This is a genomic window from Winogradskyella sp. MIT101101 (assembly GCF_047126865.1).
Classification (GTDB): domain Bacteria; phylum Bacteroidota; class Bacteroidia; order Flavobacteriales; family Flavobacteriaceae; genus Winogradskyella; species Winogradskyella ouciana.
The window spans coordinates 403,700-461,370 of the sequence record NZ_CP138982.1 but is presented as its reverse complement, the minus strand read 5'-3'; the positions used below and the strand labels follow the sequence as shown (position 1 = coordinate 461,370).

Annotated in this window: 54 protein-coding genes (2 of these 54 running past the window's edge); 30 read left to right on the top strand and 24 right to left on the bottom strand. The window is 34.3% G+C overall.

Translation table 11 applies throughout. From position 1 onward, the window contains the following. The 10 genes from SIB89_RS02095 to SIB89_RS02050 form a co-directional block, all read right to left on the bottom strand. Nucleotides 1-410 carry the 5' portion of a glycosyltransferase gene (locus SIB89_RS02095; RefSeq protein WP_412560963.1) on the bottom strand. It extends 124 nt beyond the left edge of the window, so only the first 410 of its 534 coding nucleotides appear in the window; the start codon lies at nucleotides 408-410; its stop codon lies off the left edge, out of view. A 6-nt stretch (nucleotides 411-416) separates the two neighbouring features. Next, nucleotides 417-2,321 (bottom strand): asparagine synthase (glutamine-hydrolyzing), encoded by a 1,905-nt coding sequence (gene asnB / locus SIB89_RS02090; RefSeq protein ID WP_412560962.1) that lies wholly within the window; start codon nucleotides 2,319-2,321, stop codon nucleotides 417-419. A 12-nt stretch (nucleotides 2,322-2,333) separates the two neighbouring features. Beyond that, nucleotides 2,334-3,485: a glycosyltransferase gene (locus SIB89_RS02085; RefSeq protein ID WP_412560961.1), complete on the bottom strand. Its 1,152-nt coding sequence runs from the start codon at nucleotides 3,483-3,485 to the stop codon at nucleotides 2,334-2,336. Nucleotides 3,486-3,728: 243 nt separating this feature from the next. Next, nucleotides 3,729-4,808: a glycosyltransferase gene (locus tag SIB89_RS02080; RefSeq protein WP_155087427.1), complete on the bottom strand. Its 1,080-nt coding sequence runs from the start codon at nucleotides 4,806-4,808 to the stop codon at nucleotides 3,729-3,731. Beyond that, nucleotides 4,801-5,733 (bottom strand): ATP-grasp fold amidoligase family protein, encoded by a 933-nt coding sequence (locus tag SIB89_RS02075; protein ID WP_155087428.1) that lies wholly within the window; start codon nucleotides 5,731-5,733, stop codon nucleotides 4,801-4,803. The genes SIB89_RS02080 and SIB89_RS02075 overlap by 8 nt, the downstream gene beginning before the upstream one ends. Nucleotides 5,734-5,839: 106 nt before the next feature. After that, nucleotides 5,840-6,805 carry an ATP-grasp fold amidoligase family protein gene (locus SIB89_RS02070; RefSeq protein ID WP_412560960.1) on the bottom strand — a complete coding sequence of 322 codons (966 nt, stop codon included), beginning with the start codon at nucleotides 6,803-6,805 and terminating at the stop codon, nucleotides 5,840-5,842. Nucleotides 6,806-6,814: 9 nt separating this feature from the next. Further along, entirely contained in the window at nucleotides 6,815-7,396 is a 582-nt protein-coding gene (locus SIB89_RS02065; RefSeq protein ID WP_155087430.1) for a serine O-acetyltransferase, read from the bottom strand. Next, on the bottom strand, nucleotides 7,393-8,511 hold the full coding sequence (locus SIB89_RS02060) for an O-antigen ligase family protein (protein WP_412560959.1): 1,119 nt from the start codon (nucleotides 8,509-8,511) through the stop codon (nucleotides 7,393-7,395). Before SIB89_RS02060 ends, SIB89_RS02065 begins: the two co-directional genes overlap by 4 nt. A 35-nt stretch (nucleotides 8,512-8,546) precedes the next feature. Further along, nucleotides 8,547-9,641, bottom strand: a complete 1,095-nt coding sequence (locus tag SIB89_RS02055; protein WP_412560958.1) for a glycosyltransferase family 4 protein — start codon at nucleotides 9,639-9,641, stop codon at nucleotides 8,547-8,549. Nucleotides 9,642-9,647: 6 nt separating this feature from the next. Continuing rightward, on the bottom strand, nucleotides 9,648-11,195 hold the full coding sequence (locus tag SIB89_RS02050) for a lipopolysaccharide biosynthesis protein (protein WP_412560957.1): 1,548 nt from the start codon (nucleotides 11,193-11,195) through the stop codon (nucleotides 9,648-9,650). 410 nt (nucleotides 11,196-11,605) lie between these two features. Here SIB89_RS02050 and SIB89_RS02045 point away from each other — a divergent pair, with 410 nt between their 5' ends. Then, complete coding sequence (locus SIB89_RS02045; RefSeq protein ID WP_412560956.1) at nucleotides 11,606-12,937, top strand: right-handed parallel beta-helix repeat-containing protein; 1,332 nt, start codon at nucleotides 11,606-11,608, stop codon at nucleotides 12,935-12,937. Nucleotides 12,938-12,955: 18 nt separating this feature from the next. Here SIB89_RS02045 and asnB (SIB89_RS02040) read toward each other — a convergent pair whose 3' ends face one another. Continuing rightward, on the bottom strand, nucleotides 12,956-14,761 hold the full coding sequence (gene asnB, locus SIB89_RS02040; protein WP_412560955.1) for an asparagine synthase (glutamine-hydrolyzing): 1,806 nt from the start codon (nucleotides 14,759-14,761) through the stop codon (nucleotides 12,956-12,958). A 369-nt stretch (nucleotides 14,762-15,130) separates the two neighbouring features. On the opposite strand from asnB (SIB89_RS02040), the gene SIB89_RS02035 reads away from it, so the two are divergent. Next, nucleotides 15,131-19,456, top strand: coding sequence for an Ig-like domain-containing protein (locus SIB89_RS02035; RefSeq protein ID WP_412560954.1), 4,326 nt, complete (start codon nucleotides 15,131-15,133; stop codon nucleotides 19,454-19,456). A gap of 95 nt (nucleotides 19,457-19,551) precedes the next feature. Here the strand turns inward: SIB89_RS02035 and SIB89_RS02030 are convergent, their stop codons facing one another. The 7 genes from SIB89_RS02030 to SIB89_RS02000 form a co-directional block, all read right to left on the bottom strand. Then, a complete protein-coding gene (locus SIB89_RS02030; protein WP_412560953.1) occupies nucleotides 19,552-20,931 on the bottom strand; it encodes a nucleotide sugar dehydrogenase in 1,380 nt (459 codons plus the stop codon). A gap of 155 nt (nucleotides 20,932-21,086) precedes the next feature. Further along, complete coding sequence (locus tag SIB89_RS02025) at nucleotides 21,087-22,109, bottom strand: NAD-dependent epimerase (protein ID WP_412560952.1); 1,023 nt, start codon at nucleotides 22,107-22,109, stop codon at nucleotides 21,087-21,089. Between the two features lie 85 nt (nucleotides 22,110-22,194). Then, nucleotides 22,195-22,572: a hypothetical protein gene (locus tag SIB89_RS02020; protein WP_155087439.1), complete on the bottom strand. Its 378-nt coding sequence runs from the start codon at nucleotides 22,570-22,572 to the stop codon at nucleotides 22,195-22,197. A gap of 12 nt (nucleotides 22,573-22,584) precedes the next feature. Beyond that, nucleotides 22,585-23,784 (bottom strand): alanine dehydrogenase, encoded by a 1,200-nt coding sequence (locus SIB89_RS02015; RefSeq protein ID WP_155087440.1) that lies wholly within the window; start codon nucleotides 23,782-23,784, stop codon nucleotides 22,585-22,587. 115 nt (nucleotides 23,785-23,899) lie between these two features. After that, nucleotides 23,900-24,454 carry a hypothetical protein gene (locus SIB89_RS02010; protein WP_412560951.1) on the bottom strand — a complete coding sequence of 185 codons (555 nt, stop codon included), beginning with the start codon at nucleotides 24,452-24,454 and terminating at the stop codon, nucleotides 23,900-23,902. Between the two features lie 238 nt (nucleotides 24,455-24,692). Continuing rightward, complete coding sequence (gene tsaE / locus SIB89_RS02005) at nucleotides 24,693-25,163, bottom strand: tRNA (adenosine(37)-N6)-threonylcarbamoyltransferase complex ATPase subunit type 1 TsaE (protein WP_412560950.1); 471 nt, start codon at nucleotides 25,161-25,163, stop codon at nucleotides 24,693-24,695. A gap of 373 nt (nucleotides 25,164-25,536) precedes the next feature. Then, complete coding sequence (locus tag SIB89_RS02000; RefSeq protein WP_412560949.1) at nucleotides 25,537-27,090, bottom strand: PglZ domain-containing protein; 1,554 nt, start codon at nucleotides 27,088-27,090, stop codon at nucleotides 25,537-25,539. 34 nt (nucleotides 27,091-27,124) lie between these two features. On the opposite strand from SIB89_RS02000, the gene SIB89_RS01995 reads away from it, so the two are divergent. The 19 genes from SIB89_RS01995 (at nucleotide 27,125) to hisIE (ending at nucleotide 46,253) form a co-directional block, all read left to right on the top strand. Beyond that, the gene (locus SIB89_RS01995) at nucleotides 27,125-28,354 is read left to right on the top strand and encodes an HD domain-containing protein (protein ID WP_412560948.1); all 1,230 of its coding nucleotides are present in this window, start codon (nucleotides 27,125-27,127) and stop codon (nucleotides 28,352-28,354) included. Nucleotides 28,355-28,495: 141 nt separating this feature from the next. After that, the gene (gene lpxD / locus SIB89_RS01990; RefSeq protein ID WP_412560947.1) at nucleotides 28,496-29,524 is read left to right on the top strand and encodes a UDP-3-O-(3-hydroxymyristoyl)glucosamine N-acyltransferase; all 1,029 of its coding nucleotides are present in this window, start codon (nucleotides 28,496-28,498) and stop codon (nucleotides 29,522-29,524) included. Beyond that, nucleotides 29,511-30,917 (top strand): bifunctional UDP-3-O-[3-hydroxymyristoyl] N-acetylglucosamine deacetylase/3-hydroxyacyl-ACP dehydratase, encoded by a 1,407-nt coding sequence (locus SIB89_RS01985; protein WP_412560946.1) that lies wholly within the window; start codon nucleotides 29,511-29,513, stop codon nucleotides 30,915-30,917. Before lpxD ends, SIB89_RS01985 begins: the two co-directional genes overlap by 14 nt. A 2-nt stretch (nucleotides 30,918-30,919) precedes the next feature. Continuing rightward, the gene (gene lpxA, locus SIB89_RS01980) at nucleotides 30,920-31,705 is read left to right on the top strand and encodes an acyl-ACP--UDP-N-acetylglucosamine O-acyltransferase (protein ID WP_155087444.1); all 786 of its coding nucleotides are present in this window, start codon (nucleotides 30,920-30,922) and stop codon (nucleotides 31,703-31,705) included. Between the two features lie 108 nt (nucleotides 31,706-31,813). Then, entirely contained in the window at nucleotides 31,814-32,380 is a 567-nt protein-coding gene (gene efp / locus SIB89_RS01975; protein WP_155087445.1) for an elongation factor P, read from the top strand. A gap of 37 nt (nucleotides 32,381-32,417) precedes the next feature. Further along, entirely contained in the window at nucleotides 32,418-33,353 is a 936-nt protein-coding gene (locus tag SIB89_RS01970; protein ID WP_412560945.1) for a UDP-3-O-(3-hydroxymyristoyl)glucosamine N-acyltransferase, read from the top strand. Beyond that, nucleotides 33,354-33,764 carry a nuclear transport factor 2 family protein gene (locus SIB89_RS01965; RefSeq protein WP_273290356.1) on the top strand — a complete coding sequence of 137 codons (411 nt, stop codon included), beginning with the start codon at nucleotides 33,354-33,356 and terminating at the stop codon, nucleotides 33,762-33,764. A gap of 78 nt (nucleotides 33,765-33,842) precedes the next feature. Beyond that, nucleotides 33,843-34,715, top strand: coding sequence for a succinate--CoA ligase subunit alpha (gene sucD / locus SIB89_RS01960; protein WP_412560944.1), 873 nt, complete (start codon nucleotides 33,843-33,845; stop codon nucleotides 34,713-34,715). A 220-nt stretch (nucleotides 34,716-34,935) separates the two neighbouring features. Continuing rightward, a complete protein-coding gene (fabG, locus tag SIB89_RS01955) occupies nucleotides 34,936-35,682 on the top strand; it encodes a 3-oxoacyl-[acyl-carrier-protein] reductase (RefSeq protein ID WP_412560943.1) in 747 nt (248 codons plus the stop codon). A gap of 73 nt (nucleotides 35,683-35,755) precedes the next feature. Continuing rightward, nucleotides 35,756-37,789 carry a VWA domain-containing protein gene (locus SIB89_RS01950; protein WP_412560942.1) on the top strand — a complete coding sequence of 678 codons (2,034 nt, stop codon included), beginning with the start codon at nucleotides 35,756-35,758 and terminating at the stop codon, nucleotides 37,787-37,789. A gap of 10 nt (nucleotides 37,790-37,799) precedes the next feature. Continuing rightward, nucleotides 37,800-38,615: a prohibitin family protein gene (locus SIB89_RS01945; protein ID WP_155087451.1), complete on the top strand. Its 816-nt coding sequence runs from the start codon at nucleotides 37,800-37,802 to the stop codon at nucleotides 38,613-38,615. Nucleotides 38,616-38,883: 268 nt separating this feature from the next. Further along, nucleotides 38,884-39,741 carry an ATP phosphoribosyltransferase gene (gene hisG, locus SIB89_RS01940; protein WP_412560941.1) on the top strand — a complete coding sequence of 286 codons (858 nt, stop codon included), beginning with the start codon at nucleotides 38,884-38,886 and terminating at the stop codon, nucleotides 39,739-39,741. Between the two features lies 1 nt (nucleotide 39,742). Then, complete coding sequence (gene hisD / locus SIB89_RS01935) at nucleotides 39,743-41,032, top strand: histidinol dehydrogenase (RefSeq protein ID WP_412560940.1); 1,290 nt, start codon at nucleotides 39,743-39,745, stop codon at nucleotides 41,030-41,032. Between the two features lie 67 nt (nucleotides 41,033-41,099). Further along, nucleotides 41,100-42,146, top strand: coding sequence for a histidinol-phosphate transaminase (gene hisC / locus SIB89_RS01930; protein ID WP_412560939.1), 1,047 nt, complete (start codon nucleotides 41,100-41,102; stop codon nucleotides 42,144-42,146). Beyond that, nucleotides 42,143-43,276: a bifunctional histidinol-phosphatase/imidazoleglycerol-phosphate dehydratase HisB gene (gene hisB, locus SIB89_RS01925; protein WP_412560938.1), complete on the top strand. Its 1,134-nt coding sequence runs from the start codon at nucleotides 42,143-42,145 to the stop codon at nucleotides 43,274-43,276. The genes hisC and hisB overlap by 4 nt, the downstream gene beginning before the upstream one ends. Before the next feature lie 59 nt (nucleotides 43,277-43,335). Next, nucleotides 43,336-43,917, top strand: coding sequence for an imidazole glycerol phosphate synthase subunit HisH (hisH, locus tag SIB89_RS01920; RefSeq protein ID WP_273290376.1), 582 nt, complete (start codon nucleotides 43,336-43,338; stop codon nucleotides 43,915-43,917). Between the two features lie 96 nt (nucleotides 43,918-44,013). After that, nucleotides 44,014-44,757: a 1-(5-phosphoribosyl)-5-[(5-phosphoribosylamino)methylideneamino]imidazole-4-carboxamide isomerase gene (gene hisA / locus SIB89_RS01915; protein WP_412560937.1), complete on the top strand. Its 744-nt coding sequence runs from the start codon at nucleotides 44,014-44,016 to the stop codon at nucleotides 44,755-44,757. A gap of 36 nt (nucleotides 44,758-44,793) precedes the next feature. Beyond that, entirely contained in the window at nucleotides 44,794-45,549 is a 756-nt protein-coding gene (gene hisF, locus SIB89_RS01910) for an imidazole glycerol phosphate synthase subunit HisF (protein WP_412560936.1), read from the top strand. A gap of 104 nt (nucleotides 45,550-45,653) precedes the next feature. Continuing rightward, entirely contained in the window at nucleotides 45,654-46,253 is a 600-nt protein-coding gene (gene hisIE / locus SIB89_RS01905) for a bifunctional phosphoribosyl-AMP cyclohydrolase/phosphoribosyl-ATP diphosphatase HisIE (RefSeq protein ID WP_412560935.1), read from the top strand. On the opposite strand, the gene SIB89_RS01900 is transcribed toward hisIE, so the two are convergent. Continuing rightward, a complete protein-coding gene (locus SIB89_RS01900) occupies nucleotides 46,254-46,697 on the bottom strand; it encodes a toxin-antitoxin system YwqK family antitoxin (protein WP_412560934.1) in 444 nt (147 codons plus the stop codon). A gap of 126 nt (nucleotides 46,698-46,823) precedes the next feature. Here SIB89_RS01900 and truA point away from each other — a divergent pair, with 126 nt between their 5' ends. Then, nucleotides 46,824-47,609: a tRNA pseudouridine(38-40) synthase TruA gene (truA, locus tag SIB89_RS01895; protein WP_412560933.1), complete on the top strand. Its 786-nt coding sequence runs from the start codon at nucleotides 46,824-46,826 to the stop codon at nucleotides 47,607-47,609. Nucleotides 47,610-47,660: 51 nt separating this feature from the next. On the opposite strand, the gene SIB89_RS01890 is transcribed toward truA, so the two are convergent. After that, on the bottom strand, nucleotides 47,661-48,095 hold the full coding sequence (locus SIB89_RS01890) for a hypothetical protein (protein ID WP_412560932.1): 435 nt from the start codon (nucleotides 48,093-48,095) through the stop codon (nucleotides 47,661-47,663). A gap of 164 nt (nucleotides 48,096-48,259) precedes the next feature. After that, complete coding sequence (locus SIB89_RS01885; protein WP_155087696.1) at nucleotides 48,260-48,481, bottom strand: hypothetical protein; 222 nt, start codon at nucleotides 48,479-48,481, stop codon at nucleotides 48,260-48,262. 247 nt (nucleotides 48,482-48,728) lie between these two features. Here SIB89_RS01885 and SIB89_RS01880 point away from each other — a divergent pair, with 247 nt between their 5' ends. The 5 genes from SIB89_RS01880 (at nucleotide 48,729) to SIB89_RS01860 (ending at nucleotide 51,860) form a co-directional block, all read left to right on the top strand. Continuing rightward, entirely contained in the window at nucleotides 48,729-49,232 is a 504-nt protein-coding gene (locus SIB89_RS01880) for a Dps family protein (protein ID WP_412560931.1), read from the top strand. A 54-nt stretch (nucleotides 49,233-49,286) separates the two neighbouring features. Beyond that, nucleotides 49,287-50,189, top strand: a complete 903-nt coding sequence (locus tag SIB89_RS01875; protein WP_412560930.1) for a mechanosensitive ion channel family protein — start codon at nucleotides 49,287-49,289, stop codon at nucleotides 50,187-50,189. A gap of 143 nt (nucleotides 50,190-50,332) precedes the next feature. After that, nucleotides 50,333-50,497, top strand: a complete 165-nt coding sequence (locus SIB89_RS01870; RefSeq protein ID WP_155087464.1) for a DUF1328 domain-containing protein — start codon at nucleotides 50,333-50,335, stop codon at nucleotides 50,495-50,497. A gap of 50 nt (nucleotides 50,498-50,547) precedes the next feature. Then, entirely contained in the window at nucleotides 50,548-51,108 is a 561-nt protein-coding gene (locus tag SIB89_RS01865) for a hypothetical protein (RefSeq protein ID WP_412560929.1), read from the top strand. A gap of 74 nt (nucleotides 51,109-51,182) precedes the next feature. Continuing rightward, nucleotides 51,183-51,860 (top strand): DUF2461 domain-containing protein, encoded by a 678-nt coding sequence (locus SIB89_RS01860; protein ID WP_412560928.1) that lies wholly within the window; start codon nucleotides 51,183-51,185, stop codon nucleotides 51,858-51,860. Here SIB89_RS01860 and SIB89_RS01855 read toward each other — a convergent pair. Further along, nucleotides 51,857-52,273: a glyoxalase gene (locus tag SIB89_RS01855; RefSeq protein ID WP_412560927.1), complete on the bottom strand. Its 417-nt coding sequence runs from the start codon at nucleotides 52,271-52,273 to the stop codon at nucleotides 51,857-51,859. The genes SIB89_RS01860 and SIB89_RS01855 overlap by 4 nt on opposite strands. 178 nt (nucleotides 52,274-52,451) lie before the next feature. On the opposite strand from SIB89_RS01855, the gene SIB89_RS01850 reads away from it, so the two are divergent. Together SIB89_RS01850 and SIB89_RS01845 are read left to right on the top strand one after the other, a co-directional pair. Further along, complete coding sequence (locus SIB89_RS01850) at nucleotides 52,452-53,345, top strand: DUF72 domain-containing protein (protein WP_412560926.1); 894 nt, start codon at nucleotides 52,452-52,454, stop codon at nucleotides 53,343-53,345. A 42-nt stretch (nucleotides 53,346-53,387) separates the two neighbouring features. Continuing rightward, a complete protein-coding gene (locus SIB89_RS01845) occupies nucleotides 53,388-53,780 on the top strand; it encodes an acyl-CoA thioesterase (protein ID WP_412560925.1) in 393 nt (130 codons plus the stop codon). Here the strand turns inward: SIB89_RS01845 and SIB89_RS01840 are convergent. Both SIB89_RS01840 and SIB89_RS01835 read right to left on the bottom strand, forming a co-directional pair. Beyond that, the gene (locus SIB89_RS01840; RefSeq protein WP_412560924.1) at nucleotides 53,777-55,015 is read right to left on the bottom strand and encodes a mechanosensitive ion channel family protein; all 1,239 of its coding nucleotides are present in this window, start codon (nucleotides 55,013-55,015) and stop codon (nucleotides 53,777-53,779) included. The genes SIB89_RS01845 and SIB89_RS01840 overlap by 4 nt on opposite strands. After that, complete coding sequence (locus SIB89_RS01835) at nucleotides 55,002-55,301, bottom strand: DUF3817 domain-containing protein (protein ID WP_155087472.1); 300 nt, start codon at nucleotides 55,299-55,301, stop codon at nucleotides 55,002-55,004. The genes SIB89_RS01840 and SIB89_RS01835 overlap by 14 nt, the downstream gene beginning before the upstream one ends. 133 nt (nucleotides 55,302-55,434) lie before the next feature. Here SIB89_RS01835 and SIB89_RS01830 point away from each other — a divergent pair, with 133 nt between their 5' ends. Continuing rightward, a protein-coding gene (locus SIB89_RS01830; RefSeq protein WP_412560923.1) for a zinc-dependent metalloprotease crosses the window boundary here: on the top strand, nucleotides 55,435-57,671 show its 5' portion. 232 nt of this gene lie beyond the right edge of the window; 2,237 of the gene's 2,469 nt are visible here — the first part of the coding sequence; its start codon is at nucleotides 55,435-55,437; its stop codon lies off the right edge, out of view.

Here is a 57,671-nt window from a genome sequence, read left to right as displayed (position 1 = left end):
TTAAAACGTTGGAGTAGTCTAGCTTTAGAGGATAGGCCCGTAAACGTATACCCTAAACCAGTAATTAACGATACTACAGGTACATTACACATATTAGCAGCCATAGAGCCGTAAATTACGGGCTTAACGGTATAAGGAAAGACTAAGTCTATTTTATTTTCCTTTATAATGGACTTTAATTCTCGTATAGATTTAAAATCTTTTATGGGATTAAGACCTGTACGCTGTAAGTTAAACTGAACAGGAGTAGCACCAAGCTCTTTAATGCGTTCACTGTTTTTCTCTGCAAAGCTAGGAGCAGCAGTAAAAACCTCAAAACCATAATCTACAAGGCTTTTGATGAAATCCCCTCTAAATCTAATGAGTGATCCGTCAAATGAAGCTATAAGTAATATTCTTTTTTTCTCCATTTTGTACTAGCTTTTTTTAAGAAAATTAAATTTATACCATTTTTGAAAACAGTAGAAAGACCAAACTCTAAACGTACTATCTTTTTTACTGTCTAAGTGATCTTTTACGAGGTTGGTTATTATCTCTACGTTGAAAAGACCTTGTTCTTTAAGAAAATTAGGATCTATGTAACTCTCTAGTTCCTTTCTTAAGCTTTGTCTTAACCAATCGCCAGTTGGACTACCGAATCCACTTTTGCCTTTTTCTAAAAATTCATCAGGGAACTGGTCTTTGAAAGCTTCTTTTAGAATATACTTTTTATTCCAACCTTTCATTAAATAATCTTCTGGCAATGTATTAGTAAATTCCCAAATCTCTCTATTTAAGAACGGAGCTCTACATTCTAATGATGTCATCATACTGGTTCTATCTACCTTAGCCAACATACCGCCTTCTAAGCTCAAAATTTTATCCACCAACCTAAAATCGGTTAAGGACTCAATTTTTTGTTTCCCGAGAAAATCTTTATATTCTTGAAAAAGATTGCTCTCAAAATGCTCTGGCTTTAAAATTTCTTTTAATAGATTGCTTGTATTAGCTAGAGAAATAATATCCCAATAGAAATCACCTTCATAATCAATAGCATTTAATAATTTGTTGATTTTAAAATTTCTACCACGCTTATCATCCTTATCCACAAGGTATTTGTTACTTAACTTTGATACAACTTTGTGCAGCCCTTTTGGCATAACACCTGTGTATCGTTTGTTCATTTTACCTATATAGTATTTGTTGTAACCGCCAAATACTTCGTCACCACCATCACCAGTTAGGGCTACTGTAACGTGTTCTCTAGTTTTTTCTGAGAGTAGGTGTGTGGGTAGGGCAGCCGTATCTGAAAATGGCTCATCAAAATTCACTAAAATCTCGTGGATATTATTTTTAAGGTCGTCTTCATCAATGATAAACTCATGATGTTTACTATTAATCATTTTGGCAACGACTCTAGACTTGTCAGTTTCATCATAAGATGCCTTTTTAAAACCAATTGAAAAAGTGTCAATTTTTTTATCTGTGGTTTGCGATAAGCATAATGAAATTATTGATGAATCCACACCACCAGACAAAAACGTACCTAATCCTACATCTGCAATAGATCTGCTGTCTACACTATTGTAAACCAAGTCTTTAGTTTTTGCTTTGGCATCTTCAAACGATATGTTAGATGTTTTTGGCTTTGGTTCTACGTTTATTTTATGAATACTGGTTTGATGTGATGCTAAATCGTATTCTATATAATGATTAGCTTCTAACTTGTGAATGTTTTCATAAATAGTATGCGGAGCAGGAATATAGGTTAACCTAAAATAGAGATTCAATCCTTTTTTTGAAATATTAGGCTGAAAATCAATAGTATTGATAATGGATTTTAATTCTGATGCCCAAATAAATTCCTTGTCCGTATGCGTGTAATACAATGGTTTTTCACCAAAGAAATCTCTGGCAATAAACAGTTTGTTAATTTTTTTATCATAAATGCTGAAGCCATACATGCCATCTAGCCATTGGAAGGATTCAACACCATACTTTTCGTAAGCTTTTAGAATCACCTCAGTATCACTAGAAGTGTTAAAAGTAACTCCTTCAGCCTCGAGCCTGGCTTTTATTTCTCTATAGTTGTAGATTTCGCCATTAAAAACGATAACAATTTGTTTATCATCTGTAAAAATAGGCTGTTGCCCAGAGGATAAATCTATAATGGATAGTCTACGCATTGCCATACCAACGGAGAAGTTATTGTTTTCTTCCGAAAACACACCATCTTCATCAGGACCTCTATGAATGATAAGATCATTCATATTATTAAGAATGGAAGTTAACTCATTCTTGTCTCGGTTGGTCTTGGCTATAATGCCATTAATTCCACACATATCTTTGGTTAATTAACTTTCTATAAATCTTTTAAATTTAGAATAAATATTCTCTAAATTATATTGCGTAGCGCGCTCTAAACTAAGCTTACTGTATTTCTCTCTTTCTTGCGGGTTTTGATGAAAATAATCCATGGCTTTGCTTAAACCTATATGGTCATCATTGTTGACAAGCAACCCATATTTTCCAATATAAAATTCGCCATTTTCAATTGAGATATCCTCGTTTTCATTCAATAACTCTAACGGACCCGAAAGACAATTAGAAGAAATACATGGTAACCCAATAGCCATAGCTTCTAACAACGCATTAGGAAATCCTTCTGTAAATGAACATAACACAAAACACTGACTAGATAATAAATGTTCATTGACATTCTTTACGCGACCACCTAGATTTACGCTATTTTCGAGATTGGCTTTAACGATTTCTTCCGAAAGATAATCTCGTAAATCTCCACCACCTAAAATTGTAAAATTATAGTCTAAACTAGAATTTTGAATGGCTCTAATAATCATTATCTGATTTTTTCGCTTATTCAGTGTGCCAGCGGTAATTGCTTTTAATGTTTCTGTTTTTGTATTGAGACTGCTAGGGTCAATGGTTTGTTCAGGCAGTTCAATAGGGTTATAAATAACCTCCATTGGTATTTTTACACGAAAATTATCTCTTAAATCATTGTTGATGTGTACTGAGTTAGAAAACAATTTAGTACATCTATTATAAAAAACAGGGTAGAATAATTTTGAAATGTAAAACGACAACTTACTTGTTACATTATCGGAAGGAAAACCTCTCTCGCTGATAATGGTTTTTACTTTTTTATTAAAAGTAGAAACAATTCCATTAATTAAATTCGGAAACGCGAGAAATGATATGGAAATGTCAATTTCATTACGCTTTACGAAACGATAATATTTTATAATATATCTAAAAGTATCTATGAATTTTAAATAAAATGCTCTGTCTGGTGGGTTGTCAGATAGTATTTTGGTAGTTACTCCATCTGGAATAGGAAAATGAATAGTATTATGAAAAAGCACCAAAGTAACATTGTAGTCCTTCCTCAATTCTTTTAGAAGAAGACTTATTACTTTCTCAGCACCTCCGCTACCTAGAGTAATACTAAGTATGGCTATATTTTTTTTGGTCTTTGGGGCCATTATTTATTCTAATTACCTATTTTGAAACAAATGTAATTGCTTATTAACTAATGATTTAAATCAACAATTCTTAAATCTTGTAGGTTGTCTTGTTGATGTTAAAAAAACAATTCGCTTTGTTTCTCGGTCAAATATAACAGTTAATGGCAGTTTATTTTCATTTCTTCGATTTGTTGAGCATTTTTCGTGATTAATAGCCAAAAAGCTACAATTTTCAGGATGTAATAAGGGTTTTGTATCGCGCTATGTGGTTGCATCTATAAAGAGTTGCTCAAAATCTCCTATAATTTTTTCTTTGTTAAACTTTTTGTTTACATACTTACTGATTTCCTTTGGGTCCCAGTCCTTGGTTTCTTGGAGCTTTTCTAAAAATTCATCTTCAGTTTCAACCAAATATCCATTAACACCATTGGTTACAATTTCCTTGGTACCACCAGGAGCGTTAAATGCAATAACAGGAACACCAACGGTACAACTTTCTAGCAAAGCATTTGGGAAACCTTCAGAATAAGAGCCTTGTAGAAACATATCGTGTTTTATGAGGTGGCTAAAGACATCGTCAGAGTGCTCAATATGTGTTACTTTGTCATTGAGCTGAAGCTCTTCAATTTTGTTTAAGATGTCTTCCTTATTTCTCCCATCACCAATTATGGTAAATTCAAATGGAATTGTTAACCTGCTAAGTACATCCAAAAGCCTAGCCTGGCCTTTTACTTTGGTCATTCTACCAACAGTAATAAACTTTTTAATGCTGTTGATTGACTTCCCTTTTTGTTTTAAAACATCGACTTGGGTAACAGGATTGTGAATAATTTTCACCCGATTTTCGTCTATGTTGTAAATTTTGAGGAAATCATCCTTCATGTCGGTGGATTGACAGATAATATAGTCGAGACTTTTAATGCCAATTTGATCAAATTTAATAAATGATGAAATGAATGATTTCTTTCTGGGTTTTTTATATTTCTTGGCAACGTTGGTAATTGTGGCATGCCTTCCTATGAATTTAATTTTAGGGAATAGCTTGGAAATTAAACCCATTATTATATTTAGATGGGAAATAGAGCTTACTACTACTTGAGGTCTGTGCTTTGCCAGTAATCTTATAATTCCTTTAACTCCTGAAAGTACTCTGGGCTTCTCTAAGTAAATGACTGATATTTCTGAAACATCATATTTAGTGTCCTTTTCAAAACCTATAACAACTAAAGTGACATCAAACTTTTTTTTGTCTAAGTGTTTTGCTACAAAAGTTATAACGCGTTCTGCACCACCTGCAAAAAGTGTTGGTAAAACAAAGAATACTTTTATTTTATTATCCATGGACTATGGGAATGTTTAGCTGTTGTCCGAATCTGTAATCCCATTCTTCTTGAAGAAATTTCTGAAACCCGGAAGCATGATGAAATGTTAGCTCACCAAAATATGTAGCTCCTTCAACAGAATAAAAATCTACTCTAACATATGTAAAATCTTTTGATATTTTTTCTGCAAGCATTATCATTTCTTCAAGGTTCGCAGGTTTTTCAATATCATTACCATTTGGTCTGCCCCAATTACACGGTAATAAATTCCAATCTTTATCATATAGGTTTCGGCATCTTTCATTTGAATGTCTGCCAATATCTACCATTGTAAAAGCAACTTTGCCATTAAAACAATGTAATTTATAGTCATCTGGTATGCTACCATCATTATAAGTCAATAATTTTTCTACTATAATTCTTGGTTCAATATTTTTATATTGCCACTCTCGTGTAGAATAATAATAGTTTTGTTTCATTAAACGTCTTAGCTTCTTTCTTATCTTTTTCCATTTAACTTCAGACTTATCCCTTACTATTATGCCACCAGAGCTATCATGATTTGTTTTTATAATAAACTCTGTATCAGGCATACTTTTTTTTCTTATCTCTTTAGGGTCTTTTGTATGGAATAATAAAGGGATTAAGTATTGTTTTCCGATGGTTTTTTCAATGTAATCCCTTACTTTGTATTTATCGGCTACTTTTGTTTGAAGCGCCTTTCTTTCATATAATTTAAGCCAATTGATTTTTTCATTTAGTGTTAGTGGATTGTCAAGATCAATTGAATATCCCATGTGCTTCTTAAAGCTTCTTTCTATAATAAATCTATCTGGTACTAGTTTTAATCCCTCTTCGTAAATTTTATAAAAAGGGTTTAAAATAAAATATCCCAAATCTGTTTCTCTGTAAACGCCAGAAATCATTTCTCTTAAATTTTTCATATCTACCACTATTTTGTTTGTATCGTAAATACAACAATATAGTTTGCATAGATATTAAGCCTTCATTACTGTTTTATTAATTATTAGCTCTCACGGTCGCTCTATATTAACTCTTGGTTAAACGACTATTAATTAAATGTTCTATGTTGAGCTTTTGTCCAAATTTCTCATCACACTCTTGCTGCCAAAATTTTCTAAAACCAGAAGACTGATGCAATGTTAATTCACCAAAATAGGTTTTGCCCTTAACAGAATAAAAATCGACTCTCAGGTAAATAAAGTCCTCGGCTAATTTTTCTGCTAATGCAATCATTTCTTCTAAGTTTTTTGGTCTTGGTAAATCCCTGCCGTTTGGTCTTCCCCAATTACAAGGTAAGAGATTCCAATTGGTGTCGTATAGATTTCTGCCACGTGTAGGTAAGTGTCTATCTACATCTACCCCAAAAAACTGTACTTTGCCATTAAAGCAGTGAATTTTATAATCATCAGGTAAGTTTCCATCTTCGGTTGTCAACAGTTTTTCTACCACAATCCTTGGTTCAATATTTTTATATTGCCATTCTCTAGTAGCGTAATAGTGGTTTTGTTTTAAAAGTCTTTTAAAGCGTTTTCTGGTTTTCTTCCAATCTATTGTAGATTTATCCTTTACCACAACACCACCAGAACTATCGTGATTGCATTTTATAATATGATCTACATCTGGAAGGTTTTCTGGTCTAATATCTTCTGGGTTTTTCGTATGAAAGAGTAATGGGATTAAATATTCTTCGCCAATTTTCTCTTTAATATATTCCCGTACTTTGTACTTATCTGCAATTATGGTATGGATATCCTTTCTGTTATAAACCTTTAACCAGTTAATTTTTTCGTTTAGGGTTTTGGGGTTTTTTAAATCCAACGAGTAACCCATGTGCTTTTTAAAACTGTTCTTTACTAAGACGTCACTAGGTATAATTTTTAGAATAAACTCGTATACCTTGTAAACTGGTCTTACCGCATAATAACCAAGATCAGATTTGTAAATATCCGATACCTTCTTTCTGAAACCTTTTTTTCTTAAATCAGTACTCATTGATTTGGGCTAAATGTGTTTTATTATTTTTTTTATATCAACACTACCAATAGGTTTTGCCGGTACTCCAGCGAGAGCAACATTTTCTTGCTCACAAGATTTGTTGACTACTGCATTTGCACCTATTGCAATGTTGTTTACAATTTTTATATCTCCATAAATTTTAGCACCAGGTGCGATGTAGACATTATCTCCAATCTGTGGTGCACCTTTCTCACCACCAGAAGCACCAATATTAACACAAGCATGTATTCTGCAATTGCTTCCTACCTTTGTGTTTCTATTAATTACTATAGTTCCATAATGCACAATAGATAAACCTGGACCAAAAACATTAATAGGGATAGAGAAGCCAAGTTTTACGGATATTTTCTTAAACTTATACTTTAAATACGCAACATATAGTTTATAAATACCACTGTTCTTACAATTGTTATAATACTCTAATTTACGCATGGTCTTTTGAAACTGCCATATGTAGTTAGGTGAGAGGTAGGTCATAATTTTACTACCAAAACCTTTGGACTTAATACCAAGGGCTCTTTTGTCTTGACTGATATATTTGTTATAGTCTTTTTTAGAACGTATCATGCTTCTATTAATTTTTCCTCTTCCAATTCCTCCTCTTCATTATCTATTTTATATATCTGATATTGAATCCACATCGCGGCAAAAGTCATATAGTAAAAAGTGAAAAAGTTATGATTTGCCAGTAAAAATACTGCTAAGGATATGGTCATCATTATAAGATAAGGGGCTTTTTTAAAATGCATAAAACTTTTAAAGAAGAGCCTAGCCATATAAACTAAAAATAATAAAAAAGGTATTATACCTGCTTCGCCAATAATCATTAGGTATGAGTTATGAACTCCCATAGAATTAATTTTACCTGAAAATGTACCATAGCCACTACCAATTATTGGTGCCTCAAAAATCTGGTCATAAAATTGCGCCCAAGTCTCTGTTCTAGAATCTTCGCTTATTTCCTCACTTGATACTTTTTGGTCATCACTTACAAGACCCTTTAATTGTTCAAATCTTGGATTGTTAAGACCTACGACCTGATCGATAAATAAAAGTGTTGAGAAAATTAAAAAGGCGATTCCGAATATCCTGACATTCTTTATACTTACTTTAAGAGAGATAAGATTAAGCAATACCCAAATAACAATAAATGTTCTTGAAAATGTCAACAATCCCATTAAGGTAAATACAAATTGACCTAGTAATTTTAACGTACTGCTTTTAAGCCCATAAATTATTGAATATCCATAAATACATATAAATCCGGCAACGTTTGCATTGAGGTAAAAACCGGCATAACGACCATAGTCGTTGGTAAAGGACATGGCTTCAACACCTATACTTAACGCACCTATAAGAAAGAATACAAATAATTCTAACGTACTGGTATTCTTTGCCAATTCATATCCGCCAATAACAAAAATGAAATACTTAATAAGCTCCATCATAAAAGCCATAGGAGCACCTTCATATTGCAACGCACCAATCATAAAATACAATAAGGCGATAATGATAATCCACCAGTTTGGTGTTGTTTTCTTTTCTAAAGCATAGTAAACCACCAACATAAAAATTGTAGCATAACTAAGTATTGCACCTACACCACCACCATAGGTAAAGAGCCCTATTGATGGAAGGTTTAGCAAAACAAGTGCTAAGGTTATGTACTTTATAATTTTCATCTCGTCAAACTATATACTCCTTTATTAGTTTTTATTTAAATATGCGAATTTATCAATGCTCCCCATTGTGAGACTACATTTTCACTCTTGTATTGTTCTGTGGTCTGCTTTGCATTTTCTGAAAACTTATGCTGTAAATTTTCGTCACTAATCAAATCAGATAATTTATTTGTCAATGCTTCTTGATCATTAACCGGAATTAGATAACCATTTTCTCCATCATTTATTAAATCTGAGGGTCCAAAATTGCAATCCGTTGAAATACACGGTAAACCAAAGTGCATGGCCTCCATGAGGGCATTAGGGAAACCTTCGGTCTTTGATGTGAACACAAAAATTGAGGCTTCATTATAATACTTGTCTATGTTCTTAACTTTTGATATGATTTCAATTTTCTCGGATAAATCATAGCTTTCGATGAGTTTGGTCAACATTTCTTTTTTGTTACCATCACCAATAATTTTTACTTTCCAGCCTTCGGGTTTTAGAGTATGGAAAGCTGTTATCAATTCATCATGACATTTGTTTTTATCCAAGCGTCCTACTGATAAAATTATTTTTTCCTGTTTAGTATTAGACCTTCTCAACTCAGACAATTCTGAAGAAATTGGATTAGGCAATATAGTAATTTTGTGCGCCTTAATTTTTTTCTCGTATAGCTTTTTTATGCCTTTGGTCTGAAGTACCAATGTATCTGCCATTGGATATACATAACGCCTTAATATTTCCCAAAGCTTTGGAACATCCTCAACCAATGGGTTGTTACGTTCGCTAATTACTGAAGGAATACCATTACGCTTAGCTGCGAGAACAGTTAGGATATTCGCTGATGTTATAAACCCAATTAGAATATCTATTTGCTCTTGTTTTGAAATCTTGGCTATGCGTTTTACCAAAGTATAATTCAACTTTAGAGAATCTATCATCGATTTTGGTTTCTCTGCTTTTTCAAGACAAGGTATAACGTTGATTCTGTCATCCAAAGCGTAAAAAGGTGTTGCTTTTGAAAATGTGATAATGGTAATATCGAAGCGTTCAATGAGTTCGTTACTCAAAGTAGATATAACACGTTCTGCACCTCCTGAAGAAAGTTTACCGATTACAAATCCTATTTTCTTTTTACGAACCAATATCTTTTATTTTCTAATTAATTTTTTAGCGACTAAGTCCCTCATTCTGTAAACAAATACTTTAAACCCATTGTTAAAAACAAAGAGAGTTCCTCCGTAAATAACCGATACAATGGCTGTTATTTTGGCGGCATAAAATGTCCAGTCCAAAAAGTTTGAAGTCTCTCTATCGTATGGCATAAAACTACTAATGGTATTTACTAGAATTGCTGATATACAAAATATAATTACTAGAGGTAAAACACCTTTCCAGTATAGCCATACACTTTTATGGAATCCGTTTTTGTATAAAAAATATGGTTTCCAGATCACCACCATCAATATAAGGCTCACTAGAGTACCAGTGATTACACCATCAATTCCCCAAATACTTCCGCAAACGAATGAAATTCCAAGATTTAAAATTGCTTCAGAAGCTGCAGCCCAAGTATCTTGATAAAGACCATAGGCGTTTTTAAAACGCTCTACTGTAGAACTGATTTGATATATAAAGAAGTTAGCGATCAATAACAGAAGCGTGGTTTTTGCCATAATATATTTTGCTCCTAACCATAGCAATATAAATGGCTCCATGGTAAAGTACAATATCATACTAAAAAAGCCAGCTATAAAAAACTGAATGGCCATAAGTTCCCAAAACACCTTTTTAATATTTTGTTGATTGTCTTCGGCAATTAGGTTGCCCACAGCAGAGCCTGTACCAGCAAAAGCCATCTTTACCAAGCCTCCCAATTTAGTTAGAATCAGTTGGTAGTTCCCAAAGAATGCCACACTCTCTAGAGTCACCAATACAGCTATAAGGATATTGTCGGTACCATTCTTTACAAACGAGCCCATTTTATGAACAAATACCTGCTTTATCTTTTTAATGATGTCTGGATACTCTTTAATAATCTCTGCTTTTTCAGTAGAGTTTATAATGAGCCACGGATATTCCTTTTTTACTTTTTTTCGCAATAAAACACTGTAGATAATGCTGAAAATTAACTCCAGTAAGATATACACATAAAAATCCTTGAGATATATAGCCACAATTGCTTGCAGGATGACTCTAACTATAATCAGGGTTTGTACATAACCTTGAATGATGTACCCTTTTTGATCGGCTCCCAATAAACTCTGATGATAGTTGGCAAAATAACTCAGTAGAGTAGAGAACAAGAGGGTGTAAAAAACAAAATAGATTAAAACTAATGTAAATGAAGTATCATTAAATATTAATGGAAAGAATAATGAAGTAATTACGCCTACACCAATAATGATATAGCCTATTCTTTTATACAAAACACCGAGTAATGCGATAATTTTGTTTATTTCCTTATGGTTTTTGTCAAAAATTGGTTTGTAAAGTGTAAAACCTATTGCTGTACCTATGCCAAGTTCTGCCAAATTGAGAAACCCTAAAACACTTCGTAATGTAGTCTCTAAACCAATAAATTCGTCACCAAGATTATCGAGGAAAATTTTTCTAGAGAAAAACTGAACGAATATCGATGCAATAAAGAAGAATACACCAACTTTCGCGTTTTTTAAAGATTTACTTACTCTAGACATTTACAAGCATTTCGCTATTAAAGCATTACTAGCTACAAGGATATAAATTTTACTTAACTAATAAAACTTATGTGCCTTCTTAATTGTTACTCAATTCTAGAAAATATCGGTATAAAATATTAAGGGAATTCTTTTAGTTTTTGTTTCCGTCGTTATACCTCTGTTTTTTTGAAAGTTGAATTTCATAAAAAACAAATAGGTTGAAAACATTTTTTTAGGAACAGTCTGCACCTTAAAATAAGACTGTGATTAAAATTTTAAATCACTTATAATTAGATTGTTACTTTGATTCCATAATTCATAAATAACGATATGTCTAGTAAATTTGGTTAAAGGCAAAGATGAAAAAAACAATCTTTCCGAAACACTTTTTTTGATGAAAAACATTATTTTACGTCTAAAATCAATTCATGCGATTAAAAGTATATAACTTAGGTGTAAGACCACGATTTTTGCGGATTGTGGAAAAATTCCTTCAATCCAAAGGAATGTTGATTGTGTTCCTGATTTCAGCTTCACTGATGTCTTTTGGGCAAACCGTAAAAGTTTCGGATTTTGGGTTTAACACGGACGATAATAAACCTGCGTTTTACAAAGCAATAAGAACTAATGACACCATAATAATTGATAAACAAAATAGTGAATGGTTGGTGTCTCCACTAACATTAAGGAACCTAGAAAACAAGACGATTATTTTTGAAAAAGATGTAATCTTTAGAGCAAAGCCTGGAGCTTATACCTCTACAAGCGACTGCTTATTAAAATTTGTCGACTGTAAGAATGTTTCTATTATTGGCAATGGAGCTCTTCTTACCATGAATAAACAAGAATATGTTGATGGTGAGTGGAGGATGGGTCTAAGCTTTATGGGTTGTAGAAATATCTCTGTAAGTAATTTAACCATTTCGAGCTCTGGTGGAGATGGGATATATATAGATGGTTATAAAGACACGCTATATTCTGAAAATATTAGAATTGACAGTATTATCTCTACCAATAACAAAAGACAAGGTATAAGTATTATCAGTGCTAAGGACGTTTGGGTGAAAAATTCAGTATTTACCAAAACAAGGGGTACGTTGCCAGAAGCTGGTTTAGATATAGAGCCTGATAAGGAAACCGATGTTGTTATCAACGTCAACTTTGACCATTGTTCTTTTACCAACAATAATCATTCTGGCATCGTTTTGGGATTGGACAATTTAACGGATCAATCCAAGCCTGTAAGTATAAATTTCACCGACTGCTATTTGAGCATGAATCACGATGTTTCAAACCGTTATCCAGCTGCTGAAATTATAGTATCTTCAAATGCATTTAATCCTGTGAGAGGGAAAGTCACTTTTAAAGATATTGTTGTGGATAGCAGTAAATGGGGATTGATTTATTCTAGAAAACCAAGCAAGGCCTACCAAGTGTCATTTAAAAATCTTAGTGCCAAGAATATTTGTCAGCAAAAAGATGGTATGAGTGTCATTTATTTGGAAGTACCGGATTATTATAAGTCCTCAGGTCCACTAGGTGGTTTTTCTTTTGAAGATGTTTATGTAAGTTTTAATACAAAATCTTCATTCTTCACCATTAGAGGGTCGAGTTTGGGAACGCTCAATGGTGTTAAAAATGTTACGGGAAATATTACGGTTAAAAGCCCGAACCTTGTGAAATTGATAGAATATATTAAATATAACCCGAATAAGAACAGTAATTTTGATGTTGAGTTTACGGTAAAGGGTGGTGGTTAATCACCATTAAATCAAATCTTAGTTAAACCCAAACTCATCATACCATTTACTCAGTACAAAAAGCTTCCAAATATTAGGTGTATGCTTTGCCTTACCGCTCATGTGTTCGTCTAAAAGCGTTTTGAATTTTTCAACATTAAGGTTCGGTACCTTGTTTAAGAAATCGTCATTAAGTGCTGTAAGAAATTCATCTTTAAGTTCCTTACGCATCCAATTGCCAATTGGTACGGCGAAACCTCTTTTGGGTTGGTTAAAAACTTCTTCAGGAATGTATTCTTTCAGCAAATCCCTTAGTATTTTTTTCTGACGGCCTTTTTCATATCTAAAGTGCATCGGAAGCGTTCTGGCATATTCCACAACTCTATAATCCAAGAAAGGACTACGCACTTCAACCGAATAGGCCATGCTCGCTCTATCCACCTTAACATTACTGTCATTTTCCAGCCACAGTTTTATATTAAGGTCAGCTGCCTTTTGAAGAAATATATCAGACCATTTTTTATAGCCTTGGTAATGCTTCATGTAATCTTGGTTCTTTTTCTTTAAAAGCAAACCTTTTCTCGAAAAAATATTTTCGATAAAATCGTTTCTGGTTTTAGTGCTCAGGGCATTTCTAACTCTATGTGAATTCATGCCAAAAAGCTTTAGCAACGTAGGATGTGACAAAAACTTTCTAATTGGATAAGGAATATCAATGATTTTTTTGTTTCTCACCAAAGAATCAAAATAAGGATAGCCAATAAAACTCTCATCACCACCATCACCAGATAATGCAACGGTTACATATTGCTTGGTAACTTTATTGAGTAATAAGGACGGTAGGGCAGAACTATCTGCGAAAGGCTCGTCATAAACTTCTTTGAGTTTTGGGATGAGTTCTAAAATATCATCAGGACTACAAATCGTAGTCGTATGATTAGAGTTTATAATTTCAGCATACTGCTCCGCGATTTTACTTTCGTCATATTTTGGATCTTTAAAACCTATGGAAAACGTATTGATTTGTGTTGGTGATACTTTTGAAGCAATACTAGAAACCAATGCAGAATCTATACCACCTGAGAGAAATGATCCAATAGGGACATCGGACTGTAATCGAATTTTAACGGCATCCTTCAACAGTTCGTGCAATTCTTTTTTGGCATCTTCATAAGGAATATCCTTGATCTTAACCGGTTTTAAATTCCAATACTCTTCAACCCTCAGTTCCTTGGTGTTAAAGTTAACCTCCATGTAACAGCCAGGAGGCAATTTGTAAATGTCTTTTGCTATAGTATACGGGCTTGGAACGAACATACAATCCAAAAACATGGATATGGCTTCTTCATTGATTTGTTTTCCTTTTAACATTGGACGTATCTGACTGCATATTTCCAATTCACTACCATTCCAATAGTAGTAAAAAGGCTTAACGCCCATTCTGTCTCTGGCAGAAAAAAGAGTATTGGTTGTAGAGTTGTATATACTAAATGCAAACATGCCATTGGTCTTATCTAAAACAGACTTTCCCCAATGTTTAAAACCAATTAAAAGGACTTCGGTATCACTTTCTGTTTTAAACTCATAACCTAAATCTATAAGCTCTTTTCTTATATCCTTATAGTTATATATTTCACCATTAAATACAAGAGCAAGATCTTCGTAAAACATCGGTTGATTAGATCTTGGATCCAAATCCAATATAGCCAAACGAAGGTGACCAAAAGTAATATCACCAACTTTGTCTATGCCAGTAAAATCGGGACCTCTAAAAGAAATTGATTCAAGCTTTTCTTTTACGACATTGTCTTCAAAAGGAATATTGGTTAAATATATACCACACATGTAGTTTAGTTTTTTGTAAAACAAAACAATTTTCATTTAATACCAATATGTTTTTTTCAAAAAACGTTTAAATGGCTATGAAAGCGTATGATGTGCTATTAACTTTTATGCTCATTCAGTATTTCGTGTCTAAATTCGTACGATTTTCGTTTTTATTTGTAATAATCTTCTTCAGGTTGTTAAAGTTGAATTTTGAACGTCTAAAAGGTGTATTTCACCGTATATAAGTCATATTTTAACGAAAGCGATTATGATTGTATTAAAATACTTACAAAACATTGCTTTATATCGAATAATAACGTATTTAAACTTGGCTACGTAATTTATTTATATATATTGCCTGCCCTTAATGAAAACTAAAAAATAGTTATGAGTACCCCAAACAACCTAACTAAGACCCTGCTGGGTATTGTCTTTTTTTGCTTAACTTCTTTAAATTTGTTCGCTCAAATACCTGCTTTTCCCGGAGCTGAAGGCTATGGTAAATATACCGTAGGTGGAAGGGGAGGCCAAGTAATTGAGGTTACCAACCTTAATGATAGTGGTCCTGGTTCATTTAGAGCTGCATGTGAAGCCTCTGGTCCCAGAGTTGTAATTTTTAAAGTAGGTGGAAGGATAGACCTTACCGGACCTACAATTAAAATCACCAATCCTAACATAACAATTGCTGGTCAAACCGCACCGGGAGGTGGTATTATGCTTACTAGAGAAACAATTGATAGGCCTATTTTGGAGATTGATGCAGACGAGGTTATTATTAGATATATGAGATTTAGACGGTCTACATCTTATAGAAGTGGTAACAATGCTGACAATGTCTGGGTCAATAGTGGTAACAATATTATTTTTGACCATTGTTCTTTCGCCTGGTCTTCTGACGGTAATTTAGATATTGCTAATTATGATGGTCAGCCAGGAAGACCTCCACAAATTGAATGTTCTAATATTACAATTCAATATTCCATTTTTACAAACTCTTATGGTGGTAATAATAAAACGTTTCTAGTTTCAAGAGGACCAACAAATATAAGTTGGTTTAGAAATGCTTGGCTAAGTACGGCAACTCGTAATCCTTCTGTTTCCACACCAGTTAACGAAGCACCTACATGGGATTGTTACTATGAACATGTCAATAACTTTCACTACGATTACACTAATGGACCATCTTATAACAATAACGACCCAAGTACGGATGCTGGTATTTACTATGTAAACGTTATTAAGAATTGGGCCAAAGAAAATGGTAACCCTTCACCTACAGTAGCTAACACCAATATTTCAAGTAGACGTTGGTTGCGTGCATCTACAGTTGGTAATGGCATGGAAATATATGTTGAAGATAATATTACACCATACAGACCAAATGACAGTTACGATCAATGGGAAATAGGCCAAAACGGTGGAGGACAAGCAGATAACGATGTGTTAATTCCTGAAAACTTAAGAAGCTATACAGTAAATAATACACCAATAATTACAGATAATGTTGCTCTTTGGGATGCCATGGATATTTGGGATAATTTAAGAGACCATGTAGGCGCTTCCTTACCATTACGAGACGCTGAAGATGCACGTGCAGTTAATGATGTTGATCTAGGTATTAGTACAGAAAATAAAGTTAATAATGTTTTTCCTATTATAGTTAATGGTATACCCTATCCAGATAACGATATTGACGGTATGCCTGACTCTTGGGAGATAGCGGAATTTGGAGACTTAAATAGCGATGGTGTAATAGATACGGACGGTGATGGTTATACCGATTTAGAAGAGTTCTTAAATCAAACCGCCAATGGTCAAATCCCTGATATTCCTGCTGTAGCGGTAGAGGTAAGCCCAGAAACGGCTACCATAAATATACCTGAAACCATAAGCTTAACTAAGACTTTCACTCCAGTAAATACAACTAATCAAAGTGGTGTATGGACGTCTAGTGATCCTTCAATTGCAACGGTAGATACTAACGGTTTGGTTTCTTCAGTTGCCGAAGGTGAGGCAATCATTACATTTACAGCTAATGATGGAGGATTTACAGACCAATCTACAATAACTGTTACTAATATTGTTATTCCATTAGAATCCATTACGGTTACACCAGATACAGCAACTTTAGACGTAGGTGAAGCGGTGCAATTAACCAAAGAGCTATTGCCTGAAGACACAACTGATACTTTAGGGACATGGACGAGTAGTGATGAGTCCGTGGCAACAGTAGACGATACTGGTCTTGTAACCGCAATAAGTGAAGGAGAAGCAGTTATAACCTATACTGCTAGTGATTCAGGTATGACTGATAGTTCAGCAATTACAGTTATTGACACATTTTACGGAACCTATGAACTTTATAATGCAACAACGGATCAATTGATTCAGAATATTGTAGGTGATGCTGATGTTAATCTGGGTAATGAATCTAACGAAATAAACTTTAGAAGTATTCCTCAAGGAGGAGATGATAGCCCTGATGTAGAAAGTGTACAAGTAGTTTGGACAGGTCCTACAAGCGGAACTTGGGTAGAAAGTGGACCAATATATGCTGGTCTTCCTGGAGGTCATGTAGATTTTGATTTTGAACCTTATGTTGTTGAAGCTGGCACATATACTTTTACAGTAACTTATTATAGTCAGGATGGTGCCTCTGGTAACATCGTAGCGGTTGATAATTTTGCCCTAACGTTCTATTTTAGTACGCTACCAGTTGCAAATGCAGGACCAGACCAAGAGATTTGCGATGGAGATGCAGCAACATTAACAGCATCTGGCGGACCAAACTTTTTATGGGACAATGGTGAAACTACGGCTACAATAGTTGTAAATCCATTAGTAACTACAACATATACAGTTTCAGTTTTTGATAACGAAGGGAATATTGATGAAGATAGTGTTACCGTTACTGTCAATCCTGTTCCTGTTGCAGATGCAGGTGCAGATGTAACAATTTGTGAAGGTGAAACAACAACTTTAACAGCTAATGGTGGAACCACATATTTATGGAGCACAGGTGAAACTACAGCTACAATAGATGTAAGCCCAACTTCAGATACTACATATACAGTAGAGGTTACTAACAATAACTGTACAAGCACGGATGATGTTACTGTATTTGTTAATAATGCACCAGATATTACTGTTAGTGATGACATAGTTATTGTTGAAGGAGAATCTTCAACACTAACAGCCAATGGTGGAGATAATTATACTTGGAGTACTGGAGAGACAACTCCTTTCATTAATGTAACTCCAGCTGCCACTACTACATATTCAGTGACATCACTTGGTGTAAATGGTTGTTCAACTACTGTAGAGGTTACAGTAACAGTTGTACCAGAAGTGATTGCAGATGCAGGTGAAGATGTGGTAATCTGTAGTGGAGAGAGTGTAACATTAAATGCAACAGGTGGTGTTACTTATACATGGAGTACAGGAGGAACAGGAGCTAACCCAACGGTAAGCCCAACTGTTACTACAACTTATACAGTAACAGTAGAAGACGCTTATGGCTATACTGATACAGACAGTGTAACGGTAACGGTAAACCAAACACCTAACCTTACGGTTACTAATGATATAACTATTATTGAAGGTGAGACTATAGAATTAGTTGCAAACGGTGCGGCTGAATATTTATGGAATACAGGTGATGTTTCAAGTTCTATTACCGTAAGCCCGTCACAAACCACTACCTATACAGTTACAGGGACAACAGGAACATGTTCTGCTGAAGCACAGGTAACTGTAACCGTTGAAGGGCTTTTTGAAGCTTCAGCTGGTGAAGACAGACGTGTATGTGAAAATGACACTTATGAAGTTGTTTTAACAGCTAATACAGGTGACAGTTACTTATGGAGTACGGGAGAAACTACTCAAAGCATAACTGTAAGCCCATTGTCAACTACTACTTACACGGTAACAGTTACAGAAGGCTCTCAAGAAGATACTGATGACGTAACGGTTTTTGTAGATCCAAATCCAAATGTTGTAATTGTAAATGGTAATAGCGTTAATATTATGAATGGTGATTTTGTTACCCTATCAGCAACAGGTGCTAATACCTATCAATGGAACAATGGTGCAACACAGCCAAATATTGCAGTAAGTCCATCACAAACAACAACTTACGAAGTACGAGGCTATATTGGTGATTGTTATGACGAAAAACAAGTTGTAGTCAATGTTATTCCTGAGGTTGAAGCTGATGCTGGAGAGGATGTAGAAATTTGTCTAGGAGAAACAGTAACCTTAACAGCAACTGGAGGTGATGATTACGAATGGAGTACTGGTGAATCGACACAATCAATTCAGGTGTCACCAAATACTACAACAGAATATACAGTTACGGTATTTAATGCTTTAGATTTTGACGAAGACTCTGTAATGGTTTTTGTTGATGATGATTGTGATGAAGAAGGAGGCGAAACAGAAGTCCCTGAAGATCCTCAAAATTTTTCTTTTGATGTGTTTCCTAATCCAGCTAAAAACTATGTAAATGTTAAACTATCTGGCTCAGTAGCTTTAAGTAGGGTTCATTTATATGATATTACAGGTAAGCTTATTCATTCAGAAATTATTTCAAATGACAATTTGAGTATGTCAACAACAACGAGAATAGACGTAACCATGTTGCGACCAGGCATGTATATTATTAAGATGAATGATATAGATAGGGAAATAACAAAAAGATTGATAATAAGATAAAAAGAAATAAAAGTTAGTTTTTATTATAGTGAAACGGCGCTAAACTCATAATTGAAATGAGATTTTAGCGCCGTTAATTTTTAATACTATTTTCTTTACTGTCCTATTGAAGAATATTCAAAACCAATGGTGTTCATTTCAGCCTTATCCAAGATGTTTCTACCATCAAAAATGAATGCTGGTTTCTTCATGCTTGAATAAATCTTTTCCCAATCGTAGGCTTTAAACTCGTCCCATTCTGTCATAATAGCAATGGCATGCGCATCTTTAACAGCTTCATAAGGATCGCTGAAAGTAGCCACAAGATTTTTGTTTTCTTCTTCCGAACGGGTTTCTAAATAATTTAAATCAGAATATACCTTTTTAGAAGGCACTTTAGGGTCATAAACCGCAATATTAGCCTGCTCGCTCAAAAGATGGTCAGCAACGTAGATAGCGGCAGACTCACGTGTGTCATTGGTATCTTTCTTAAAAGCCCAACCAAGCATCGCTATTTTCTTACCTGAAACAGTATTATATAATGTACTGATTAAATTATCTGAAAAACGTCTTTTTTGATGATCGTTTAAAATAATAACCTGCTCCCAGTAATCTGCTACAGCATTTAAACCATAACTTCTAGCAATATAGACAAGATTAAGAATATCTTTTTGAAAACAAGACCCACCAAAACCAATTGAAGCATTTAAAAACTTTGGACCAATTCTAGAATCCATACCTATAGCTCTTGCCACTTCACTAACGTTAGCTTCAGTATGTTCGCATAATTCTGAGATTGCATTAATGGAAGAAATTCGCTGAGCTAAAAATGCATTGGCTGTAAGTTTTGATAATTCTGAAGACCAAACATTGGTTCTTAAGATTTTCTCTTGTGGTACCCAACTTGCATATATGTTGGCCAAACTTTCTATAGCTGATTCTGATTCTCCACCAATCAACACTCGATCTGGGTGTAATAAATCTTGTATTGCAGTACCTTCTGCTAAGAATTCTGGGTTAGAAAGAATTTCAAACTTAACGTCGCTACCAGTATTGTGTAAGATACTTTTTATCGCTTGTGCAGTTCTTACAGGTAACGTAGACTTTTCAACCACAATCTTATCTGTAGTGGCAACTTCAGCAATGTTTCTTGCACAAAGCTCCACATATTTTAAATCGGCTGCCATGCCTTTTCCTTTACCATAAGTTTTTGTTGGGGTGTTGACTGAAATAAAAATCATTTCAGACTCTTTAATGGCTTTATCGATTTCAGTTGAAAAAAATAAATTCTTGCCTCTGGTTTCGGCAACGATTTCTACAAGTCCAGGTTCGTAGATAGGTAACTTTGATACATCTTCATCATTCCAAGCGGCAATACGTTCTTCATTAATATCAACAATAGTTACCTGTATATTAGGATTTTTCTTTGCAATTACTGCCATTGTTGGACCACCAACATATCCGGCACCAATGCAACATATCTTATTTATCTTCATAGTTTTAAGTTTATTTGACTTGGGTTAAATCCTTTTAGGATGACAAATTTGTAGGAAGAATTTTAATTCTTCTAAATTAATATACCAACGACCTTTTTTAACGATAAACACCTCTTCTTATTTATAACGAACAGAAACTATCGTTATAATGTACCTTAACTGTAATAGCCATTGTACCAATCAACAAAAGATTTTACTCCTACTTTTATTGAGGTGTTTGGTCTGTAATCATAGTCCTCAATCAACTGATCTACATCTGCCCAGGTGCGTTCAACATCTCCAGGTTGTATAGGTAACATATTTTTTTCGGCAGTCTTATCTAAATTGACTTCAATTTCCTTAATAAAATCCAAAAGCTTTACGGAGTTATTATTACCTATGTTGTAAACCTTGTAAAGTTCATTATTATTAACTCTTTCTCTTACTGGCTTTTCAATGATTCTAACTACTCCTTCTACAATATCATCTATATAGGTAAAATCACGTTCCATTTTACCATGGTTAAATACCTTTATTGGTCTGTCATTTACAATAGCATCTGTAAATAAGAACATAGCCATATCGGGTCTTCCCCAAGGTCCATAAACCGTAAAGAATCGTAAACCAGTTGTTGGAATGTTAAACAAGTGGCTATACGTATGTCCCATTAATTCATTGCTCTTTTTTGTAGCTGCATATAAGCTAATAGGATGGTCTACATTATCATCTGTAGAAAACGGTATTTTCTTATTAAGGCCATAAACACTAGAGCTACTGGCATATACTAAGTGCTTAATATCATTATGCCTGCAACATTCGAGTATATTTAAAAAACCAACAAGGTTAGAATCAATATAAGTTTCAGGATTTTCTAGACTATATCTTACTCCAGCTTGTGCGGCCAGGTTACAAACGATATCAAACTTTTCATTATTAAATAAATTTGGTAGCGCTTCTCGATCTTCTAAATTCATTCTAACAAAAGTGAAATTAGAATTGGTACTACTTTTACAAATGTTATTAAATTCTTCAGCATCATCTCTATCTATACCTAATTCCTTTAATCTGGAAAACTTTAAATTAACATCATAATAATCGTTGATGTTATCCAATCCAACAACCTCATGACCTTTCTCTAACAGTACTTTGGAAGTGAAAAAACCAATAAAACCGGCAGCTCCAGTTACTAATACTTTCATATTTTAGAATTTGCTAATATAATTTTGACATCAAAGATGTGGATTTTACGCGAAGCCTCTAAATTTTCACCCATAAAATCACAGATTAATCGTTAAGGTAATTGATTTTTAGAATTTTGGCGAGGGAATCACAGTTTTGCACAGTCAGTTCTAAATCTTGCTCTTTATAACTATTATCGATATGGTAAACCTTACAAGAGTCTAATTTTGTCTTACTTTTTGAAAAATCCACACTGCCGTATTTAATTAAATTAACTACAGTAATGGAGTCTAAAGAATTTTCATCTATAAAACTTGAGGCTTCATTGGAATAAGACATAGGCTTAGAGCTTATATTCTTAACTGTTCTCGCATTTGGCCCATAATCACAAGAGGCATCTTTTCCGTTTAGAAAAAACATTAATATAATAAGGCCTATAGCAAAGCCGCCAAGGTAATACCCTAAGCGATGTATAAATTTCATATTCAGAGGTAATTAAAAGATCAATAGGTTGGCATCATTATAATCTAAACCAAACCATTCTGCAACGGATTTGTTAGTTAAAATGCCGTGGTAAAAATACAACCCATTTTTTAATCCTCTATCAAAACGCAATGCATTTTCTATACCACCATGTTCGCCAATTTCCAATAGGTAAGGTGTAAAAATATTACTGATGGAAACAGAAGCGGTTCTAGAGTATCTAGCCGGAATATTGGGAACACAATAATGTGTTACTCCGTTATAATCAAAAGTTGGATGATCGTGAGTAGTAACTTCACTGGTTTCAAAACAACCTCCCATATCTATACTAACGTCTATAATTACCGAGCCACGCTTCATATGGTTCACCATATCTTCGGAAACCACAATCGGAGCTCTATTGTTTCCTCTTACAGCACCAATAGCTACATCGCAGCGTTTTAAAGCTTTCACTAAATTTTTAGGCTGCATGGTTGAGGTATAAACCGTTCTTCCTAAGTTATTCTGTATACATCTGAGTTTTGTGATGGAACTATCAAACACTTTTACATTGGCACCAAGGCCAATGGCAGAGCGCGCTGCAAATTCACCGACTGTTCCTGCTCCTAAAATTAATACTTCTGTAGGAGGCACACCATTGATGTTGCCCATCATCAGTCCATTGCCACCATTTACATTAGAAAGCAACTCTGAAGCTATTAAAATAGAGGCTGTACCTGCAATTTCACTTAGAGAGCGTACAGCAGGATAGGCGCCATCTTCATCCTTTATATACTCAAAAGCCAATGCGGTAATGCGCTTTTTTGCCAATGCTTCAAAATAAGTTTTGTCTTGTGTTTTTATCTGGAGAGCAGAAATTAATATCGTTTGTGGATTGATAAGTGATATCTCATCAAGTGATGGCGGTTCAACCTTAAGAATAATAGGGCAGGAGTACACTTTTGCTTTATCTTTGGTGACTTCAGCACCTGCTTCGCTATAATCTTTGTCCTTAAAATTGGCTCCTTTACCTGCGCCAGACTCAAATAGCACTCTGTGTCCATTGGCGGTCAATGCCGACACAGCATCTGGTGTTAGGCATACACGTTTTTCTTGAAAATGGGTTTCCTTTGGGATACCAATAAAGAGTTCACCTTTTTGTTTAAGAATCTCTAGAGTTTCTTCTTGCGGTAATAGTTGGGCTTTGGTAAATGGCGATAGAGATTTACTCATTAAGTCAGTTAATTGATATAGTTATTGCAAGATAGTAAAAACACCATCAAGCTCAGTAACAAATTAATCTAACTTCAAATTACGAATAATATCTTAATGTATAAAATAAGGTGGTTTAAAAATATTGTTTCACCTTGTCCCAAATACCTTTAGGTTTGATCATAAACTCTTCCTCAAGTTCTTCCATAGTCTTATCGGCATCGTTTATTTTATTAAACATTTTAGCTCTGACTAGATAGATGGAAGGGAAAATTATCGCCATTATAGGCAAAAGATATATGATATGAAATTCATCAATTGGTTCATTGTCAAGGGAAAGAAAGCTTATTAATTGGAAAGAAAACATTGCTATAGGAATAATTAAGCTATGATACCACCAGTGCTTACAAGTAAAAAACCAAAGAAGAGATAATATCAGTGGTATTAACTTCATCATGAATATCCAGGCTGCAACATTTGCACTTTCGTAATAATTACTTTTATAATTAAATAAGAAAGTGTCCCATTCCTGTGCATCAGGGACATACTCATATAAATAAAATAAAAAGGGAGTACCCGCAACTATAGTTGCTATGATACTCCCAATTAGAATTTTTCTGTTGTAAGATTTCTTATCCGTGAGTTGGCGGCTTAAGTTTTTTTCCGTCAACTTGTGTTGTAGTTTGTCCATCGAGGTCAATAATGTTAGTTGCTTGTACAGTAAATAACATTCCTCCGAAGATCGCAATTGCTAGTACTAGTTTTTTAGCTTTCATAATTTAAGGGATTTAATTAATTAATTACTACAAATGTATAGTGCATACAGCGTCTGTAAAAATCAAATTGTGTTAAAATCCAATAAATATTGAGTTTTTAGTTACGGTTTTCCCGTAACTGCAGTACTCTTTCGGTAGAATGTAGGTGAAATTTTAGTCTAAAATTTCTGTTTCTGTCATAGCATTATGTTCGGTTAAAAGTTTATTATCTATAGTTAATTTGAGGGATCTAATATTATCATCTATACTAGTTATAGTAATGTTTTGAGCATCTTCTGGTAATAATTCTTCAATACGCTCTGGCCATTCTAAAAACAACCAATGGTCACTAGCTAAATAGTCTTCAATACCAAAGTTATAAGCTTCGTCCAAAGATTCTATTCTGTAAAAATCAAAATGATAAACTTTATCATTAGGTATGTTGTATTCATTTATAATAGAAAATGTAGGGCTTGTGGCTAAATCATCACTACCCATAGCTTTGAGCATGGCATTAATAAACGTAGTCTTACCAGAACCCATTGTACCATTAAACAAGATGGTCTTGGATTTTAAATGTTCCAAGATACTAGCGGCAATGGCATCTATATCCTTTAAATGGTATGTAAGCTCAATGGTATTCACTAAAATCTATTGTATTATAGACCACAATGTTAGCAATAAAAAATGGAATACCCTAGGAAAAAGTGTATTTCGTCGGATTTTTATGCCTTTAACGGATGATTTAATATATAAAATTTGAATCATCTGTTATCCTGAAACAAATTTAGGGTCTTACTAAAACCCGTTGTGCTTTATGAGGAAATTCCGTTAAAAACAATTGAAATTTCAAGCTTTTGACCTCTTGTCCTAAAGGATGAACTTGAAATTTCATCGATATTCCCTTCAGGGATAGGGCAAAAATCAAGGAAATGTTCATAATGCACCATGGATTACTAAATTTTAACTTTAATGAGATACTGAACCAAGTTCAGCATAACAAGAAAACTATTTGCTATCATTTCGGGTCCATAACCACAAAAGGAATAATCATTTCCTCTAAGGAAACACCACCATGCTGATAGGTGTTTCTGTAATAGCTTACGTAGTGATTAAAGTTATTTGGATAAGCCAAAAACAAGTCTCCTTTTGCAAAAATGAAAGAGCTACTCATAGTTAGTGCTGGTAAATGCACAGACTTTGGATCTTTTACCGCCAAAACATCTTTATCTTGGTAGGTTAGGCTTCGCCCAGTTTTATAGCGCAAATTTAAACTTGTATCTCTATCTCCAATAACTTTAGATGGTGCTTTTACGTTTATGGTGCCATGGTCTGTGGTCAATATCAATTTAAAACCGAGTTGCTGTGATAGTTGAATCATTTCCAATAAGGGTGAATTCTTAAACCAACTTTGGGTTAAGGATCTATAGGCCTTATCATTGGAAGCTAATTCTTTAACCACCTCCATTTCGGTTTTGGAGTGGGAGAGCATATCCACAAAATTATAGACGATAACATTTAAGTCATTATCTTTTAAGGTTTTAAAATTCTCAACTAATCTTTTACCAGATTTAAGATTTGTAATTTTGTGATACTCATATTTAATATGGTTGAGTCCCAAGCGTTTTAGTTGTTCTCTTAGAAAATCATCTTCATGCATATTTTTACCGCCTTCATCCGTATCGTTTTTCCAATATTTAGGAAATAGTTTTTCCATATCTGAAGGCATCAATCCAGAGAATATAGCATTTCGAGCATATTGTGTTGCTGTTGGTAGAATACTGTAGAAGGATAACTCTGAAGCCTTTTTATAATAATTATTTACAGTCGGCTCAAAAGCCTTCCATTGATCATAACGCAAATTATCTATTACCACTAAAAGTGTTGGTTGCTTATCACTGAGTTCTGGCACTACTTTATCTTTAAACAACGTGTGCGACATTACTGGTGCATCTGCATTGGGTTGAAACCAGTCTTGATAATTTTTCTCTATAAATTTTCCAAACTGTAAATTGGCTTCTGTTTTTTGGGACTCCAGAATGTCGGTCATGCCAACATCTTCGATATCTTCTAGTTGAAGTTCCCAATAAATAAGCTTTTGATACAAATCCGCCCATTCTTCATAAGAATTTACCATAGATAAATCCATGGCAATTTTTCTAAATTCCTGTTGATAGTTAGAAGTGGTTTTTTCTGAAACCAAACGTGAGTGGTCCAGATTCTTCTTCAAGCTTAATAAAATCTGATTAGGGTTTACAGGTTTTATCAAGTAATCGGCAATCTTGTTACCAATAGCTTCTTCCATAATATATTCCTCTTCACTTTTGGTAATCATTACAACCGGAAGGTTGGCACGACGTTCTTTAATTTCATTTAATGTTTCAAGGCCAGTAAGACCTGGCATATTTTCGTCCAAGAACACGATATCAAAATTAGTGTCATTGATAATCTCTAGTGCTTCAGTACCGCTTTGGCAGGGAGTTACCTTGTATTGTTTCTGTTCTAAAAAAAGAATATGTGGTTTTAATAAATCAATTTCATCGTCAACCCAGAGAATATTTATGTTGTTCATGTATATTTGTTTTCTAATTAGTGAATTTTTCAGTTTGAAGTCTAATAATAAACTTAAAATCTTTAACGATCCAATTTACGGATTTATTACCATTCCAAATTCGTTAATTTTCGACCTTATTCAGCATAAATATTTTCAAAGACTGCGAAGAATTACGCAAATGGGCTTGTCGTATTTGGTATATCCAGGTGCTCACCATACACGTTTTCACCATGCACTGGGAAGTATGCACTTAATGCAAAAAGCTATCAATGTGCTTCGTTTTAAGGAAGTTACGATTTCTAAAGACGAAGAAAACGGTTTGTTAATTGCCATTTTGTTGCATGATATTGGTCATGGTCCATTCTCACATGCCATGGAACATGGTCTTGTAAATGACATTTCTCATGAAGAAATTTCGCTGCGTTTTATGGAAGAACTCAATAAAGAGTTTAACGGAAGTTTAACGTTAGCCATTTCAATCTTTAAGGGTGAGTACCCAAGAAAATTTATGTGTGAGCTCATATCTAGTCAATTGGATATGGATAGGGCAGATTATTTAAAACGCGATAGTTTCTATACTGGTGTTGCTGAAGGTAATATTAATAGTGAGCGTTTAATTACCATGCTCAATGTGGTTGACGATCAATTGGTTGTAGAGGAAAAAGGAATCTATAGTGTCGAGAAATTCCTTGTGGCAAGACGTTTTATGTACTGGCAAGTTTACCTGCACAAAACAGGCTTAGTTGCGGAGCAATTACTTACTCGAATTTTAAAACGCGCCAAAGAATTGGTTCAAGAAGGAGTTAAGCTAAACTGTAGTGAACCATTATTCTATTTTCTAAGCTCGGAAATAAACTTTAAAAGTTTTAAATTCGAAGCCCTCGATATTTTCGCTAAGCTAGACGACTATGACATCGTTGCTGCGATGAAAGAATGGCAATATAATGAGGATTTTGTGCTCAGAAATTTGTGCGAAATGATTATAAACAGGGATTTGCTAAAGATTAAGATAAAGAAAAACCCTATTAAAACTTCGGATCTCGTTGCGCATTCAAACGCATTAATGGAGAAGTACAATATATCAAAAGTTCAGGCAGATTATTTTGTGTTTAGTGGCGAGATCACCAACATTGCTTATCAGAATAAAAAACAGCATATCAATATTTTGCTAAAGTCTGGGAAAATAAAGGATATTGTAAAAGCTTCTGACCAATTAAACCTAAAAGCTTTGAGTAAACCTGTGACTAAATATTATATGTGTTATCCTAAGAAGAAAATGTGATGTATTTTTTCTATTTTTGCGGATAGCAACCATAACCTTAAACCCAATTAGTTGAAACATTTGTATTTAGAAAATATTATTAATGCTAACAATAATGTGGAATGTTCCATGTGACCGTTGAAAAACAATAGATTTAAACACATGAAATTCACAGCAGAACAAATCGCAGGCATTTTAGAAGGTACAGTTATAGGTGATCCTAATATAGAAGTTTCTAAACTTGCCAAGATTGAAGAGGGAAGTAAGGGTTCATTGACTTTTTTAGCAAATCCAAAGTATAAATCTCATATCTATACGACCCAAGCGTCTATTACAATTGTTAATTCAGATTTTGAACCAGAGGAAGAATTAAGTACTACCTTAATTAAGGTAGAAGATGCTTATGGTGCATTTACTAAGTTGCTAGAATATTATAACCAGATTAAACTCAACAAATCTGGAGTGGAGCAACCAAGTTTTGTTTCAGATTCTGCTAAAATAGGAAATGATATATACATAGGTGCATTCACCTACATAGGTGATAATGTGAAGATTGGTGATAATGTTAAGATTTTTCCAAATTCTTATGTAGGCGATAATGTAAGTATTGGCGATAATACTATAGTGTTTTCTGGTGGTAAAATTTATTCCGATTGCGTAATTGGTAATAACTGTGTCATTAATTCTGGTGCCATTATTGGAGCAGACGGTTTTGGTTTTGCACCAAATGAAAAAGGAGAGTATTCTAAAGTACCACAAATTGGTAATGTAATTTTAGAGGATTTTGTAGATATTGGTGCAGGCACTACAATAGATAGAGCAACTTTGGGCTCAACTGTTATTAGACGAGGTGTAAAATTAGATAACCAGATACAGATTGCCCATAATGTAGAAATTGGAAAAAACACGGTTATTGCTGCCCAGACAGGTATTGCTGGTTCTACCAAAATTGGTGAAAACTGCCAAATTGGTGGGCAAGTAGGTATTGTTGGTCATATTACTATTGGTAATAATGTTAAGATACAAGCACAGTCTGGGATAGGGAGACATGTTAAGGACAATGAAGTGCTACAGGGCTCACCTGCATTGACTTATGGTGACTATAATAAGTCTTATGTGTACTTTAAAAACCTACCTAAGATTGTTAAAAATATAAATGAGATTGAAAAGAAAGTAGATGGCTATAATTAAAACTGAAACAAAGCAAAAGACCATTGAAAAAGAAGTTACTCTAAAAGGAGTAGGACTTCACACAGGTGCTGATGTAACATTGGTTTTTAAACCAGGAGCAGAAAACACAGGTTTCCTATTTGAACGTGTAGACCTAGAAGGTAACCCTAAAATTGAAGCCGATGCTAATTATGTTACAAATACCCAACGTGGTACATGTTTAGAGAAAAACGGTGTAACTATTCAAACATGTGAACATGTCCTTGCGGCTCTAGTAGGTCAAGATATTGACAATGCTGTTATAGAACTAAATGCCTCAGAGCCACCAATCATGGATGGATCTTCAAAGTTTTTTGTAGAAGCACTAGAGAAAGCCGGAATTGTTGAGCAAGATGCTGTAAGGGAAGAATATGTTGTTAAGGAAGTGATTTCCTATACTGATGAAAACTCTGGGAGCGAAATTATCCTAATGCCTTCAAACTCTTACCAAGTCACAACTATGGTAGATTTTGGAACCAAAGTATTGGGTACTCAGAATGCTACAATGAATTCGGTATCAGACTTTAAAGAAGAAATTGCAGAAGCTAGAACATTTAGTTTTTTGCACGAAATTGAAATGCTTCTCGAAAACGGTTTAATAAAAGGTGGTGATCTTAATAATGCCATTGTTTATGTGGATAAGGAGTTATCTCCAGAAACCATGGAAAAGCTAAGAGTAGCGTTTAATAAAGATAATATTGCTGTTAAACCAAACGGTATATTAGACAATTTAACCTTGCACCATCCTAATGAAGCTGCACGTCATAAACTATTGGATGTTGTTGGCGATTTGGCACTAATAGGCACACGTATTAGAGGTAAGGTCATTGCAAATAAACCTGGGCATTTTGTCAATACTCAGTTTGCCAAGAAAATGTCAAAGATTATTAAGAACGAAAGACGTAACAACGTACCTCAGGTAGATTTGAATTCACCTCCTTTAATGGATGTCAATCAAATTATGAATATGTTGCCGCACAGACAGCCGTTTTTATTATTGGATAAAGTTTATGAGTTGACTGATAATCACGTAATAGGGTTAAAAAATGTCACCATGAACGAAGAATTTTTCAAGGGACATTTTCCAGGAGCACCAGTAATGCCAGGCGTTTTAATTATTGAGGCGATGGCACAAACAGGAGGTATTCTTGTACTTAGCACAGTGCCAGACCCAGAAAATTACTTAACCTTTTTCATGAAAATGGACAACGTTAAGTTTAAGCAAAAAGTTGTTCCTGGTGATACCTTAATATTTAAATGCTCATTAATCACACCAATAAGAAGAGGTATATGTCATATGCAAGGTTATGCTTATGCCAATGGTAAATTGTGTGCAGAAGCCGAATTGATGGCTCAAATTTCAAAAGTTAAGTAAAAATGAACCAACCACTAGCATACGTACATCCTGGAGCAAAAATTGCTAAGAATGTCGTAATAGAGCCTTTTACTACAATTCACAACAATGTAATAATTGGAGAAGGTACTTGGATAGGAAGCAACGTTACCATTATGGAAGGTGCGCGTATAGGTAAAAATTGTAATATCTTTCCTGGATCAGTGATCTCAGCAGTACCACAAGATTTAAAATATAATGATGAGGATACTACGGTAGAAATAGGAGACAACGTTACCATCAGAGAATGTGTTACCATAAACAGAGGTACAACGGATAAAATGAAAACTGTTATTGGCAACAATTGTCTAATCATGGCCTACTGCCATATTGCTCACGACTGTATTGTTGGCGATAATTGTATTTTTTCAAACAACAGTACGCTAGCAGGACACATTACTGTAGGTGATTATGTGGTGTTGGCAGGTATGACTGCTGTACACCAATTTTGTTCTATAGGAAACCATGCCTTTGTAACTGGCGGTTCTTTGGTTCGTAAAGATGTGCCACCTTTTGTAAAAGCTGCAAGAGAACCATTATCCTACGTAGGTATTAACTCTGTTGGTTTGCGCCGAAGAGGGTTCACTACTGAAAAAATAAGGGAAATACAGAATATATTCAGAATACTATATCAAAAAAATTATAATAATACACAGGCTTCAGAAATTATTGAAGCCGAAATGGAAGCTACACCGGAGCGTGATGAAATTCTTCAATTTATTAAGAATTCGCACAGAGGAATTATGAAAGGCTACTTTAAATCAAATTGATCTTAGAGGTTGAAAACAACATCATTAAAGACAAATTAATTAAATTCCAAATCAGAAGTCCTTTCCTTTGGAAAGGATTTAGGATAGGATAAACGACTAAACAACATTATGGCAAGTACATCAGATATCAGAAATGGATTATGCATTAGATATAACAACGATATTTATAAAATCATAGAATTTCTTCATGTAAAACCAGGCAAAGGGCCAGCGTTTGTAAGAACGAAACTAAAAAGTGTTACAACAGGGAAAGTATTAGACAATACCTTTTCGGCAGGACATAAGATTGATGATGTAAGGGTAGAAACGCATAAGTTTCAGTATTTGTATACCGACGGAGAATTCTATCATTTTATGAATGAAGCTGATTACACACAAATCCGATTACTGGAGTCTGCTTTAGACCGACCAGATTTAATGAAAGAAGGAGAAATAGTTACCATTCAAATCAATACCGAAGACAATATGCCTTTGTCTGTAGAAATGCCAGCAACGGTCATATTGGAAGTAACCCATACAGAACCGGGCGTTAAAGGCAATACGGCTACAAATGCCACCAAGCCTGCAAAGGTTGAAACTGGTGCAGAAGTAAATGTGCCATTGTTTATAAACGAAGGCGACAAGATTAAAATTGAAACAGAAAAGGGGACTTACAAAGAACGTATAAAGGAATAATAATGGTCATTGAGGCTCTCGAAATGAGCATTTTATTATGAAATTTCCAAAACAACACACCTTAAAAGAAATAGCAAACCTCATTTCAACGAAATATGTTGGTGCAGACGACTTTCCTGTTTTGGGTATGAACGAAATCCATGTTGTAGAGCCTGGTGATATCGTTTTTGTTGACCATCCAAAATATTATGATAAAGCTCTTGAGTCTGCAGCAACTATAGTTTTAATAAATAAAGAAGTAGATTGCCCAGAAGGAAAAGCGCTTTTAATTTCCGATGATCCTTTCCGAGATTTCAACAAACTAACAGAACATTTCAAACCTTTTAAATCATCAAATATAGCTGTTGCATCAGATGCAATAATTGGTGAGGGCACTGTGATTCAACCCAACTGTTTTATTGGTAATAATGTTGTAATTGGTAAGAACTGTGTTATTCATTCTAACGTCAGTATCTATGATGATACCGTCATAGGAAATAATGTTACAATTCATGCAGGAACTGTTTTGGGTGCTAGTGCATTTTATTACAAAAACAGACCAGAAGGTTATGATCAGTTAAAATCTGGTGGCCGTGTTATTATTGAGGATAATGTAGATATTGGTGCAGCATGCACCATAGATAGAGGTGTAACAGGTGATACAACTATAAAAAAAGGAGCAAAAATTGATAACCAAGTACAGATTGGACACGATACAGTAATTGGTGAAAAATGTCTAATTGCTTCTCAAGTTGGGATTGCTGGATGTACAATTATTGAAGACGAAGTAACGATTTGGGGACAAGTAGGGATAACAAGTGGTGTGACTATCGGCAAAAAGGCGGTTATATCTGCCAAGGCAGGTGTGAGCAAATCATTAGAAGGTAACAAAAGTTATTTTGGTATCCCTGCTGATGACTTTAGATCAAAATACAAAGAGATTGCCTCAATAAGAAAAATTCCAGAGATACTTAAAAAATTAAAAGATTTATAAATGTCACCAAAAGAAATTGTTTTAGCATTTTACAATTCAGATTTGGCAAACGACTCAAGCGTTGTTCCAAAATTTTTTCACAAAGACTGTGAGCTGCATTGGAGCAGTAGTCAAGGATTTATGCTGCTAAAATATGATGATCTTCTAGATTTTTTTGGAGGTACAAGACAATCTTATAATAGTATTCGATTTGAATTTACGCATGTATTAGAAATAGAATCAACAGTAGTTACAAGACACACCTTATTTGCCCATACTATTGAAAACCCTGATACTGAAATTGTATTGGCGCGCTTTTCAACAATTTGGGAAATTAAGGACGGAAAACTTTTTAGAGCCTACGAAATAAGCCAGTTAGCAAATGAGGATAATGCTCAAAGTATGGCTTCCTATTCAGAAAGAAAAATATAGAAAGTGCACGAGTTTAAATATCAAAACTCTTATTTTTGCACAACAAATAATACTCAAAACTTTAAACAATAATATCTAATGAGCGTTTTAGTTAACAAGAATTCTAAAATCATTGTACAAGGATTTACAGGAAGTGAAGGTACATTCCATGCCGAACAAATGATTGAATATGGTACTAATGTTGTTGGTGGTGTAACACCAGGAAAAGGTGGGCAAACCCATTTAGACAAACCCGTATTTAATACAGTTGCAGAGGCTGTAGAAAAAGTTGGTGCTGACACTACGATTATTTTCGTTCCACCTGCATTTGCTGCAGATGCTATTATGGAAGCTGCTGATGCTGGAATTAAAGTGATTATAACCATAACCGAAGGAATTCCTGTTGCAGATATGATTAAAGCGGCTGATTACATAAAAGGCAGAGACTGCCGTTTGGTAGGGCCTAACTGTCCAGGTGTTATTACACCAGGTGAAGCTAAAGTTGGTATTATGCCAGGCTTTGTGTTTAAGCAGGGTAAAGTTGGTATTGTATCTAAATCCGGTACCTTAACTTATGAAGCTGCTGATCAAGTAGTAAAGCAAGGCTTAGGGATTACAACAGCGATTGGTATTGGTGGTGACCCAATCATCGGAACAACAACCAAAGAAGCTGTGGAGTTATTAATTAATGATTCTGAAACTGAAGCTGTGGTTATGATCGGTGAGATTGGTGGTCAGTTAGAGGCTGATGCTGCAAACTGGTATAAGGAAAGTGGAAGTAAAAAGCCTATCGTAGGATTTATCGCTGGTGAAACGGCTCCTGCTGGTCGTACAATGGGACACGCTGGTGCAATCGTTGGCGGAAGTGATGATACAGCACAGGCTAAAAAGATAATTATGAGAGAATGCGGAATTCATGTTGTAGATTCACCTGCTGAAATAGGAAAGAAAGTAGCTGAAGTATTAGGCTAAACTTATAAAAGACATACTGAAACTTGTTCAGTATAAACTGTTAAAAACCTTACAAAATCTTGTGAGGTTTTTTTATTTCTTGCAACTTGTATTTGGTATATTTGAATGTAGATTATTAAAAGAAAATCCAATGTCGGGTTGAGCGCAGTCGAAACCTATTTAAATATAATTTCAAAACATCTCGACTACGCTCAATATGACAGAATCTAACCAAAATATTATGAAACTATTAGAAGGAAAAACCGCAATCATAACAGGTGCCAGTCGTGGCATTGGAAAAGGTATAGCTGAAGTTTTTGCAGATCATGGAGCTAATGTAGCCTTTACGTACAGCTCATCTGTAGAAGCGGCAAACGAATTAGAAAAAGAACTCAACGACAAAGGTATTAAAGCTAAAGGTTACCAAAGTAATGCAGCTAGTTTTGATGAAGCTCAGCAATTGGCTGAAGATGTTTTAGCAGAATTTGGCTCTATTGATGTTCTAGTTAATAATGCTGGTATTACTAAAGATAACTTGTTGATGCGAATGGGAGAAGAGGATTTTGATAAGGTGATAGAAGTGAACCTAAAGTCTGTATTCAACATGACCAAGGCCGTACAGCGCACTATGCTAAAACAGCGTAAAGGTTCAATCATTAATATGAGTTCTGTTGTCGGAGTAAAAGGTAATGCAGGCCAAACTAATTATGCAGCATCAAAAGCTGGTATCATCGGTTTTTCAAAATCCGTGGCACTAGAGCTTGGTTCTAGAAATATTAGAAGCAACGTGATTGCTCCTGGTTTTATTGAAACCGAAATGACTGCAAAACTCGATGAAGAAACCGTAAAAGGTTGGAGAAATGCCATTCCATTAAAACGTGGTGGTACTCCTGAAGATATTGCCAACGCCTGTGTTTATTTGGCAAGTGACTTAAGTGCTTATGTTACTGGTCAGACCTTGAACGTGGATGGTGGAATGCTTACATAATTTACGGTTTTAGATTTTTGATTGTCGAGTAAACCAAATCGTAAATCATAAATCGTAAATCTAAAATCAATTAATGCAAACAGAAACGATTGTATATATTATTATTGCTGGAGTAGCAGCGCTTTTATTAGCGCTGTTTCAGTATATGTATAAATCGAAAGTTAAACCTAACTTAAAATATAGTCTAACCGTACTTAGAACAATCGCAATCTTTGGGATATTGCTATTGCTTATCAATCCAAAGTTTGAATCCAATACTTATTATGATGAAAAACCGACCTTGGTCGTAGCTGTGGATAATTCTGAATCTGTTTCGTATTTAGAACAAACTGATAACGTGAATTCAGTATTAGAAACGATTGATAATAATTCAGAATTAAACGAGCGTTTTAATATTCAAAAATACAGCTTCGGAAAGGAGGTCAATAGCTTGGATAGTTTAAATTTTAATGAGCGTCAGTCCAATATTTCAGAAGCCTTAAAACAATTCGGCGAAGTTTATGCCAATCAAACCGCTCCTATAGTTTTATTAAGCGATGGTAATCAAACCTTTGGTGCTGATTATAGTTACATTTCAAAATCCGTAAAACAGCCCATATATCCTACGGTTTTAGGTGATTCAACTGTGTATTCCGATTTAAATATTAAGCAGCTTAATGTTAACCGTTATGTCTATTTAAAAAATCAATTTCCTGTAGAAATTATAGTAAAGTATAATGGCTCCGAAACCGTTAACACGGAACTTAAAATGTGGTCAGGTAATTCCGTTGTATTCAGAAAATCGATACAGTTTAATGAGAATAAGACTTCAGAAATCATTTCTACAACTTTAAATGCAAGTAGTGTAGGCGTAAAAACATATCGTGTAGAGCTGACTCCACTTACTAATGAAAAGAACACGATTAATAACTCAAAGAATTTTGGTGTAGAAGTCATTGATCAAAAAACAAATATTGCTCTAGTCTACGATAGACTGCATCCAGACTTAGGTACTTTAAAAAAATCTATAGAAAGCAATGAACAGCGCAGTGTTTCAATTTTAAAACCAAAAGATTATTTGAGTACAATCAATGATTTTCAGCTAGTTATTTTATATCAACCAAATAATAGCTTTAATTCTGTTTTAAGCGAGATTACTAAGCAAAAATTGAATTCTTTTATTGTTACAGGAACAACAACCAACTGGAGTTTGTTAAATAATTCTCAAACCTTTTTTAAACAAACCATTACCAATCAAACAGAAGATTTTCAGCCCAACTTAAATAGAAATTATAGCACATTTATCATTGACAATCTAACTTTTGATGACTTTCCACCGTTGAAATCAGAATTTGGAAACCTTGAATTCTTGGTGGCACATGATGTTATTCTTACTAAATCAGTTAATGCTATAGATACTTCTCAACCAATGTTGTCAACTTTTGAAGTAGATAACACTAAACATGCTTTATTAGCTGGAGAAGGTATCTGGAGGTGGCGTTCACAGGCTTATCTAAACTCTGAAAGCTTTAATGATTTTGATAATTTTATTGGTAAACTGATTCAATATTTAGGTTTAAATAAGAAACGTAACCGAATCAACATTGACTATAAATCATTTTACAACGGAAATGACGATGTTATTATATCTGCACAATACTTTAATAAAAATTTTGAGTTCGATAACAGTGCAGCGCTAACAATAGTGATAAAGAATAAAACTGATGATAGCGTTCGGGAAGTACCACTATTATTAAATGACGGAAACTACAGAGTGGACCTAAGCGGTATTGAATCTGGCGCTTACGATTTCACCATAAAACACAATACTGAATCTGTTTCTGCTTCAGGTAGTTTTGAGGTTTTGGAATATAACGTAGAGCAACAGTTCTTAAATGCAGATATTGATAAGCTTGAGTCACTGGCAAATGCCAGCTCCGGAAAAGCATTTTTCAGTACTGATATTAATGGTTTAATAACAGATTTACTTTCAGATAATAGGTATGCAACCATTCAAAAAAGCACTAAAAATATCGTACCTTTGATAGATTGGAAATATCTACTCGCATTAATAGCATTGAGCTTGTTTATTGAGTGGTTTATTAGAAAATATAACGGATTAATTTAAAATAACTATAATGGAAAAATTACCAAAAATTGGATTACCGATTTTAATCGGAATCATAGTAATAATAATAGTCATAGCTAAGTCAGCAGTCACTATAGACTCTGGTGAAGCAGGAGTGCTTTTTAGGACTTTCGGTGAAGGTGTTGTAATAGACGAGCCACCAATGGGAGAGGGATTTCATATTGTTGCACCTTGGAATAAGGTTTTTGTTTATGAAACAAGAAGACAGGAAATCTTTGAAAAAATGAAGGTGTTATCTTCTAATGGATTAGATATTCAATTAGATGCTTCGGCTTGGTACCAGCCAGATGAGAAAAATCTTGGAAGATTGCACCAAGAAATAGGTGAAAATTATTTACAGCGAATTATTCTACCTACAATTCGATCAGCAGCGAGAAGTGTGGTCGGTCGCTATACACCTGAACAATTGTATTCAAGTAAACGAGATGCAATTCAAAAAGAAATTTTTGAGGAGACCAAAAAAATTGTTGACGGACAGTACATTGTTTTAGACGAAATTTTAGTGAGAGATGTAACACTACCGCCTACAATCAAACAGGCTATTGAACGCAAATTAAAGCAAGAGCAAGAGTCGCTAGAGTATGAATTTAGACTGGTTACAGCAGAAAAAGAAGCTCAGAAAGTTAGAATTGAAGCTCAGGGTAAAGCTGATGCCAATAGAATTTTAAGCGCTTCATTAACTGATAAGATTTTGCAAGATAAAGGTATAGATGCTACTAACAGATTGGCAGAGTCACCAAATAGTAAAGTGGTTATCATTGGCTCAGGTGAAAGCGGAATGCCAATCATTTTAGGAAATCAATAAATTACCTTTTGAAATATTAAATATTTGCTAAAAATTTAATTTCTATCATTTTTTATTAGGATTAATAAATTTTATTTAGCAATATTTGTAGCAACAAAACGAAATATGGCACTTATTCAATTACATCATCATTTTCATATAATCGCTCAAGCGAGGTGAAAATGTATTGAATAAAATCAACATATATTTTAATAACCCGTTTGAGAATTCAAGCGGGTTTTTTAGTTCTAAAATACTCATGAATTCTTAGACTATACTAAAATTAAAAATGAATAAATTAAAAATTGCAGTTCAAAAATCGGGTCGTCTTCACGATGATTCCATGAAAATTTTAAAAGAAATAGGAATTTCCGTTGATAATGGAAAAGATCAGCTAAAAGCTTCTGCACGTAACTTTCCTTTGGAAGTTTTTTATCTAAGAAATGGTGATATACCACAATACTTAAGAGATGGAGTAGTGGATGCAGCAATTATTGGAGAAAATGTTTTGGTAGAAAAAGGTGATGATATTTCTATTATAGAACGTTTAGGGTTTTCAAAATGTAAAGTATCCATTGCTGTTCCTAAATCTTCAAATGCCAAAAGTTTGAAGGATTTAGACGGAAAGCGTATTGCAACGTCGTATCCAAATACAGTAAATCAATTTTTAGATAAAAACGGTGTAAAGGCTAATCTGCACATCATTAATGGCTCTGTTGAGATTGCACCCAATATTGGGCTGGCAGATGGTATTTGTGATATCGTATCCAGTGGAAGTACTTTATTCAAAAACGGACTTAAAGAGATTGAAGTACTATTAAAATCTGAAGCGGTTTTGGCAACGTCTCCTAGAATATCTAATGAGAATCAAAATTTAATAGACAAAATTCAATTTAGATTACAGTCTGTTATAAAGGGAAGAGAAAGCAAATATGTGCTTTTGAATGCACCTAACGAGAAGTTAAATGACATTATAAATCTGCTACCAGGCATGAAGAGTCCAACAGTATTGCCATTGGCTACAGAAGGTTGGAGCTCAGTACACTCCGTTATCAATAAAAATGATTTTTGGAATGTGATTGATGAATTAAAGGCAAATGGCGCTGAGGGAATTTTAGTTTGTCCAATTGAGAATATGGTTTTGTAATATGAAGTTGATAGAAAATCCAAATAAAGAGAATTGGTCAGAGATTCTAAAGCGTCCTACACAGACTGTTGACGATATTGAAAAAACGGTGAATGAAGTTTTTACGGATGTCCGCAAAAGTGGTGATAATGCTATAGGTAAATTCACCTCAAAATTTGATGGAGTAAAATTAGAATCTCAGGTCGTTAGCAAAGCTGAAATTATCGAAGCCGTAAAATCAGTTTCTAATAATTTAAAGGAAGCTATACAATTAGCAAAAACCAATATTGAGAAATTTCACAAAGCACAAAAAACAGATAAGGTTTGTGTTGAAACTATGAATGGAGTGGAGTGCTGGCAGGAAAAACGACCAATTCAAAAAGTTGGTTTGTATATTCCTGGCGGAACGGCACCTTTATTTTCAACCGTTTTAATGTTGGCCATTCCAGCGAATATCGCAGGTTGTAAAGAGATAGTGTTATGTTCTCCACCGAACAAAAACGGCAAATTGGCTGATGAGATTTTATATGCAGCCCAACTTTGTGGTGTTACAAAAATTATAAAGGTTGGTGGCATACAAGCTATTGCAGGTTTAACTTTTGGAACCGAAAGTATTCCGCAAGTCTATAAAATATTCGGTCCAGGAAATCAATATGTAACTGTGGCAAAGCAGTTGGCGACTAAATATGGTGTAGCGATAGATATGCCTGCTGGTCCAAGCGAATTATTGGTTTTGGCAGATGATTCTGCAAATCCGGCTTATGTGGCTTCAGATTTATTGAGTCAGGCAGAACATGGCACTGATAGCCAGGTTATTTTGGTATCGGATTCAAAAAAAATAATAGAGGAAATTAACAAAGAAATTGAAGAGCAACTTAAGCAGCTGCCAAGAAAAGCTATTGCTGAAGAGGCATTACAAAATTCAAGATCATTTTTAATTGAAGATGTTGATACTGCCTTAGAATTTGTGAATGAGTATGGGCCAGAACACTTGATCATTTCAACAAAGAATAATAACTTTTTTGTTGATAATATAATTAATGCAGGTTCTGTATTTATTGGAAACTACACACCAGAAAGTGCTGGTGATTATGCCTCAGGTACCAATCACACCTTACCAACCAATGGGTTCTCAAAAGCCTATTCAGGTGTCAACTTGGATAGTTTTCAAAAGAGTGTGACCTTTCAAAGAATATCAAAAGATGGAATTCAGAATATAGGTAAAGCAATAGAATTAATGGCTGAAGCCGAAGGATTGCATGCACACAAGAATGCCGTAACCTTAAGACTGAATGATTTAAAGAATAAATAAACCTCACTTTGAGTGATTTTCGAAAACGAATGCTTTCGGTAGAGAAATTGTATCGAGAATTTATAAAATGAAAGATTTCAATTTAAATAATCTCATTAGAGAAAATATAAAAAACATTAAACCTTATTCTTCTGCTCGCGATGAGTATAAGGAAGCAACTGCAGATATGGTTTTTATTGATGCCAATGAGAATCCGTTTCAGACAAATGTCAACAGGTATCCAGACCCACAACAATCGAAAGTTAAGAAGCGTTTAGCAGAAATTAAAGGGGTAAATCCATCTCAAATATTATTAGGAAATGGAAGCGATGAAGTATTGGATTTATTGTTTAGAGCGTTTTGTGAACCAAAGCAAGACAACGTTATCACATTGCCACCAACCTATGGAATGTATTCTGTATTGGCGGATTTAAATGCTGTGGATGTTATTTCTAAAGAATTAGATGACAATTTTGAACCTAAGGTTTCAGAAATCCTATCTGTTCAAAACAGCAATTCAAAACTTCTATTTTTATGCTCGCCTAATAATCCTACAGCTAATAGTTTTAATGCTAGTAAGGTTGAAGAATTAATTGAAGGATTTAATGGATTAGTAGTTATAGATGAAGCCTATATCGATTTTTCGAACCAAGAGAGTTGGTTGTGTCGATTAGATGAATTTCCAAATCTTATTGTAACACAAACCTTGTCAAAAGCCTATGGTTTAGCAGGTATACGATTAGGAATATGCTACGCTTCAGTAGAAATTATTTCAGTTTTAAATAAAATAAAGCCACCTTATAATGTCAATCAATTAACTCAAGATAAGGCTTTAGAAAGATTAACAAGTTTAGATGAAGTAAATAAAGAAGTAAATTCTATATTGAATGAACGGAAACTACTTGTAACACAATTATCAGAAATATCAGTCATTAAAAATATATATCCTTCAGATGCTAATTTCATTTTAGTCAAAGTAGATAATGCCAACTTGCGTTATAATCAATTGATTGAAAAAGGCATTGTAGTAAGAAATAGAACAACACAACCATTATGTGAGAACTGTCTAAGATTCACTATTGGTACCGAAGAAGAAAACAATATATTAATTAAGACATTAAACCAACTATCATGAAGCCTGTATTATTCATAGACAGAGACGGAACTCTAATAAAAGAGCCAGCTGACGAACAAATCGATTCGTTTGAAAAGTTGGAATTCTACCCTAAAGTATTTCAATACTTAAGTAAAATTGCAAAGGAATTGAATTTTGAAATCGTAATGATTACCAATCAAGATGGTTTGGGCACAGAGGTATATCCTGAAGACACTTTTTGGCCAGTTCATAATTTCATTTTAAAATCCTTTGAACAAGAAGGTGTTGTATTTAAAGAGCAATTTATCGACAGAACATTCGCAAAAGATAATGCACCAACTCGCAAACCTAATACAGGGTTGTTAACCAAATATTTTTCCTATGACTATGATTTAGCCAATTCATTTGTTATTGGTGATCGGCTTACAGATGTAGAGTTGGCTAAAAACTTAGGATCAAAAGGGATATTCATAAATGATAACACCAACCTGGGAACAGATGAAGTCACTGTTAGCAATAAGGAATTAGAAAACTATATTGCTTTAGAAACCAACGACTGGGAACAAATATATGAGTTCTTAAAATCTACCGAACGCATTGGAAGTATAGAACGAAACACCAATGAAACCAAAATTAAAATTGATTTAAATCTAGACGGCATTGGAAAAAGCAAAATCGATACCGGAATTGCATTTTTCGATCACATGCTAGACCAAATCGCACGGCATGGACAGATTGATTTAAACATTAAAGTTGATGGAGATTTAGAGGTCGACGAACATCATACTATTGAAGATACAGCCATAGCTTTAGGTGAAGTGTTCGCAACCACACTAGGAAACAAGTTGGGTATAGAGCGCTATGGTTTCTGTTTACCCATGGATGATTGCTTAGCACAGGTAGCAATTGATTTTGGTGGGAGAAATTGGTTGGTTTGGGAAGCAGATTTTAAACGCGAAATGATTGGTAAAATGCCAACGGAAATGTTTTATCATTTCTTTAAGTCCTTTACGGATGGTGCAAAGTGCAATTTAAATATCAAAGCTGAAGGCACAAATGAACATCATAAAATTGAAGCAATTTTTAAAGCCTTTGCAAAAGCAATAAAAATGGCGGTAAAACGCGATGTAGAAAAAATGATTTTACCATCAACAAAAGGTGTATTGTAAAAACACCTTTTGTAAATAACAAATTTCAAATAATTAAAATTTAAAGAGAAATACACATTTTGAACATTATAATTATCAATTACGGTGCAGGAAACATCAAGAGTATTCAATTCGCTTTTCAGCGTTTGGGTATAGATGCCATATTATCTCATAATCCAGATGAAATAATAAAAGCAGATAAAGTCATTTTTCCTGGTGTTGGTGAGGCAAGTTCAGCAATGAAAATGCTTAAGGAAAGTGGTTTGGATAAATTAATTCCACAATTAAAACAACCAGTTTTGGGGATTTGCTTGGGCATGCAATTGATGTGTAATTATACAGAAGAAGGTGATACCAAAGGACTTGGTATTTTCAATACAAATGTAAAACGCTTTTCAAATAATGTTAAGGTCCCTCAAATGGGTTGGAATACCGTTAAGAATCTAAAGTCAGATTTGTTTAAAAACATAAGTGAAGGAGACTATATGTATTTGGTACATAGTTACTATGCAGAGAGTTGTACTGAAACCATTGCTACTTCAGATTACGAATTGGAATATGCTTCAGCATTAGAGAATGACAATTTTTTTGGAGTGCAGTTTCATCCAGAGAAATCCTCTAAAGCAGGAGAGCAATTGCTTAAAAATTTCCTGAATCTTTAATTTCAAGATTATCCCCTTAAGGGGACTTTAAGGGTGTTTAGAAAATAAAAAGAAATATTAACTAAAATAAGATTTCTGCCTTTGCAGAAAGTAGACATGAGAATAATACCAGCAATAGATATCATAGATGGCAAATGTGTTCGTCTTACCAAAGGAGATTTCGACACAAAGAAGATATACAATGAAAACCCTCTAGAAGTGGCCAAGGCTTTTGAAGCTTCGGGTATTGAATATTTGCATCTAGTTGATTTAGATGGAGCTAAAGCTAAGCATATAGTAAACTATAAGGTTCTAGAACAAATTGCTTCTAAAACAACACTAAAGATTGATTTTGGCGGTGGTTTAAAATCTAATGAAGACTTAAATATAGCTTTTAATTGTGGTGCTAGACAGATTACAGGTGGCAGTATTGCTGTAGATGATAGAGAAACTTTTGAAGGCTGGTTGTCTAAATACGGACCGCAAAAAATAATTTTGGGAGCAGATAGTAATGACGGTAAAATTGCCATTAATGGTTGGCAAGATAATAGTAAAGAGGAAGTTGTTTCGTTTATAAAAGATTATCAGAGAAAACGTATTAAGTACGTAATATGTACAGATATTTCAAAAGATGGAATGTTAGAAGGTCCTTCTCTTAATTTGTATAAGACTATAATAACAGAATGTAGTAATAGTAGTGGAGCTCAATCCATAAAACTTATAGCATCTGGTGGAGTTTCTGGCATTAAAGATTTAGAAGACTTAGAGGCTATTGGTTGTGAAGGTGTGATTATAGGAAAGGCCATTTATGAAAACAGAATCGGTTTAAAAAAATTAGAGAATTTTATAATTAATAATTAAAATATTCCTTCCCTTTGGGAAGGCTAGGATGGGCTTATGCTTACAAAACGAATCGTACCATGCTTAGACATTAAAAACGGAAGAACTGTAAAAGGAGTCAATTTTGTTGATTTGCGTGATGCAGGTGATCCAGTAGTTCTGGCTAAACAATATGCCGACTTAGGTGCTGACGAACTGGTGTTTTTAGATATTTCTGCAACTCAGGAAAAACGCAAAACCATGCACGATATGGTGTTAAAAGTCGCAGAGCAAGTTAATATACCATTTACGGTTGGAGGTGGAATTTCATCGGTTGAAGATGTAGATGACTTATTGCATTGTGGTGCAGATAAGGTGTCAATAAACTCGTCGGCAGTAAAGCGTCCGGAATTAATCAATGAGCTTTCTGATAAATTTGGAAGTCAGTGTATAGTCGTAGCAATTGATGCCAAGAAAATAGGAGAGGAGTGGATTGTTCATTTAGCTGGAGGAACTATTCCGACAGACCTAAATCTCTTCGACTGGGCAAAAGAGGTTGAAGAACGAGGTGCTGGGGAAATCCTGTTTACCTCAATGAATCACGACGGAACAAAAGCAGGATTCGCAAATGAGGCATTGGCCAAACTATCAGAATTGGTAAATATTCCGATTATAGCTTCAGGAGGAGCAGGAACGATTAAACATTTTGCAGATACATTTATATACGGAAAAGCTGATGCTGCATTAGCTGCAAGCGTGTTTCATTTTGGTGAAATAGCAATTAAGGATTTAAAAGAAGAATTAAAACTAGAAGGTATTCCTGTTAGGTTATGACTAAATCAAATCAATTTTCTGTCATCTTGAGCGCAGTCGAAAGAAGAAAATTGATCAATACTAAAAGCACTTCGACTGCGCTCAGTGTGATAAAAAACAAAAAAATGAACATAGATTTCAATAAAAATCCAGACGGATTAGTACCAGCAATCATTCAAGATGCTAAAACCAAAAATGTACTTATGTTGGGCTACATGAATGCTGAAGCATTTGAAAAAACAAAAGCTTCTGGCTTAGTTACGTTCTTTAGCAGAACTAAGAATAGACTTTGGACAAAAGGCGAGGAAAGTGGTAATGTATTAAATCTCGTAGATATTAAATTAGACTGCGATAACGATACGCTTCTTGTATTAGTAAATCCAAACGGACCGACATGCCACAAAGGATCTGACACCTGCTGGAATGAAGAAAACAAACAGTCTTATGGATTCCTTACGACATTAGAAAATACAATCACCTCAAGAATTAAAAATGCCGATTCCCAAAAATCTTATGTAGCATCATTATTTGCCAAAGGAATTAATAAAGTCGCTCAAAAAGTAGGAGAGGAAGCAGTGGAAGTAGTAATTGAAGCTAAAGACAATAATGATGACTTGTTTTTAGAGGAAAGTGCCGACTTGTTATTTCACTATTTAATGTTGTTACAAGCAAAAGGGTTTAAGCTTAATGATGTAGAGAAGGTGTTAAAGTCACGAGAAAAGTAATTAGCGAGTAAAGGTCATTGTAGAAACGACATTACCTTCTTTATCATAATATGTCCATTCTCCAATAGGACGTTTCCAATGCGTGTATTGACCTTTTGATTTGATGCTCCCGTCTTCATAATAGAATGTGATAGGGCCCTCAACACGATTGTCTTTATAGGTGCCTTCACACACTTTTCTTCCGTAAGGATCAAAGTCTATCCATTTTCCATTGCCAATACCATCTACATATTCTTGCATAGTCATATAATTACCATTATCATATTTTCCATATAACACACCTGTAAAAGGTTCGTCTGATCCTACTTCGTAATATTTTGAACCGTATTTATAGGCTTTTTGGTATGTGTCGCTCATAGCGACCAACTTTTTTACTTCTGCCTCTTGAGCGCATCCAAAATTAAACAGTATTAAAAAAATGGTGAATGATAAAATAGTTTTCATGGTAATGTTTTTTATTAATTACACATTAATAATAGATTTGGATGAGTTAATTCATAATTTCCTAATATAATTTCAAAATTATAAATGTCACTTTGCTATCTTCAATAAAATAACGTTCTTGTTAAAATGTTTGACAAGCGTTTTTACTACCTCATAAAAATACAATACTTAGGCTATCGTTTTCATGGTTGGCAAAAACAACCCGATGTAAAAACGATTCATCTAATGATAGATAGAACCTTGAAGTATATTCTTGGTGAAACGCGATTTAAAACTTTAGGTGCAGGTAGAACGGATGCCATGGTTTCGGCAAATGAAGCGGCTTTAGAACTTTTTATTTACAATGAACCTATTGAAGATTTTGATGAATTCTTGGAGCTCTTCAATCACAATTTACCTCAAGACATAAGAGCATTGTCTATTGAAGAAGTTAATAAGGACTTTAATGTTATTCAAGATTCTAAAGTAAAGGAATACCATTATGTTTTTTCAGAAGGCCAAAAAAACCATCCATTCTGTGCTCCAATATTAACGACAATTTTAGAGCCTTTAGATGTTGAGCTGATGCAACGAGGTGCTAAACTGTTTGAGGGCACCCACAATTTTAAAGCCTATTGCTACAAAGCCACAAATAAGGGTGAATATACAAGGACAATAGAGTCTTCAATTATTGTAGATAACGATATCTACGTTGCAAATTTTTTCCCAAAGAAGTCATATGTATTCAAAATTAAAGGAAAGGGTTTTATGCGTAATCAAATCAGACTGATGTTTGGTTGTCTTATAAAATTGGGTAGAGGAGAGGTAACTCTAGACTATATTAAAAGTACGTTGCAAAATGACAGTACTGAAGTGATGAATTATATTGCTCCCGCATCAGGCCTAATTTTACATTCCATCAATTTTGAATAAAAAAAGGAACTAGTAAAAACTAATTCCTTTTTAATTTGGTTGGTTATTTTTCTAATTGATCCAACGCTTATTAGCGGAATGCTTCGCAAACCAAACCAGAAAAGCAGCAAAAACAATTATTATGTAAGCCATTATCTTGTTCGCACTGAAGTCTACTCCATTTAAGTCGGCGATAAATAAGAAATAGATCATCTGTATAGTTGCAGCTATAAATGAAAGTATTAAGAATAACTTTGCTGTTTTTTTTCTAATTAACAATAATAAACAACCTAAGGCGCCAGAGAAAACTGCTATAGCAAATAGGGCTGTGTACCAGGCAGGTAAATTATTCATAACTTCAAGCTGATCAGTGGTATAAGTATCTGTGTAAGCTGCTGTTTCGTATGCTTGACTTAAGTAACCATGTACACCCATTCCATTCCAGATAAGTGCAATAACACTGACAATCCAAAACCAAATTGGAGGTTTGTTAACTGATGTTGTCATAATAATATTGATTTAATTTAGTTAGTTTTTAGCAGAATTATCTACCATTAAGAATAACAATTTATGAAAAATTTTTAGAACGTTATTTGTTAATCCAACTTCAATAAACAAAAAAAAGGGTGAAATAAAATTTCCACCCTTCTTTAAATACCATTTATATATAGTTAATCTACTACATGTAATTTTGGTTCCTTGTCAACAAATTTGCCGTTGACAGATTCTCCTAGAATTATAACTTCTTTTGATCGTTCGTACATCTTTATAGCGCGATGCATCTGTAATTTGGTGCCACTATAAAGCTTAACACCTGATTTTGAACCTTTGTTGCGGATTTCAATATAATATCCGTCTTTTAACTTTGTTGGTCTTGTTGCTGGTCTACCCATAAAATAAATGTGTGTTTTAAAAGTTGTGCATAATACTGAAAATTCTTTCAACATACAAGTTTATTTTTAACTATTCCAAACTGAGATATTAACATGTTAAATCACTTTAACAATTAGTGCTTTCATTAACAAAACTTTAAGTTAATAAAACAGGCACATCGTTAAACCTTGTTAAGTCGCTTGACAGGCTCTACAGTAACCATATATTAATATTTAGTATATGTTTAACCAAAAACAAAATTCATATATGAACTATTTAAATATAAAAGACGAAAAACTATTACCAACAGTTGTAGAGCTAAATACATTATTGGCGGATTATCACATTTACTATCAAAACCTTAGAAATTTTCATTGGAATATTTTAGGTGAGAATTTCTTTGAACTGCATGATAAATTCGAAGAATTATATACAGATGCAAGAGTAAAAATAGATGAAATAGCAGAACGTATATTAACGTTGCGCTACCATCCATTGAGTAAACTTAAGGATTACTTAAAATCAGCATCAATTGAAGAGGCAACTTCAAAATTAACAGATAAAGAAATGGTAACAACAATTTTAGACAATCATGGCAAATTATTATCACAGATGTCTAAAGTCATAGACAAAGCGGAAAATGCTAAAGACGAAGGAACCATAGATCTAATAGGAGCTTACATTAGAGAATTAGAAAAAAGTAGTTGGATGCTAGATGCCTTTACAAAAGAAACCGCATCACAATTAAATGAGAGCGTTTTAGAAGCATAAGAGTTAAGACTTTCTAAAAAAAAGTAGTTAATTGAATAAAATATTAACAAACAAATGAAAGAACAATTTAATGAAGCCCTCGGTAATCTTATTGAAAAGTTACAAGGCTGGTTTAATACAACCATAGAATACATACCTAATTTTATTTTAGCAATTTTAGTAATGGTAGCAGCTTTTTTTGCTGCTAGATATATAAGCAAAATTGTAGGTAAATTGGTATCTAAGAAAATTGAACAAGATTCAATTAAAAATGCCATAGCAAGAGTATCTGCTGTTGTAGTTGTGGCCTTAGGTTTATTTATAGCCCTAGGAGTAATGAACTTAGGTAAAGCATTAACCTCATTGCTTGCTGGTGCTGGTGTTGTAGGTTTAGCTATAGGTTTAGCATTACAAGGCACTTTGGCCAATACATTTGCAGGGCTAATACTGTCTTTTAGAAAGAAAATTCGTATCGGTGACTGGGTAGAAACTACGGGATATTCTGGTGAAGTAATGGATATCAATTTAAAAGATTTTACTCTAAAAGAATCAGATAACAATATCGTTGTCATTCCTAATAAGACCATTTTAGATAACCCTCTTAAAAACTACTCACTAACTACAAAGATGAGAGTCTTTTTAGAATGTGGTGTAGGGTATGAGTCCGACCTTGAAAAAGTAGAGCAGTTGACAAAGGAGGTAATTGCAAATACTTTTGACCAGGTTGAAAAACCTGAGGACGTAGAGTTTTACTACACTGAATTCGGTGGTAGTTCTATAAACTATCTTTGCAGATTTTGGATTGATGCCGAAAGTATGCTAGAGAAGCTAAAAGCTAAGACCAAAGCTATAATTGAGATTAAAAAAGCTTACGATAAGGAAGATATTAATATCCCTTTCCCTATAAGAACACTACAGTTTGACAATCAACTAAATATTGAGACTCCAAATAATAAAGGGGATTTTAACAAAAATTAAAGAATTAACGATTTGTTCTTAGAAATAAGCTAAAACTAATTTGATAAGAGCAAACGCATTCGCTATATCATTACGATATTAGCTACGTAAGGTTCTGAAAATCAGAACAAATTAAAATACTAATCATTTAAAGCTATAATGATATGTTACGTTGGACAATCACATTTGTAATTATTGCAATCATCGCCGGAATTCTAGGATTTGGCGGCATAGCAGGAGCATCTGCAGGAATTGCGAAAATCTTATTTTTTGTATTTCTAGTACTATTTATAATTTCACTTTTAAGAGGCTCCACTAAAAAAGTCTAGAGAAAATCTTTCTGGAATAATTATTAGTTTAACTAAAAATAAAATAAAACATGAAATTTAAAATATTTGCATTGGCACTTGTTGCTTTCGTTGGCATGCAAGCCCAAGAAAAAAAAGAAGAAACAGACAAAACGAACAAAGATAAAATGGTTGTAACTAAAACCAAAATCATCAACGTTATGGAAAATGGTGAGATGGTGCAGAAAAAAGTTATGATCAAAACTACTAAAGAGCAAAAAATAAAGACTGATCCAAGTTATGAGGGTACTATTAATGCACCGAGAGTTTTTCCTGCAACTAAGGTATCAAAAGTAATTTATATTGATAATGATGAAGATCCATTTTATGATAGTCAATCAGAATTAACTTTTTACCAGCACGATGGAAAAACCTACGCGTTCAATCCGACCGATACAGGTTTCGAAATTAGTGAAAAGGAGTCTAATGAGACTTTAGCAAATGCTAGATTCTCTAATAATGCCGACGTATATCTCTTAGAAACAGGAGATTATTCAGGAATTGGATACTTTAGAAACGGTATGTTCGTAATAGAATATTACGATGATAAAGGAACGTTGATCGTTAAAAAATTTAACGATAGTAAGCTGTAATCAGTACCATTATGTATTTGCAAAAGCCATCAAGTTGATGGCTTTTCCTTATTTTTATGCAAACCGAAAAATCCATGAGCACAACTATACCAAAAGAAACCCTTATATTTTTTAAAAAGCTAGCTACGAACAATGATAGAGATTGGTTTAATGAACATAAACCAGAGTTTAAAGCTATTGAGACTAAGGTGAAAGCGGCTTATAACTATTTGGGCGAGTTGATGAATTCGCATGATCAGATTGAAAAAATAAAAATCTTTAGAATCTATAGAGACGTACGGTTTTCTAAAAACAAATTACCTTATAAAACTCATTTTGGTGGTTCGTTCGCAAGGAAAAAACCAGAATTAAGAGGTGGTTATTATTTGCATATTCAGCCCAATGACGAGTCGTTTATAGCTACAGGTTTTTGGGAACCAAACAAAGAAGACCTTTTGCGTATTAGAAAAGAGTTTGAAATGGATGATAGCGAGATGCGAACTATCCTAAGTGATAAAGCTTTTAAAGAAACTTGGGGCGGATTTGTTGGCGATGAACTAAAGACAGCACCAAAGGGATTTGATAAAGAGCATCCAGCGATAGATTTAATCCGTAGAAAGCAATTCATCTTTACAAAGAAATATAAAGACAAAGACGTTATTGCTGAAGGTTTTTTAGAAGAGGTCAATGACGATTTTAAAAAAATACGACCTTACTTTGATTATATGAGCGATGTGCTCACCACTAATCTTAATGGTGAATCTTTGCTTTAAACAGCCTGTAAAACTTTTGGTTTTGTAAAAAGCTGAACGCTGTCAATAAGGCGTTCTTTTACAATATTCATCATGCGCTTGTTCAATGCAGATGAATTTTCAATGTACAGCGCATATTCCTCTGTGGTAAATTGACCTATAATCATTCCTTTTACAGAGTTTCTAAACTTCATATCCTTATGTATGGTATTGTCAATATAAGCCAACTGTTTCTGCAGTGTTAAATCGTAAAATACATTCTTACGCTTAACAATATAATTGTTGAATACGGCAACGATCAAATCGTGCTGCATTTTAATAATCGGACGCAGTGTTTTATTCTGAAATAACTCTTCAGAACTCATAGAATCATAAATTTTTGCAGAAAGAATAACAGGTCTAATGGCCAGTAGATTTTCAGTTCGGGTTGACATGGTTAAGTAATTTATTTAATTCGGAATTAAATTTAAGTATTAACTTACAGCTATAGCTTTAAGCTCATTTATGTTGTTAACGGTGTTATTAACATTGATGATTTTAGGATAGGAAAATCCTATATCTTTTAATTCATAAATAGCCTTTTAACTTTATCTTTGAGTAAAACTTTTAAATATGAAATTCGGAAGTGTTGATAATCCAGGTGATATTGATTTTACCTTACCGCCAGACCATCCTGACACCTTAAAGACCTTGCGGAAAAACCCATCGGACAAGTTTAATGTGTTTGTTGGTTGTGCTAAATGGAATAAAGCCGATTTAAAAGGTTTTTACCCAAGAGGCACAAAAGATGAACTGGAATACTATTCGCGTCAATTCAATTCCATCGAACTCAATGCTACATTCTATAGAATATTTCCACCAGAACAGTTTGAAAAGTGGTACGATAAAACACCAGATAATTTTAAGTTTTTTCCAAAACTGAGTCAGGAAATCAGCCATTGGAAACGTCTCAACGAGGACATCAATCCAGTTGTAGACAACTACCTTAACAGTGCCATCAATTTAAAAGAAAAGTTAGGCTGTATATTTTTACAAATGCACAGCAACTTTGCACCTAAGGATTTTGATCGTGTGGTGAATTTTACTGAAAGTTGGCCAAAAGAAGTACCATTGGCTATTGAGTTTAGACACACAGATTGGTACAATGACAAAACCATTGCTAAAGATTTATATCAATTGCTTGAAGAAAACAATATTTCCAACGTAATTGTAGATAGTGCAGGCAGAAGAGATTTAATGCATATGCGATTAACCAACTCTAGAGCATTTATACGCTACGTAGGTGCCAACCATAAAAGCGATTACACCAGATTAGATGATTGGGTAGAACGTTTAAAAATTTGGAAAGACAATGGCATTGAAGAAATAGATTTCTTTGTCCACCAAAACATTGAAAAAGAATCACCTTTGCTTTCAGCCTATTTTATAAAACAACTTAATGACAATTTAGGAGCGGAGCTAAAAATACCAAATGATGGTTCTGATCCACAACAAACACTACTTTAAATAGGTTACTTTGTACTAACTACTTAATACTAATTACTATTGATGAGATTCCATACCAGAAAATGGGTAAAACCCGAAGACCTAAATCCCAATGGCACCTTGTTCGGAGGGCAATTGTTAGCTTGGATAGACGAAGAAGCTGCTTTATACACAATTATTCAATTAGAAAACTCCAAGATAGTCACCAAGTATATCTCAGAAATCAATTTTATGGCATCAGCCAAAAAAGGAGATATCGTTGAGATCGGCATCGAGGTCACCAAATTTGGCAAAACATCTATTACCATGAAATGTGAAGCCAGAAACAAGATGACAAGAGAAACCATCTTAACTGTAGATAACATTATTATGGTTAACCTTGGTGAAGACGGCAAACCTGTACCACATGGTAAAACGGAAATTGAGTTTGTTAAGGATCGATTAAAAAATGGTTAAGCTTGTGGGTTTAATGAGAGCTCATAAATCTCAAGACCAAAGTATTTAACAGAAGCTAAAACATGATCAAAAATATCTCCGATAATATATTCATAGTTCACCCAGCGCTGGTCTTTACTAAAGGCATAAATTTCCATAGGGATACCTTGTGGAGTAGGCTCTAACTGTCGTACCATAAAAGTCATATCTTTGTTAATGGCAGAATGATTTTCAATATAGGTCTGTAGATACTTTCTAAACACACCAAAATTGGTGAGATTTACACCATTGATAAGCAAAGATTTGTCGGCACCACTTTCCTTATTTTGGGCTTCTATTTTTGTAGAAATGGAATTTAGATAATCGGTTACCAATTGAATCTTCTTCAATTCCTCGACATCCTCCGCAGTTAAAAATCTAATGGTTGAAACCTTAACAATTACGGAACGTTTAATGCGTCGTCCACCAGAAGCCATCATTCCTCGCCAGTTCTTAAACGAATCCGAAATTAAGGCATAGGTAGGTATGGTTGTAATGGTCATATCCCAATTCTGCACTTTTACTGTTGCCAAATTGATTTCTGTAACATCACCATCAGCGCCATATTTTTCAAAAGTGATCCAATCGCCAATACGCACCATATCGTTAATGGAGACTTGGATGCTTGCCACAAAACCAAGGATGGTATCCTTAAAGATCAAAATAATAACAGCGGATGCAGCACCAAGAGACGCAGCAAATTTTAGGAATGAAATCCCTGTGACTATGGCTATAATGGAAAATAGTCCCAATAACCATGCAAAAATCATAAAGACCTGTATATAACTATCAACAGGTTTGTCCCGATATTGTGGTAAGGTTTTTAAATAGTCTCTAATAGAGTGAAGAAGTCTTCTAATGATTTGTAGCGCCAGCACTATCGCGATAACTTTCAATGTGTCTTCCACTATTGATTCTGTAAATTCAAAATCGAAAAAAACCTGAGGCACAAATTCAATTAAAATGATGAGCGGAATAATATGTGCAACTGCTCTAGGAAGCTTATTTCGGATTAAGATATCATCAAAATCGGTTTTGGTACGTTTAGCGACTCCTGAAGAAAATTTCCAGAGTAATCGCTTGGTGACGTAATCCACAACAAATGCTATTAACAAAAGTGCCAATAATAAACCCAGCATATTAAGATAGATGGCTGTGGTTTCAGAAAAACCCTTGTCTATCAAAAAATCGTAGATAAAATGTTTAATGTTTTGCATTTGATTTCCTTAAGAATTTCTTTTCTACATAAAATGTGGCAAAAGGAATGATAGAAGCCAGTAATACAGTGCGCAATGTTCTATTGTTCCATTTCATATCCTTACTGATGAGAATCGCTAATATGATGTAAGCAATAAACAATAAGCCATGTGGCATACCCAATAATTTTACATACTGCGGATCATTGCCAAAATATTTTATAGGTGTTGCTACAAATAATAAAAGGATATAAGAAACCCCTTCGAGTAAGGTAACAATTCTAAAAACAGGAAGTAGCTTTAACATAATTTCATTTTATGCAAAAGTACTTTAGAATGGAGGAATAACCATAGTATTTTAACAGCTTTTAAGAAATAAATTGCAACTACGATTCAATTATTTATCTTTAAAGTCTCAACTAAAAAACACTTATCCCAATATGAAAAATTTCTTCGCCATAACGCTTTGCACATTAGTCGTTTTTTCATGTGCTACAACTGAAAAAGCATCTAAATCAAAAACACCACAAGCAGCAACGGCAAATGCACAAACACCAAAAAAGAAAAACGGAAAAATTAAGGATTATGATAAGGTGATTACCAAAGATGCCAAAACTGACGAAGGGTTGTTCGATGTGCATTTGGTAGGGGAGAAGTACTATTACGAAATACCAGTGGAATACCTTAATACGGATATGCTATTGGTGAGCAGATTAGCAAAATTGCCTTCAAATTTGGGTGGAGGCTATGTAAATGCTGGTACAAAAATTAATACCCGAATGATCAATTGGGAACGCTTTAAGGACAAAATACTCATAAAGGAAAAGTCATCTAGCGCTGTAGCTGCAGATAGTTTGCCAATTAATGTGTCGGTTAGGGCTAATAATTATGAGCCAACATTATATGCGTTTGATATCGCGGCATTTTCTAAAGACTCATCTGCTATAGTGATTGATGTTACTAAATTTTACGACTCAGACGTTAAAGCAATTAGCGGCTTGCCTTCGTCCTTTAGAAAGCAATATAAGGTGCGAAGTCTTGATAAATCCAGAAGTTTCATTAATTCTGTGAGGAGCTATCCTGAAAATATCGAAGTCGTTCAGGATTTTACCTACAACGCAGCCGAACCGCCAAGTAACTCTAGTGCTGAGACCATAAGTATGCAAATTAATCAGTCCATGATTTTATTGCCAGAAGAACCAATGCAACCGCGTTATTTTGATGAGAGAGTAGGTTGGTTTACACTCAGTCAATACGATTATGGAAGTGACGAACTTAAAGCAGATAGAAAAACTTACTTAAGACGTTGGAAATTAATTCCAAAAGACATTGAAGCTTATAAAAGAGGTGAGCTTGTGGAGCCTGTAAAACCGATTGTGTATTATTTGGATCCTGCGACTCCTGAAAAATTTCGTTCATACATGAAGGAAGGTATAGAACTATGGCAAACAGCATTTGAAGCAGCAGGCTTTAAAAATGCCATCATCGCCAAAGATCCGCCAACCAAAGAAGAAGACCCAGAGTTTAGTCCAGAAGACATTCGTTACTCGGTAGTACGTTACGTAGCAAGTACGACGCGTAATGCCACAGGACCAAGTGTCTCTGACCCTCGAAGTGGTGAAATCATAGAAAGTGATATTATTTGGTATCACAACCATTTACGCTCTTACAGAAACCGTTATTTATTAGAAACTGGTGCAGCAAATCCATCTGCAAGAACACTGAATACTCCAGATGATGAAATCGGTGAAATGATGAAAATGGTAATTGCGCACGAAGTTGGGCATACCTTAGGTTTACCACACAACATGAGTGCCAGTTATGCCTATGATGTTGAGAGTTATAGAGATGGTGACTTTACCCAAAAAAATGGTATCGCAGCAACCATCATGGATTACGCACGCTATAATTACATTGCACAACCAGGTGATGAAAATATTAGATTTGTGAGACAATTGGGACCTTATGACGATTATGCCATCAATTTTGGTTACCGCTATATCCCAGAAGCAAATTCAGCTGACGATGAAAAAGAAATATTGAATCGTTGGATTATGGAAAAAGCTGGTGATCCAAAATATAAATTTGGCAAACAAAGTAGCCGTTTTGACCCAACTGCACAAACTGAGGATATTGGCAATAATAGCATAAAAGCCAGTACATACGGCTTAAAGAATCTAAAATATGTTGCTAAAAATTTACCAAGCTGGACAAGTGATCAAACCGATAATTATGAAGATTTAGAGGAACTTTACGGAGAGCTACTTGGAGTATGGAGTCGCTATGTTGGCCATGTGGTTGCCCATGTCGGTGGAGTAGTAGAAGACACTAAAAATCCGTCACAAGAGGGTATGGTTTATAATCCTGTAGATAAAGCCTATCAAAAGGATGCGATTAAATGGTTGCATAAAAATGCGTTTGAAACACCTGAGTGGTTAATCGATAGATCAATTCTTCAAAATATAAACTATGCAGGATATACTGAGCAACTAAGACGCTTGCAAAGCCGTCACCTGAACAATTTATTGAATTTTGAGCGCATTGGCAGACTTATTGATCATCATACCATGGATGGTGATAATTATTCTGCTTTAAATATGCTTAAAGATATACGTTTAGGCTTATGGAAAGAGACACGCTCTGGAGCTAACGTATCAGTTTTTAGACGTAACTTACA

Bases quoted from the DNA above. Each gene is read 5' to 3' on its own strand.
- asnB (WP_412560962.1), bottom strand. From the start codon at position 2,321: ATGTGTGGAATTAATGGCATTATAGCCAAGACCAACCGAGACAAGAAT.
- SIB89_RS02085 (WP_412560961.1), bottom strand. From the start codon at position 3,485: ATGGCCCCAAAGACCAAAAAAAATATAGCCATACTTAGTATTACTCTA.
- SIB89_RS02080 (WP_155087427.1), bottom strand. From the start codon at position 4,808: ATGGATAATAAAATAAAAGTATTCTTTGTTTTACCAACACTTTTTGCA.
- SIB89_RS02075 (WP_155087428.1), bottom strand. From the start codon at position 5,733: ATGAAAAATTTAAGAGAAATGATTTCTGGCGTTTACAGAGAAACAGAT.
- SIB89_RS02070 (WP_412560960.1), bottom strand. From the start codon at position 6,805: ATGAGTACTGATTTAAGAAAAAAAGGTTTCAGAAAGAAGGTATCGGAT.
- SIB89_RS02065 (WP_155087430.1), bottom strand. From the start codon at position 7,396: ATGATACGTTCTAAAAAAGACTATAACAAATATATCAGTCAAGACAAA.
- SIB89_RS02060 (WP_412560959.1), bottom strand. From the start codon at position 8,511: ATGAAAATTATAAAGTACATAACCTTAGCACTTGTTTTGCTAAACCTT.
- SIB89_RS02050 (WP_412560957.1), bottom strand. From the start codon at position 11,195: ATGTCTAGAGTAAGTAAATCTTTAAAAAACGCGAAAGTTGGTGTATTC.
- SIB89_RS02045 (WP_412560956.1), top strand. From the start codon at position 11,606: ATGCGATTAAAAGTATATAACTTAGGTGTAAGACCACGATTTTTGCGG.
- asnB (WP_412560955.1), bottom strand. From the start codon at position 14,761: ATGTGTGGTATATATTTAACCAATATTCCTTTTGAAGACAATGTCGTA.
- SIB89_RS02035 (WP_412560954.1), top strand. From the start codon at position 15,131: ATGAGTACCCCAAACAACCTAACTAAGACCCTGCTGGGTATTGTCTTT.
- SIB89_RS02030 (WP_412560953.1), bottom strand. From the start codon at position 20,931: ATGAAGATAAATAAGATATGTTGCATTGGTGCCGGATATGTTGGTGGT.
- SIB89_RS02025 (WP_412560952.1), bottom strand. From the start codon at position 22,109: ATGAAAGTATTAGTAACTGGAGCTGCCGGTTTTATTGGTTTTTTCACT.
- SIB89_RS02020 (WP_155087439.1), bottom strand. From the start codon at position 22,572: ATGAAATTTATACATCGCTTAGGGTATTACCTTGGCGGCTTTGCTATA.
- SIB89_RS02015 (WP_155087440.1), bottom strand. From the start codon at position 23,784: ATGAGTAAATCTCTATCGCCATTTACCAAAGCCCAACTATTACCGCAA.
- SIB89_RS02010 (WP_412560951.1), bottom strand. From the start codon at position 24,454: ATGGACAAACTACAACACAAGTTGACGGAAAAAAACTTAAGCCGCCAA.
- SIB89_RS02000 (WP_412560949.1), bottom strand. From the start codon at position 27,090: ATGAACAACATAAATATTCTCTGGGTTGACGATGAAATTGATTTATTA.
- lpxD (WP_412560947.1), top strand. From the start codon at position 28,496: ATGAAATTCACAGCAGAACAAATCGCAGGCATTTTAGAAGGTACAGTT.
- SIB89_RS01985 (WP_412560946.1), top strand. From the start codon at position 29,511: ATGGCTATAATTAAAACTGAAACAAAGCAAAAGACCATTGAAAAAGAA.
- lpxA (WP_155087444.1), top strand. From the start codon at position 30,920: ATGAACCAACCACTAGCATACGTACATCCTGGAGCAAAAATTGCTAAG.
- efp (WP_155087445.1), top strand. From the start codon at position 31,814: ATGGCAAGTACATCAGATATCAGAAATGGATTATGCATTAGATATAAC.
- SIB89_RS01970 (WP_412560945.1), top strand. From the start codon at position 32,418: ATGAAATTTCCAAAACAACACACCTTAAAAGAAATAGCAAACCTCATT.
- SIB89_RS01965 (WP_273290356.1), top strand. From the start codon at position 33,354: ATGTCACCAAAAGAAATTGTTTTAGCATTTTACAATTCAGATTTGGCA.
- sucD (WP_412560944.1), top strand. From the start codon at position 33,843: ATGAGCGTTTTAGTTAACAAGAATTCTAAAATCATTGTACAAGGATTT.
- fabG (WP_412560943.1), top strand. From the start codon at position 34,936: ATGAAACTATTAGAAGGAAAAACCGCAATCATAACAGGTGCCAGTCGT.
- SIB89_RS01950 (WP_412560942.1), top strand. From the start codon at position 35,756: ATGCAAACAGAAACGATTGTATATATTATTATTGCTGGAGTAGCAGCG.
- SIB89_RS01945 (WP_155087451.1), top strand. From the start codon at position 37,800: ATGGAAAAATTACCAAAAATTGGATTACCGATTTTAATCGGAATCATA.
- hisG (WP_412560941.1), top strand. From the start codon at position 38,884: ATGAATAAATTAAAAATTGCAGTTCAAAAATCGGGTCGTCTTCACGAT.
- hisD (WP_412560940.1), top strand. From the start codon at position 39,743: ATGAAGTTGATAGAAAATCCAAATAAAGAGAATTGGTCAGAGATTCTA.
- hisC (WP_412560939.1), top strand. From the start codon at position 41,100: ATGAAAGATTTCAATTTAAATAATCTCATTAGAGAAAATATAAAAAAC.
- hisB (WP_412560938.1), top strand. From the start codon at position 42,143: ATGAAGCCTGTATTATTCATAGACAGAGACGGAACTCTAATAAAAGAG.
- hisA (WP_412560937.1), top strand. From the start codon at position 44,014: ATGAGAATAATACCAGCAATAGATATCATAGATGGCAAATGTGTTCGT.
- hisF (WP_412560936.1), top strand. From the start codon at position 44,794: ATGCTTACAAAACGAATCGTACCATGCTTAGACATTAAAAACGGAAGA.
- hisIE (WP_412560935.1), top strand. From the start codon at position 45,654: ATGAACATAGATTTCAATAAAAATCCAGACGGATTAGTACCAGCAATC.
- SIB89_RS01900 (WP_412560934.1), bottom strand. From the start codon at position 46,697: ATGAAAACTATTTTATCATTCACCATTTTTTTAATACTGTTTAATTTT.
- truA (WP_412560933.1), top strand. From the start codon at position 46,824: ATGTTTGACAAGCGTTTTTACTACCTCATAAAAATACAATACTTAGGC.
- SIB89_RS01890 (WP_412560932.1), bottom strand. From the start codon at position 48,095: ATGACAACATCAGTTAACAAACCTCCAATTTGGTTTTGGATTGTCAGT.
- SIB89_RS01885 (WP_155087696.1), bottom strand. From the start codon at position 48,481: ATGGGTAGACCAGCAACAAGACCAACAAAGTTAAAAGACGGATATTAT.
- SIB89_RS01880 (WP_412560931.1), top strand. From the start codon at position 48,729: ATGAACTATTTAAATATAAAAGACGAAAAACTATTACCAACAGTTGTA.
- SIB89_RS01875 (WP_412560930.1), top strand. From the start codon at position 49,287: ATGAAAGAACAATTTAATGAAGCCCTCGGTAATCTTATTGAAAAGTTA.
- SIB89_RS01870 (WP_155087464.1), top strand. From the start codon at position 50,333: ATGTTACGTTGGACAATCACATTTGTAATTATTGCAATCATCGCCGGA.
- SIB89_RS01865 (WP_412560929.1), top strand. From the start codon at position 50,548: ATGAAATTTAAAATATTTGCATTGGCACTTGTTGCTTTCGTTGGCATG.
- SIB89_RS01860 (WP_412560928.1), top strand. From the start codon at position 51,183: ATGAGCACAACTATACCAAAAGAAACCCTTATATTTTTTAAAAAGCTA.
- SIB89_RS01855 (WP_412560927.1), bottom strand. From the start codon at position 52,273: ATGTCAACCCGAACTGAAAATCTACTGGCCATTAGACCTGTTATTCTT.
- SIB89_RS01850 (WP_412560926.1), top strand. From the start codon at position 52,452: ATGAAATTCGGAAGTGTTGATAATCCAGGTGATATTGATTTTACCTTA.
- SIB89_RS01845 (WP_412560925.1), top strand. From the start codon at position 53,388: ATGAGATTCCATACCAGAAAATGGGTAAAACCCGAAGACCTAAATCCC.
- SIB89_RS01840 (WP_412560924.1), bottom strand. From the start codon at position 55,015: ATGCAAAACATTAAACATTTTATCTACGATTTTTTGATAGACAAGGGT.
- SIB89_RS01835 (WP_155087472.1), bottom strand. From the start codon at position 55,301: ATGTTAAAGCTACTTCCTGTTTTTAGAATTGTTACCTTACTCGAAGGG.